This is a genomic window from Saccharopolyspora sp. NPDC049426 (genome assembly GCF_040676935.1).
Lineage (GTDB): Bacteria > Actinomycetota > Actinomycetes > Mycobacteriales > Pseudonocardiaceae > Saccharopolyspora.
Genome location: NZ_JBFAPZ010000012.1, coordinates 113989 through 169788 on the forward strand (window position 1 = coordinate 113989; position 55800 = coordinate 169788).

Here is a 55800-nt window from a genome sequence, read left to right on the forward strand (position 1 = left end):
GCGTTGCTTTCCTATCGAAGCAAGCCGCATTGCGGCGGACAGGGTGTCTACGTCCGCTACCTCAGCCGCGGCCTCGCCGAGCTGGGACATCACGTCGAGGTGTTCTCCGGTCAGCCCTACCCGGATCTGGACCCCGGCGTGGACCTGACGCCCGTGGACAGCCTCGACCTCTACAACGACGACGACCCGTTCCGCACCCCCCACTGGCGCGAGCTGCGCGACCACATCGACCTGCTCGAGGTCGGCACCATGTGGACCGCGGGCTTCCCGGAGCCGATGACCTTCAGCATGCGCGCGGCGCGGCTGCTCAAGGCCCGCTCGCACGAGTTCGACGTGGTGCACGACAACCAGTGCCTGGGTTCGGGTCTGCTCTCCCTGCAGCGCGCCGGGATTCCGCTGGTCGCAACGGTTCACCACCCGATCACCCACGACCGCCGGGTCGACCTCGCCGCCGCCAAGGGCTGGCGCAAGATCACCGTGCACCGCTGGTACGGCTTCACCAGGATGCAGGCCCGCGTCGCCCGCCAGATCCCGCAGCTGCTGACCGTGTCGCAGAACTCCGCGGACGACATCCGCGAGGACTTCGGCGTCGGCCCCGAGCAGCTGCGCGTCGTGCCGCTGGGCGTGGACGCCGAGGTGTTCAAGCCGCCGACCCGGCCGCGCGTCCCCGGTCGCATCGTGGCCATGGCCAGCGCCGACACCCCGATGAAGGGGGTCGGCACGCTGTTGGAGGCCGTCGCGAAGCTGCGCACCGAACGCGAAGTGGAGCTGGTGCTGGTCAGCAAGCTGACCCCCGGAGGCCCGACCGAGCAGCGCATCGAGGAACTCGCCATCGGCGACGTGGTGCGCACCGTCAAGGGCATCAGCGACGAGGAGCTGGCCGAGCTGCTGGGCTCCGCCGAGGTCGCCAGCGTGCCCTCGCTCTACGAGGGGTTCTCGCTGCCGACCGTGGAGGCGATGGCCTGCGGCACGCCACTGGTCGCCAGCCGCGCGGGTGCGATCCCCGAGGTCGCCGGTCCTGACGGGGAGTGCGCCGATCTGGTGCCGCCGGGCGACGCCGAAGCGCTGGCCAAGGCGCTGGCCCGGCAGCTGGACTCGCCGGAGCACCGCACCCGGCTCGGCGCCAACGGGCGCGAGCGGGTGCTGGCCCGCTACAGCTGGAAATCCGTGGCAGCGGCGACCGTCGACTGCTACGCCGAAGCGATCGCGCGCAGCCCGCGCGGTGGGAAGGGAGCAACGCGTTGCTGACGGTGGACTTCGACAGGCTCGGTGTGCGGCCGGGACAGCGGGTGCTGGACCTGGGTTGCGGCGGTGGCCGGCACGCCTTCGAGCTGTACCGGCGCGGCACCGACATCACCGCCTTCGACCAGGACGTCGAAGAGCTGGAGAACGTCGCCGCGATGTTCGCCGCGATGAAGGACGAGGGCGAGGCGCCCGAGGGCGCCAAGGCCCAGACGGTCTCCGGTGACGCGCTGGCCCTGCCGTTCGCCGACGGCGAGTTCGACGTCGTCATCGCCTCGGAGATCATGGAGCACATCCCCGAGGACGAAAAGGCGATGCGCGAGCTCGTCCGCGTGGTCAAGCCGGGCGGGCGCGTCGTGGTCACCGTCCCGCGCGCCTGGCCGGAGCGGATCTGCTGGGCGCTGTCCGACGAGTACCACCAGGTCGAAGGCGGTCACGTGCGGATCTACTCCGCCGACGAGCTGATCGGCAAGCTCACCGACGCCGGGCTGCGCTACGTCTTCCGCGACCACGCGCACGCGCTGCACTCGCCGTACTGGTGGATCAAGTGCGCGGTGGGCACCGACAACAACGATCACCCGCTGGCCAAGGCGTACCACTCGTTCCTGGTGTGGGACATGATGAAGGCGCCGTGGATCTCGCGGACCGCCGAGAGGCTGCTCAACCCGATCGCGGGCAAGAGCATTGCGATCTACCTGGGCAAACCTCGTGCCGGCGCCTGAGCTGCCGGGCGTCGTCTCCGCGGAGGCGCTCGTCCAGACCGGCAAGGCCATCGCGTCCGTTCAGCTCCCCTCCGGGGAGATCCCGTGGTTCCCGGGCGGTCACACCGACCCGTGGGACCACGTGGAGTGCGCGATGGCGCTGTCGGTGATCGGGCAGCTCGCGGAGGCGGAGCGGGCGTACGAGTGGCTGCGCGACTCGCAGCGCTCCGACGGCTCCTGGCCGCTCCAGGTGCGCGACGGCGTGGTCGAGGACGCCGGAGCCGACACCAACTACTGCGCCTACCCGGCGGTGGGCGTCTGGCACCACGTGCTCATCACCGGTGACGACTCGTTCGCCGAGCGGATGTGGCCGATGGTGCGCGACGCCATCGACTTCGTGCTCACCGCGCAGCACCAGCGCGGCGAAATCGACTGGGGCATCGGCGAAGCCGGGCCGACCGGTGAGGCGCTGCTGTCGGGCAGCTCCAGCATCCACCAGAGCCTGCGGTGCGCGCTGGCGCTGGCCGACCGCGTCGGCGTGCCGCAGCCGAGCTGGGAGGTGGCCGTCGGCCGCCTCGGGCACGCGCTGCGCAGGCATCCGGAAGCGTTCACCCCGAAGACCCGGTACTCGATGGACTGGTACTACCCGATCCTCGGCGGTGCCGTGCGGGGCGAGGCCGGGCTGCGGCGCATCGACGAGCGCTGGGACGACTTCGTCGTGCCGGATCTGGGGATTCGCTGCGTCGACGACCACCCGTGGGTTACCGGGGCCGAGACCTGCGAACTCGTGCTGGCGCTCGACGCTCTCGGCGAGCACGACCGCGCGGTGCAGCAGCTGAGCGCGATGCAGCACCTCCGCGATCCCGACGGCTCGTACTGGACGGGTTTCGTCTTCGCCGACGGCAAGCGCTGGCCGGAGGAGCAGTCCTCCTGGACCGCCGCAGCGGTCGTCCTCGCCACCGACGCTCTGACTCGAACCTCGCTGGGCAACGGCATCTTCCGAGGCGAAGGCCTCCCGAGCGGCCTCCCGGTCGAGAACGCCGCCTGCTGCGCCTACGAACGCACCCGTTGACGCAGCACCCCACTCGGCCGACAAAACCACCCGGCCGAGTGGGGTTTTTCGAATTTCGCGCGAAATTGGAATGGCCCGAACCGCGCCACAATTTCGCGCGAAGTTGGAGATGTCTGGGTCAGGGGAGGGTGCCGGGTTCGCCTGCGGTGCGTTCGAGGACTCGGAGGGAGCCCGTGACCCGGGTTTCGGTGAAGGCTCCGGTGGCGAGGGCTCGGCGGTAGATGTTGTAGGGCGCCTGGCCGCCGTCCTCGGGGTTGGGGAAGACGTCGTGGATGACCAGGGCGCCGCCCGGGGTGAGCCAGTGGGCCCAGCCCTCGTAGTCGGTGATGGCGGCTTCCTCGGTGTGCCCGCCGTCGATGAACAGCAAGGTGAGCGGCGTGCGCCAGAACTCGGCGACCTCGCCGGAGCGGCCGACGATGGCCGTGACCTCGTCCTCCAGGCCGGCTCGGGCGATGGTGCGGCGGAACTCGCCGAGGGTGTCGAGCTTGCCGACGGTGGGGTCCACCAGGTCCGGGTCGTGGTACTCCCAGCCGGGCTGGTGCTCCTCGGAACCGCGGTGGTGGTCGACGGTGACGATCCGGCCGCCGGTGTGCCGTGCGGCGGCGCCCAGGAAGATCGTGGACTTCCCGCAGTAGGTGCCGATCTCGACCCCCGCGCCGGTCCCGAGGTAGGTCGTGGCCGTCTCGTGCAGCGCCAGCCCCTCGTCGGTGGGCATGAACCCGGTCGCCTGCTCGGCGAGGTCGAGCAGTTCCGCAGGCATCGACGGGTGGTGCTCGCGGTCGGTGGTCGATCCCTGCGTCACGTGGTGCCTCTTTCGAATCGGTACTGATGCGCGTTGCAGCGTACCCGGTCCACCCGCTAGCTTGTTAGAACATGTTCTAATTCTCGCAGTGCGGGCGCGGACGAGGAGGCGTAGTGCCGATCGCGATCACCGAGGAGCAGCGGGCCCTGCAGGAGTCCATCCGATCGTGGGCCGAGGGGTCGGGCACCGACCCGGTGCGCAAGCTGGAGAACGCCGACGCCCCGGTCTGGCACGAGCAGGAGACCTGGACCGGCCTGACCGAGATCGGCGTGTTCTCCTTGATCACCGAGGGGCTCGGCACGCTGACCGACCTCGCCGCCGGACTGGAGCAGGCCGCCGACGCGCTGGTGCCCGGGCCGGTGTGGTCCACCGCCGTGGCCGTCGCGCTGCTGGGCGACGCCGACTTCGCCGAGGGCCGGGCCACCGCCGCGGTCGCGCTGGAGCCCGGAGAGCTCGTCGGCGCCGAAACAGGTGACGGGCTGGTGGTTTCCGGTCGCGTCGCCGCCGTCGCGGGAGCCGCGGGCGTGACCCACCTGCTGCTGTGCGCCCGGGTGGACGACCGTCCCGCGTGGTTCCTGGTCGAAGCCGAGCGGGCGGAGCTCCGCGCGCGGCCGTCGCTGGACGTGTCCCGGCCGGTCGCGGAGGTCGTGCTGCACGAGGTCACCGTCCCGGCCGCGCGCGTCGTCGGCGACCGGGAGGTGCGCGATCTCGCGGTCACGCTCGCGGCGGCCGAAGCCGTCGGGATCGCCGGCTGGTGCCTGCGCACCGCCGTCGACCACGCGGGCACCCGCGAGCAGTTCGGGCAGGTCATCGGATCGTTCCAAGCGGTCAAGCACCTCTGCGCGCACATGCTGTGCCGGGTGGAGAAGGCCACCGCCCTGGCCTGGGACGCCGCCCGGGCCGCCGAGGACGCGCCGGAGGAGCACCCGCTCGCCGCCGCCGCGGCCGGAGCCGCCGTCTTCGACGCCGCGGTGGAGGTCGCCAAGGACTGCATCCAGGTGCTCGGCGGCATCGGCTTCACCTGGGAGCACGACGCGCACCTCTACCTCCGCCGCGCGCTGGCGCTGCGCCAGATCGTCGGCGGTTCGGCGGGCTGGCGCCGCCGCGTGGCCGAGCTGTCGGCGTCGGGCGTGCGGCGGAGGCTGAGCCTGTCCGCCGAACTCCCCGAGGACCGGCGCGGCGAGATCCGCGGCTCGGTCGAGGAGATCGCGGCGCTTTCCCCGCAGCAGCAGCGGATCCGGCTCGCCGAGACCGGCTATCTCGCCCCGCACTGGCCCCAGCCCTACGGCTGCGGCGCGAGCCCGCACGAGCAGCTGCTCATCGACGAGGAGCTGGATCGCGCTGGGGTGCGACGCCCTGACATGGTGGTGGGCAACTGGGCGGTGCCGACGATCGTCGAGCACGGCACTGATGGCCAGCGCGATCGGTTCGTCTGGCAGACGCTGCGCGGCGAGATCACCTGGTGCCAGCTGTTCTCCGAGCCGGGAGCGGGTTCCGACCTCGCCGGCCTGCGCACCAAGGCCGAACGCGTCGACGGCGGTTGGAAGCTGACCGGCCAGAAGGTGTGGACGTCCCTCGCGCAGGAAGCGGACTGGGGCATCTGCCTCGCCCGCACCGACCCGGACGCGCCGAAGCACCGCGGTATCAGCTACTTCCTGGTCGACATGCGCTCGGAGGGCATCACGGTCCGGCCGCTGCGGGAGATCACCGGCGTGGAGCGGTTCAACGAGGTGTTCCTCGACGACGTCTTCGTCCCCGACGAATGCCTGGTCGCCGAGCCAGGTCAGGGCTGGAAGCTCGCGCGCACCACGCTGGCCAACGAACGCGTCGCGCTCGGTGGCGGGTCGAGCCTCGGTCAGGAGGTCGAACGGCTGCTGGCCGCCTCCGGGGACACCGATCCGTCGCTGCGCGAACGCCTCGGTGGCGCGGTCGTGGACGGCCTGGCCGGTTCGCTGCTGCGCCTGCGGGCGACGCTGCGCAGCCTGCACGGGCGGGGGCCGGGCGCGGAGTCCAGCGTCGAGAAGCTGCTGGGCGTGTGGCACCGGCAGAACGTCGCGGAGCTCGGCGTCGAGATGCTCGGCACCGAGGCGCTGGTGATGGAGGCCGAGCCGGTGCACGAGGTGCTGCTCACCCGCGCGCTGTCGATCGCCGGTGGCACGACTCAGGTGCTGCTCAACGTGGTCGCCGAGCGAATCCTCGGCCTGCCTCGCTGATCGTTCCCGCGGTCGGCTCGCCCTTGCGTGCCGAGTGGCGCGTGCCCGTCGGAGGTCGGTCGGGTGCGGTTGCACGCGGGAAAGCGGATTCGCCGATCGGAGGCGGTTCCCGAGGCTTGCGCCGGGGCTTGCCCAGGCGGTAGAAGTAGAACAAGTTTCACAACGTGGCCAGGGTTGGTCTAGGGGGCGGGATGGAGTTCACGCTCGGAGAGACGCAGCAGGCAGTGCGGGATCTGGCGGCCGAAGTTCTGGCACGGGAGACCGGGCGGGCCGCCGCCTCAACTGGAATCGGTTTCGACGAGTCGGTGTGGAAGGCGCTCGTCGAGTCGGGCTTGCTGTCGCTGCCCGTTCCCGAGCGCCTCGGCGGTGCTGGGCTCGGCCCGCTGGAGGTCGGTCTGGTGCTCGCCGAGGTCGGCAAGGCCGGGGTCGGCGTTCCGGCTCTGGCGACCCTCGCCCTGGGAGTCCTGCCCATCGCCAGGCACGCCGAGCAGGCTCAACAGGAGCGGCTCCTCGCCGAACCGGGACGGGTGTTCAGCGCGGCGCTCAACGAGGTCTCCGATCCGCTGCCCGCGAAACCCCGCGCGGTGGCGGAGGGAACGCGCGTCACCGGGCGCAAGACCGGTGTGCTGCACGCCGACACCGCGCACCGGCTGCTCGTGTCGGCGAGCACCGAGCACGGCCCCGCGATCGTGCTGGTCGATCCGCACGCCGACGGCGTCACGCTGCACTCGGTGAAGTCCTCGGTCGGCACCGAATGGGTCGTCGACCTCGACGGCGTCGACGGTGAAATCCTCGGCGCGCCAGGCGAATCGCTCCTCCACGACGTGCACGCCTGCGCGCTGGCCGGCATGTGCGCGCTCGGCGACGGCGCCGTGGCGGGGGCGCTGGAGCGCACCGCCGAGCACCTGCGCACGCGCCACCAGTTCGGCAAGCCGCTCGCGGCGTTCCAGGCCGTCGCGCAGCAGATCGCCGACGTCTACGTGGTCAACCGGACCCTGCACCTCGCGGCGCTGTCGGCGTCCTGGCGGCTGGGCACCGGGCGCGACGCCGGGGAGGACCTCGACGTCGCCGCGTTCTGGCTCACCGACCAGGCGCCGACGGCGATGCACACCTGCCACCACCTGCACGGCGGGCTCGGCGTGGACATCACCTACCCGATGCACCGCTACTACTCGCAGGTCAAGGACCTGGCGCGGCTCGCGGGCGGCGCCGAGCACCGCGTCGACGTCCTCGCCCGACACGCCTGAGGAGAAGCCGTGTTCATCGAACTCACCGAGGAGCAGCGCGAGCTGCAGGCCGAACTGCGGGAGTACTTCGGCAACCTCGTCACCGACGAGGAGCGGGCAGCCCTCGCCGTGGACCGGCACGACGACGCGCACCGCGCGGTGGTGCGTCGGATGGGCCGCGACGGCTGGCTGGGCGTGGGCTGGCCGGAGGAGTACGGCGGGCGCGGCTTCGGGGACGTCGAGCAGTACATCTTCGCCAACGAGGCCTCCCGCGCCGACGTGCAGCTGCCGTCGGTGACGCTGCAGACGGTCGGGCCGACGTTGCAGACCTACGGGACCGAGGAGCAGAAGTCCTTCTTCCTGCCCAAGATCCTCGCCGGGGACGTGCACTTCGCGATCGGCTACACCGAGCCCGAAGCCGGCACCGACCTCGCCTCGCTGCGCACCACGGCCGTGCGCGATGGCGATTCGTACGTGGTCAACGGGCAGAAGATCTTCACCACCGGCGGGCACGACGCCGACTACATCTGGCTGGCCTGCCGCACGAACTCCGAGGCGCCCAAGCACAAGGGCATCTCGATCCTCATCGTCGACACCAGCGACCCCGGCTACTCGTGGACGCCGATCATCACCGCCGACGGTTCGCACCACGTCAACGCGACCTACTTCAACGACGTGCGGGTTCCGGCGTCGATGCTGGTGGGGGAGCAGGACCGCGGATGGAAGCTGATCACCACGCAGCTCAACCACGAGCGCGTCATGCTCGGCCCGTCCGGTCGCACCGGCGGGCTGCGCGAGCGGGTGCACGCGTGGGCGCGCGAACACGACCTGCTCGAACGACCCGACGTGCGACGGGTTCTCGCCCGGGTGCGAGCGTTCGAGCGGGTCAACGAACTGCTCAACTGGCAGGTCGCGGCCTCGGCGTCGCTCGGTCCGGTGGAGGTCGCCGACGCCTCGGCGACCAAGGTGTTCTCCTCCGAGACCGTGCAGATGCTCGGTCGCGAGCTGGAGGAGATCGTCGGGCGGCACGGTGATCCGTCCGATGAGGACACCGCAGAACTGATGCGATGGCTGGACGTCCAGGCCAAGCGCAACATCGTGCTGACCTTCGGAGGCGGTGTCAGCGAGGTGCAGCGAGAACTGATCGCCACCGCCGGGCTGGGGCTTCCGCGGGTACCGCGCTGAGGAGGGGAGTGTCATGACCAGCACCGAGGCCGACGAGATCCGCTTGGCGGCGAAGCGGATCGCCGAGCGCGGTTCCAGCGCCCCGCGTCCGGCGCGCGATCCGGTCAACCTGCCGATGATCAACAACTGGGTCGAGGCGATGGGCGACGACAACCCCGTCTACACCTCGGCGGAGGCGGCGGCCGAGTCCGTCCACGGTGGACTCGTCGCACCGCCGGCGATGGCGCAGGTGTGGACGATGGGCGGGCTCAACCCGCAGCGCGACCCCGACGACCCGCTCTACGCCATGATGGGCGAGCTCGACGAGGCCGGGTACACCTCGGTCGTCGCGACCAACTGCGACCAGACCTACCACCGCTACCTCAAGCACGACGAGCAGGTCGTGGTCACCACCAAGCTCGACTCGGTGGTCGGGCCGAAGACGACCGGGCTCGGCGAGGGCTGGTTCGTCACCACCCGCAACACCTGGTACGTCGGTGACGAGCCGGTGGCCGAGATGATGTTCCGGGTCCTGAAGTTCAAGCCGGCCGAAGCCAAGAGCGCTGAGGCCGAGCCGGAACCGGAGCCACCGGCCGAGGTCGTCCGGCCCGCGATCAACCGCGACACCGCGTACTTCTGGGAAGGCACGGCCGCGGGCGAGCTGCGCATCCAGCGCTGCGGCGGCTGCGGACTGCTGCGGCACCCGCCTGGGCCGATGTGCCCGGAGTGCGGTGCCACCAAGCGCACGCACCTGGTCTCCGAGGGGCTCGGCGAGGTCTACAGCTACGTCGTGCACCACCGGCCCGCGATCCCGGGCAAGAAGCTGCCGCTGGTGATCGCGCTGGTCGAACTCGACGAGGGCGTGCGGATCCTCGGCGAGCTGCACGACGTCGAGCCCGACGAGGTGACGATCGGGCAGCGCGTCCAGGTCGCCTACCAGCGCATCGACGACGAACTGACCTTGCCGTACTGGAGACCTTCGGAGGACGAATGAGTGACACTTTCGCTTCGCGTGCTCATTCGTCCGACCGGGTGCGGGTGTCCCGCAGAGCACTGGAGGCAGCATGACTTTGGCGCACACCCTCTCGGCGGGCGAGGTCGCGGTCGGCGACGCGTTGCCGGAGGAGCGCATCGAGGCGACTCCGACCTTCATCGTCAGCACGGCCATCGCCACCCGCGACTTCCAGGACGTGCACCACGACCGGGACCTGGCGCAGGCCAAGGGATCCCAGGACATCTTCCTCAACATCCTCACGACGACCGGCCTGGTGCAGCGCTACGTCACCGACTGGGCCGGACCGGAGGCGCTGGTGCGCGGGGTGTCGATCAAGCTCGGCGTGCCCTGCTACGCCTACGACACCCTGACCATGCACGGACAGGTCCTGGAACGCGGTGACGACGTGTTCGTGGTCGAGGTGCTGGGCCGCAACCAGCTCGGCACCCACGTCACCGGCCGGGTTCGGCTGGAACTCCCGGAGGTGGCCCGATGATCTCAGGAAAGACCGCCATCGCAGGCATCGGCGCGACCGAGTTCTCCAAGGATTCCGGGCGCAGCGAGCTGCAGCTGGCCGCCGAGTGCGTGCGCGGTGCGCTGGCCGACGCCGGGATCCAGCCGTCCGATGTGGATGGTCTGGTGACCTTCACGATGGACACCAACACCGAGGTCGCGGTGGCCCGCGAGGTCGGCATCCCGAACCTGAGCTACTTCAGCCGCATCCACTACGGCGGCGGCGCGGCCTGCGCCACCGTGCAGCAGGCGGCGATGGCGGTGGCGACCGGGATGGCCGAGGTCGTGGTCTGCTACCGCGCCTTCAACGAGCGCTCCGGGCAGCGGTTCGGCCAGTTCAACGCCGGGCTGTCCGGGCAGGCGACCTCCACGGGCGTCGACAACAGCTGGTCCTACCCGATGGGCCTGGGCACGCCGGGCGCGCAGGTGGCCATGTTCGCCCGCCGCTACATGCACTCCTACGGCGTGACCAGCGAGGACTTCGGCCGCATCGCGGTCGCCGACCGCAAGCACGCCGCCACCAACCCGCACGCCTGGTTCTACGAGCGGCCGATCACCCTGGAGGACCACCAGAACTCGCGGTGGATCACCGAGCCGCTGCGGTTGCTGGACTGCTGCCAGGAGAGCGACGGCGGGGTCGCGCTGGTGGTGACCAGCCTGGACCGCGCTCGCGACCTGGCCCACCCGCCCGCGGTCGTGGTGGGGGCGGCTCAAGGGAGCGGACCGGACCAGTTCACCATGACCAGCTACTACCGCGACGACCTCACCGGCCTGCCGGAGATGGGTCTGGTGGCGCGGCAGCTGTGGGAGCAGTCCGGGATCGGTCCGCAGGACGTGCAGGTGGGCATCCTCTACGACCACTTCACGCCGTTCGTGCTGGTCCAGCTCGAAGAGCTCGGGTTCTGCGGCCGAGGCGAGGCCAAGGACTTCATCGCCGACGGAGCCATCGAGCACGGCGGGCGGCTGCCGCTGAACACCCACGGCGGTCAGCTGGGGGAGGCCTATATCCACGGGATGAACGGCATCGCCGAGGCGGTCCGCCAGATCCGGGGAACGGCGGTCAACCAGGTCGATGACGTCGACAACGTCCTCGTGACCGCGGGAACCGGCGTCCCCACCAGCGGACTGGTCCTCACTTCGAACTGAAACATGTTGTAGATTTTGCCGCGTTGGGCGGTATGATGTAGCGCGTAGCAGCATGTGAACCGGGTCCAATGTGAGAGGGAACCTGTTCCAGTCGGTGGTTCGGGGAGGTCGAATGCTCAGTGCCGAGACCCGGGAAGGGCTCGCCGAGCGGTTGTGGCGGGCCGAGCGGGATCGGGCCCCGATCCCGCCGCTGGTCGAGTCGCACCCGGACATCGACGTGGTCGACGCCTACGAGATCCAGCTGATCAACATCCGCCGCCGCGACATCGCGGTCGCCGGGCACAAGGTCGGACTGTCCTCGCCGGCGATGCAGCAGATGATGGGCGTCGACGAACCCGACTACGGGCACCTGCTGGCCGACATGCGGTTGGCCGAGGACGTTCCGATCGATGCCCGCGCCTACTGCTACCCGCGGGTGGAGGTCGAGGTCGGATTCCTGCTGGCCGAGGACATCCCGCCGGACTGCGACGAGCAGGGCGTCCTCGACCGCACCGAGACGCTGATCCCCTCGATCGAGCTGATCGACAGCCGGATCCGCGACTGGCGGATCGGCATCGCCGACACCATCGCCGACAACGCCTCCTCCGCCGGCTACGTGCTCGGAGCCCAGCGGGTGGCGCCCGCCGAGCTCGACCCGCGAGGCATCGACGCCGTCCTGCACCGCAACGGCGAGGTCGTCGCCGAGGGCCGTTCCGACGCGGTGCTGGGCAACCCCGCCACCGCCGTGGCCTGGCTGGCCAACAAGGTCGCCAAGTTCGGAGTCCGGTTGCGCGCCGGGAACGTCGTGCTGCCCGGATCCTGCACCCGCGCCATCGACCTGCGGCCCGGAGACGTGTTCCGCGCCGAGTTCACCGGTCTCGGCACCGTCGGTCTCACCGCGAAACCCTAGGAGGTGTTTCGAAGTGGCGGAGCCACTTTCTCTTTCGGTGAGTGGGCAAGCAATTCGCACCGCCGGAGGTTCTGAGGGGCTTCGTGGCGAGCACGCCGCGACGCCGTGTATTTGGCATACATCAGGAGTGGCGCGCGGAGTCCACGGGGCCTCTCAGGTTCTCCTACTTGCACTGATCCGCAAAAGGACTTCGACACACTCGCTAGGAGGGGCGTCATGACCGCGAAGGCGGCCATCGTCGGGTCGGGCAACATCGGCACCGACCTGCTCTACAAGCTCAGCCGGTCCAGGGACGTCGAACCGGCCTGGATGATCGGCATCGACCCGGACAGCGACGGCCTGCGCCGCGCGGCCGACCTGGGCGTGACCGCCAGCGCCGAAGGCGTGGACTGGTTGCTGGACAACGAGAGCCCGGACATCGTCTTCGAGGCGACCTCGGCCTACGTGCACAAGGCCAACGCACCGCGCTACGCCGAGCGCGGCATCCGCGCCATCGACCTCACCCCGGCCGCCGTCGGCCCGTACGTGGTGCCGCCGGTCAACATCGACGAGCACCTCGACGCGCCGAACATCAACCTCATCACCTGCGGCGGGCAGGCGACCATCCCGATCGTGCACGCCGTCTCGCGGGTCGTGCCGGTCGCCTACGCCGAGATCGTCGCCTCCGTGGCCTCGGTGTCGGCAGGGCCTGGAACCCGGTCGAACATCGACGAGTTCACCCGCACCACGGCTAAGGGCATCGAGGTCATCGGGGGAGCCGAGCGCGGCAAGGCGATCATCGTCCTCAACCCCGCCGACCCACCGATGATCATGCGGGACACCATCTTCTGCGCCATCCCGGCCGACGCCGACACCGACGCCATCGGTGAGTCGATCACCCGGATGGCCCGCGACATCGCCGAGTACGTCCCCGGCTATCGGCTGCTGTCCGAGCCGCAGTTCGACCCGCCCTCGGCCGTCACCGGCGGCCAGGCCCGCGTCGCGGTGTTCGTCGAGGTCGAGGGCGCGGGCGACTTCCTGCCGAAGTACTCCGGGAATCTCGACATCATGACCGCCGCCGCCGTGCGGGTCGGCGAAGAGCTCGCCCGCACCGGCGCGCTGCAGAAGGAGGCCGCGCGGTGACCGGACTGCCCAAGACCTACAGCGACGAGCTCGACCTGCGCATCACCGACACCTCGCTGCGCGACGGCTCGCACCACAAGCGCCACCAGTTCACCGCCGACGAGGTGCGCTCCATCGTCACCGCGCTCGACGGCGCCGGTGTGTCGGTGATCGAGGTGACCCACGGCGACGGGCTCGGCGGATCCTCGTTCAACTACGGCTTCTCCCGCACGCCGGAGCAGGAGCTGATCACCCTGGCGGCCGAGACCGCGCGCAACGCCAAGATCGCAGTCCTGATGCTGCCGGGCGTCGGCGTCACCGACGACATCGTGATCTCGCGCGACAACGGCGCTTCGGTGTGCCGGATCGCCACCCACTGCACCGAAGCCGACGTGTCCGTGCAGCACTTCGGGCTTGCGCGCGAGCAGGGCATGGAGACCGTCGGATTCCTGATGATGGCGCACTCCCAGCCGCCGGAGGTGCTGGCCAAGCAGGCGCGGATCATGGTCGACGCCGGCTGCCAGTGCGTCTACGTCGTCGACTCCGCCGGTGCGCTGGTGCTGGAGCAGGTCGCCGAGCGGGTCCAGGCCATCGACGCCGAGATCGGCGGTGACGCGCAGATCGGCTTCCACGGGCACGAGAACCTCGGCGTCGCCGTGGCCAACTCCGTGGCGGCCGCGCGCGCCGGTGCCGTTCAGATCGACGGCAGCGCCAGGCGTTTCGGCGCGGGAGCGGGCAACACGCCGGTGGAGGCGTTCGTCGGCGTGTGCGACAAGCTCGGATTCCGGACCGGGGTGGACTTCTTCGCCATCGCCGATGCCGCCGAGGACGTGGTGCGGCCGGCGATGCCCGAGGAATGCCTGCTGGACCGCTCCGCGCTGATGATGGGCTACGCCGGGGTGTACTCCAGCTTCCTCAAGCACGCCGCCAATCATGCCGAGCGCTACGGCGTCAGCCAGGCGCAGCTGCTGGTCCGGGCCGGTGAGCGCAAGCTCGTCGGCGGCCAGGAGGACCAGCTGATCGACATCGCGTTGGAGCTCACACGCGAAAAGGCCGAGTGACAAGACCCGAACTCTCGAACGGAGCGCTGCATGAGTGAGCGGGACAGCACAGAAGTTCTCGAAGCGGTGCGCAAGCTGCTTCCCTCGCTGCGCGATCGAGCGCAGCAGGCCGAGGACGGCCGCAAGATCCCGGCGGAATCCATCGCCGAACTGCAGGAAGCGGGCTTCTTCTCGCTGCTGCAGCCCCAGCGCTACGGCGGTTACGAGGCCGATCCGGTGGAGTTCTACACCGCGGTGAAGCTCATCGCCAGCGCCTGCGGCTCCACCGGCTGGGTCGCCTCCATCCTCGGCGTGCACCCCTGGCACCTGGCTCTGTTCCCGCAGCAGGCGCAGGACGACGTCTGGGGCGAGGACACCAACACGCGAATCTCGTCCTCCTACGCGCCGATGGGCAAGGCCACGGTCGTCGACGGCGGCTACCGGTTGTCCGGCAAGTGGAGCTTCTCGTCCGGTTGCGACCACGCGAGCTGGGTGTTCGTCGGCGGACCCGCGCTCGACGGCGACGGCAAGATGGTCGACTTCTGCACCTACCTGCTGCCGCTGGGCGACTACGCCATCAACGACGTGTGGGACACCGTCGGCCTGCGCGGCACCGGCAGCAACGACATCGTCGTGGACGACGTGTTCATCCCCTCCCACCGGGCGTTGAGCTTCATGGCGATGTCGAAGACCCAGTGCCCCGGCCACGAGATCAACACCGCGCCGCTGTACAGGCTGCCGTGGGGAACGGTGCACCCCTCGACGATCACCGCTCCGATCATCGGCATGGCGCAGGGCGCCTACGACGCGCACGTGGAGCACCAGGCCAAGCGGGTCCGGGCCGCCTACGCCGGTGAGCAGGCCAAGGACGACCCGTTCGCCAAGGTTCGCATCGCCGAGGCCGCCAGCGAGATCGACGCCGCGTGGCTGCAGCTGTCAACCAACATCGCCGAGGAGCTCGCCCTGCTCCGAGCGGGCGAGGAGGTGCCGATGTCGTTGCGGCTCAAGGCCCGGCGCGACCAGGTGCGCGGCACCGCGCGGGCGATCTCCGCGGTGGATCGGCTCTTTGAGAACTCCGGCGGCCGGGCGCTGCAGTCCGGCACGCCGATCCAGCGGTTCTGGCGGGACGCGCACGCAGGCAGGGTGCACGCGGCCAACGACGCCGAGCGCGCCTACACGATGTTCGGCAGCGGGGAATTCGGTCTACCGGTGAAGGATTCGATGGTCTGATGGTGGAGATCAAGAGCCAGGACGCGACGCTGCCCTCCGGGCTGACGCTGCACTACCACGAGGCCGGGGTCGGCAACGAGTCCACTGTGGTCATGCTGCACGGCGGCGGTCCCGGGGCGTCGGCGTGGAGCAACTTCAGCCGCAACATCGACGCCTTCGCCGAGGAGTTCCACGTCATCGCCGTGGACCAGCCCGGATTCGGCAAGTCGTCGAAACCGACCGAGCACGGCCAGTACTTCACCCACAGCGCGAACGCCCTCAAGGAGCTGTTCGACGCGCTGGGCGTCGACAAGGCGCACCTGCTGGGCAACTCGCTCGGCGGCGGCACCGCGGTGCGCTTCGCGCTGAACTTCCCGGACCGAGCGGGCCGGCTGGTGCTGATGGGGCCGGGCGGGCTGAGCATCAACGTGTTCGCGCCCGACCCCACCGAAGGCGTGCAGAGGCTCGGCCAGTTCGCGGCGCCGCCCGGGCCGACTAAGGAGAAGCTCGAGGCGTTCCTGCGGACGATGGTCTACGACCAGTCGCTGATCACCGAGGAGCTGCTCGACGAGCGCTTCGCCGCTGCGAGCGCGCCGGAATCGCTGGCCGCGATGAAGGCGATGGGCAAGTCCTTCTCCCAGCCGGAATCCTTCGAAGAGGGCCTGCTGTGGCGGGAGGCCTACAAGCTGCGGCAGCGGGTCCTGCTGATCTGGGGCCGCGAGGACAGGGTCAACCCGCTGGACGGGGCGCTGGTGGCGCTCAAGCTCATCCCGCGCGCCCAGCTGCACGTATTCGGACGCTGCGGGCACTGGGCGCAGCTGGAGAAGTTCGACGAGTTCAACCGCATCACCCGAGATTTCCTGACCGACTGACTTGGTGTTTGAAGTGGCGAAGCCACTTTCGCTTCTGGCGAGCGCCCTCGACGCTTGCACCGCCGGGGGTTCTCAGCGGCTTCGTGGTGAGCACGCCTCGACGCCGTGTATTGGCATGCATCAGTCGTGGCGGGCGGAGTCCACGGAGCCGCTGAGGTTCCCCCACCCGCACCGCGAAGCAAGAAGACCAGCGCTTCTGAGAAAGCAAGGGAGGGTCCCCCATGGGCATTCGCTCGCTCGGGTACCTGCGCATCGAGGCCACCGACATCGAGGCGTGGCGGGTGTACGGCCTGAAGGTCCTCGGCATGGTCGAGGGCAGCGGGACCGACCCGGACGCGTTGTACCTGCGCATGGACGACTTCCCGGCGCGGCTGGTGATCGTGCCCGGTTCGCAGGACCGGCTGCTGCACGCCGGCTGGGAGGCCGAGCACGCGGCAGGCCTGCAGGAGGTGCGGGACTCGTTGAACGCCAACGGGGTTCCGTTCAAGGAGGGGACCACCGACGAGCTCGCGGACCGGCGGGTGATGGAGCTGATCCGCTTCAGCGATCCCTCGGGCAACGAGCTGGAGGTCTTCCACGGCGCCGCGTTGCAGCACCGGCGGGTCGTCAGCCCCTACGGGCACACGTTCGTCACCGACGAGCAGGGCTTGGGGCACGTGGTGCTGTCCACCCACGACGACGAGGCGGCGCTGCGGTTCTACCGCGACGTCCTCGGGTTCAAGCTGCGCGACTCGATGCGGATGCCGCCGGAGCTGGTCGGCAGGCCCGCCGACGGCGAGCCCGCGTGGCTGCGGTTCTTCGGCTGCAACCCGCGGCACCACAGCCTGGCGTTCCTGCCGATGCCCACGCCCAGCGGCATCGTGCACCTGATGGTCGAGGTCGCCGACGTCGACGACGTCGGGCTCACCCTCGACCGCGCCTACCGGCGCGAGGTGCCGATGTCGGCGACGCTGGGCAGGCACGTCAACGACCTGATGCTGTCGTTCTACATGAAGACCCCGGGCGGGTTCGACGTCGAATTCGGCTGCGAGGGAAGGCAAGTCGACGACGATGACTGGATCGCCCGCGAGAGCACGGCGGTCAGCCTGTGGGGTCACGACTTCTCGGTCGGCAACCGGCCGCCCGGGCAGTGAGGGGAGGGGCGATGGAAGCCGTGGTCCCGGAGGTCGACGGCGCCGCGTTCCGGCGCACGCTCGGGCACTTCTGCACCGGCGTCACGGTGGTGACCGCCGCCTGCGACGGAGAGCCGGTGGGCTTCGCCTGCCAGTCCTTCTCGGCGTTGTCCCTGGACCCGCCGCTGGTCCTGTTCTGCCCGGGCAAGGCCTCCCGCACGTGGCCGCTCATCGAGCGCGCCGGCCACTTCTGCGTCAACGTGCTGTCTGCCGGGCAGCAGGAGGTGTCCGCGGTGTTCGGGCGCCGAGGCGAGGACAAGTTCGCCGACCTGGGCTGGACCCCGGCGCCCTCGGGTGCCCCCGTCCTCGACGGCGCCCTCACCTGGCTCGATTGCGAGGTCGAGTCGGTCCTCGACGGCGGCGACCACCACATCGTCCTCGGCCGCGTCCGCACTCTGGGCGACACCACGGCCGAAGACCCCCTCCTCTTCTACAAGGGCGCCTACACGGGCATCACCCGCCCCACAACACCAGCCCGCTACTGGCCCGAGGACTTCCTCACCGGAACCCCAGAAGACTGGCTCTGACACCAGAACCCTGAACACCGCCGTAATCCGGTACCGGAATACGGCGGTATTCGGGAACCTGATTACGGCGGTATTCAGGGTTCCCGCCCGGTTGTGCTTGGTGGGGGAGCCGTTTCGGGAGCGGGTGCGCGGGTGCCGCCGCGGGGTGAGGGGCGAGGCGGCACCCGCACCCCGGGATCAGAGGCGTTCGATGATGGTGCCGGTGGAGAGGGCTCCTCCGGCGCACATGGTGACCAGTGCCGTGGTGCCGTCGCTGCGTTCGAGCTCGTGGAGGGCCGAGGTGAGCAGGCGGGCGCCGGTGCTGCCGACCGGGTGGCCCAGCGCGATGGCGCCGCCGTTGACGTTGACGCGGTCCAGGTCCGGGCCGTGGACGCCGGCCCAGGACAGCACGACCGAGGCGAACGCCTCGTTGACCTCGAAGACGTCGATGTCGCCGATCTTCATGCCGGTGCGGCTGAGCACCCGCTCGGTGGCCTGCACCGGGCCGTCCAGGTGGTAGTAGGGCTCGGCGCCCACCAGGCACTGCGAGACGATCCGGGCGCGGGGACGCAGCCCCAGGGCCCGGGCGCGGTCGGAGTCCATCAGCAGCAGGGCCGCCGCGCCGTCGGAGATCTGCGAGGAGCTGCCCGCGGTGTGCAGCCCGTCGTCGAGGACGGGCTTGAGCCCGCCGAGGGCGTCGAGGCTGGTCTCGCGCAGCCCCTGGTCGCGGGTGACCTCGTCGTCGCCGATGCGGACCGGGACGATCTCCCGGTCGAAGCGCCCTTCCCGCCACGCCAGCTGAGCCCGTTCCTGCGATCGGGCGCCGAACCGGTCCAGGTCGTCGCGGGTGAGGCCGCGACGTGCCGCGATGCGGTCGGCGGCCAGGAACTGGTTGGGCAGGTCGATGTCCCACGAGTCGGGCTTCGGACGTCCCACGTCGGTGCCGATGTTGCTGCCCAGCGGCACCCGCGTCATCGCCTCCACACCGCAGGAGATGCCGATCTCGATGGCGCCGGTGGCGATGAGCCCGGCGACGAGGTGGGTGGCCTGCTGCGCCGATCCGCACTGCGCGTCGATCGAGGTGGCGCCGGTTCCCTGCGGGAGTTCGGCGTGCAGCCAGGCGGTCCGGGTGACGTTGCCCGCCTGCTCTCCCGCCTGGGTGACGCAGCCGCCGATGACCTGTTCCACCGACGCCGGGTCGAGGCCCGCGCGGTCGAGCAGGCCGCGCTGGGCGGCGCCGAGGATCTCCGAGGCGTGCAGCCCGGACAGCCAGCCCTTGCGCTTGCCGATCGGCGTGCGCACCGCCTCCACGATCACCGGAGTGCCCACCTGAATCTCCTCTCACCGCGATCACTGCCCACATAAATCTAGAACATGTTATCTCCATGCGCCATGGCGCTGTCGCACGCCAAACGATCTTTCCCTTTGGTTGTAGGATTCATGTGCGGTGAAAGGGGTTTACCGAACCCGCATCTTGTGGTTCGCTTCACATAGAACTCGTTTCAGTTCGTGCAGCGCAGGAGGTAGCCGTGGTAGCACCGAGCCTTCCGGAGGGCTTCGACTTCACCGACCCCGACCTCTACTCCGAGCGGGTGCCGCTGGAGGAATTCGCGGAGCTCCGGCGTACCGCGCCCATCTGGTGGAACAAGCAACCGTTCCGGAAATCGGGATTCGACGACGAGGGGTACTGGGTCGTCACCCGGCACGCTGACGTCAAGGAGATCTCCCGGCGCAGCGACGTGTTCTCGACGTACGAGAACACCGCGATCATCCGGTTCAACGAGGAGATGAGCCGCGAGCAGATCGAGATGCAGCGGTTCGTCATGCTCAACATCGACCCGCCGGAGCACACCAAGGTGCGGCGCCTGGTGGCGCGCGGCTTCACGCCGCGCGCGGTGAACAGCCTCAAGGAGGTGCTGCACCAGCGGGCGGAGGCGATCGCCTCCGGCGCCCTGGAGTCCGGCACGGGTGACTTCGTCACCGACATCGCCTGCGAACTGCCGCTGCAGGCCATCGCGGAGCTGCTGGGCGTGCCGCAGGACCACCGCAAGGACATCTTCGACTGGTCCAACCAGATGGTCGCCTACGACGACCCCGAGTACGACATCGACCCGGAGACCGCCGCGGCGGAGATGCTCGGCTACTTCATGGGCGTGGCCGACCAGAAGCGCAAGTGCCCGATGGATGACATCGTCACCAAGCTGGTGGAAGCCGACGTCGACGGCAGCGCGCTCAGCGACGACGAGTTCGGCTTCTTCACGATCCTGCTGGCGGTGGCGGGCAACGAGACCACGCGCAACGCGATCAGCCACGGCATGCACGCCTTCATGCAGAACCCGGACCAGTGGGAGCTGTACAAGCGCGAGCGCCCGGAGACCACCGCCGACGAGATCGTCCGCTGGGCCACCCCGGTGGTGTCCTTCCAGCGCACCGCGATGGCCGACACCGAGCTGTCGGGCGTGCAGATCAAGAAGGGCGAGCGGATCGGGATGTTCTACAGCTCGGCCAACTTCGACCCCGAGGTCTTCGACCAGCCCGAGAAGTTCGACATCACCCGCGATCCCAACCCGCACGTCGGCTTCGGCGGCACGGGTGCGCACTACTGCCTGGGCGCGAGCCTGGCGCGGCTGGAGATGGACCTGATCTTCAACGCCATCGCCGACCACATGCCCGACATCCGGCAGCTCGAAGAGCCCCGCCGGCTCCGCTCCGGCTGGCTCAACGGCATCAAGGAGTACCGGGTCCAGTACCGGTGATCCGATGGCGCTTCCGGGAGGTCTCGGGGGCGCCACCGGGCGGTTCTGGTCCGAACTGACCGGACGACTCAGACATCGATCACGGACGGTTCGGACCAAGAGACCCCCCGCGCACGATGACGGCGCCGTTCCCCGCGGGGAACGGCGCCGTCATCGCGTGGGTGCTAGTGCAGCGTGGCCACCGCGCGGTCGAACTCCCAGAACGCCCTGAGCGCCTGGATGCGGCCCTCGTCGTCGACGCGGTAGGAGAAGACGCCTTCGGCGTCCATCGCCGAGCCGTCGGGCAGGTGGGTGGTGATCTTGCCGGTGTTGGCGACCTCGTTGCCGCAGGCGAAGGAGTCCTCGATGTGGAACTCGATGCGCTCGGCCTGGGCGATCGCGGTCTCCCAGAACGCCGAGATCCCCTCGCGCCCGTGATGCCCCTTCCCGTCGGGGTCGAACACCGACGGTCCCACCGGGTCCTCCACCACCGCGTCGGAGGCGAACAGCGCCAGCCATTCGTCCTTGGCGCCCCGCGCCACCGCCTCCATCGACGCCAGGGCGGCGTCGCGGGCGGGATGGGCCTCGCGGGTCGCCTTCCAGTGCACTCCGCTCATCTCCGGGCTCCTCAGACGTTCTCGATGACTTCGGCGGCGAACTTGCGGATGGAGTCCTTCTTGGCCTCCAGCGGGGCATCGAAGCCGTGCCCGTCGAAGATCCACGGCACCACGATCGCATCGGTGACGCCCACCTCGGCCTGCTCGCGGTAGCCGTCGACGCCGAACCGGTCGATGCACACCGCCTGGACCTCGAAGGGCGCGTCGGCCCGGTCGTAGGAGGCGCGCAACTCGCCGAGCTTGTCGATGGTCTCGCGCAGCTCGGACAGCTTCATCATCGCCGAGGCCCAGCCGTCGCCCACCCGCGCGGCGCGCTTGAGGGCAGGCTCGGTGTGCCCGCCGACGTAGATCGACATCGGCTCGGACGGGGCGGGGGAGATCTGCAGCTTGTCGAAGTCGAAGAACTTCCCGTGGTACTCGACCATTCCGCCGCCGAGGATCAGCCGGATGATCTCGATCATCTCGTCGACCCGCGCTCCGCGCTTGGCGTACGGCGCCCCGCACCACTCGAACTCCTCCGGCGCCCAGCCCAGGCCGAGCCCGAGGCCGAATCGGTCACCGGTCATCGACGCGACCGAGGCCAGCTGCCGGGCCAGCAGCACGGGATTGCGCGGACCGAGCTTGAGCACCGAGGTGTAGAACCGCAGTCGCGAGGTCACCGCGCCCATCGCCGCGGTGGCGATCAGCGGATCCACCCACGGCGTCTCGGCGTCCCACATCCGGGACCCGTCGGGCGTGTAGGGGTACTCGGCGGAGACCTGCTCGGAGTAGAACAGCGAGTCCGGCAGCGCGATCGAGGTGAACCCGCACTCCTCGGCGGTGCGCGCGAGCTCGGTCAGCTGGTCCAGCGGCGTCATCGCCACCGACATCGTGAACTTCACTTCAGGCTCCCGGCTTGTTCGATCCGACGACCCACATGGAGAAGTACTGCGAGCCGCCGCCGTAGGCGTGGCCCAGCGCGACCCGGGCGCCGTCGACCTGGTTCTCCCCGGAATCACCGGTGACCTGCCGCGCGGCCTCGGCGAAGCGCAGCAGCCCGGAGGCGCCGATCGGGTTCGACGAGAGCACGCCACCGGAGGGGTTGACCGGCAGCCGTCCGCCGATCGCGGTCTCCCCGGCCTCGGTGAGCTTCCACCCCTGGCCCTCGGCGGCGAAACCGAGGTTCTCCAGCCACATCGGCTCGAACCAGGAGAACGGCACGTAGATCTCGGCGGCGTCCACTTCGGACAGCGGGTCGGTGATGCCGGCCTGCTTCCACAGCGCCGCCGCCGCGTCCCTGCCCGCCTGCGGGTTGACCTGGTCGCGGCCGGCGTAGGTGGTCGGCTCGGTGCGCATCGCGGTGGCGTGTATCCACGCCGCTTTGCGGCCGTTCGCGCTGGCCTCGTCGCCGATGACCACCGCGCACGCCCCGTCGGAGGACGGGCAGGTCTCGTCGTAGCGGATCGGGTCCCACAGCATCTGCGAGGACATCACCGAATCCACCGTGATGTCAGGCTGCTTCAAGTGCGCGTACGGGTTCCGGGCACCGTTGCGCCGGTCCTTGGCCGCCACCATCGCCCCGGTGTGGGTCGGCGCCCCGGAGCGGCGGATGTAGGAGCGCACGTGCGGCGCGAAGTACCCGCCCGCGCCCGCGCCCACCGGCATGTTGAACGGCGGGACGATCGACAGCGCCCACATCGCGTTGGACTCGGACTGCTTCTCGAACGCCACCGCCAGCACGCGCTTGTGCACGCCGCCCTGCACCAGGCTCGCCGCCACGTTGCCGGTGGAGCCGCCCACCGATCCCGCGGTGTGCACCCGCAGCATCGGTTTCCCGGTCGCGCCCAGCGCGTCGGCCAGGTGCAGCTCGGGCATCATCACGCCCTCGAACAGGTCGGGTGCCTTGCCGACCACCACCGCGTCGATGTCCGTCCAGTCCACTCCCGCGTCGGCCATCGCGCGGTCCACCGCCTCGCGGCACATCCCGGCCATCGAGACGTCCAGCCGCTTGCTGGTGTGGTGGGTCTGGCCGGTCCCCAGCACGGCCGCCAACTGCTTGCCCATCAGCCTCGTCCCTCCATCACGCACACCAGGTTCTGCTGCAGCGCGGGGCCGCTGGTGGCGTGCGCCAGCACCTTTCCGGCCCTGCCCTCGAAGACCTGCGTGGCCGCTTCACCGATGCGCGACAGCCCGGCCGCGAACATCGGGTTCCCGCACAGCGCCCCGCCCGAGGGGTTGACCGCGACCGACTCGCCCAGCCCGAGCGCCTTGCGCAGCACGATCTCCTGGTGGGTGAAGGGCGCGTGCAGCTCTGCGATCTCGACGCCGTCGGTGCCCAGCGCGGTGCCCGCGGCCTCGGTGGACACCGAACGCCGCAGGTCGCGGGCGCCGAGGCTGCCGGACTCGATGCGGTGCTGGATCCCGCCGATGTAAGCGGGTCGCTCGCGGATCTCCCTGGCGCGCTCGGCGGAGGCCAGCACGATCACCGACGCGCCGTCGGTGATCGGCGCGCAGTCGTGCGCGCGCAGCGGATCGGCGAGGTAGGGCTCGCTCAGCAGCTCCTGCGGGTCGAACGCCCCGGAGATCTGCGCGCTCGGGTTCCCCTTGGCGGAAGCGCGGTTTCGCGCCGCGACCTCGGCCATGTCCTGCTCGGTGTAGTCCCCGGCGTCGAGGCCCATCCGGGCCTGCAGACCGGCGACGCTCACCGAGTCTGGCCACAGCGGCGCGACCGAGTAGGGGTCGAGCTGCAGGGCCAGCGTGCGGCGCAGGTTCCCGGACGAGGACTTGCCGAAGCCGTAGACCAGCGCGGTGTCCACCTCGCCGGTCTGGATCTTCACCCACGCCTCGAACAGCGCCCAGGCGGCGTCCATCTCGACGTGCGACTCGTTGATCGGCGGGACCGCGCCGATCGCGTCGATCGCGGCGATGAACGAGAAGGCTCGTCCGGCGAGGTAGTCCGACGATCCCGAGCACCAGAAACCGATGTCAAACTTCGACAGACCGGTCTGGGCGAAGATCTCCTGGAAGATGGGGACCAGCATCTCGACACCGTTCGTGGTGCCGTTGGTGGCGCGCACGTTCGGTGCCTGTGCGAAGCCGACGACGGCGACGTCAGTCATTCCAGCTCCTTCACAGGTGGTGGGCGTAGGTTTCGAACGCCGCGTCCGGTTCCCCGGTCGGTTCGAAGTGGTCGATGTTCTCCAGCGTGTGGGCCCACTGGTCGCGGGGCTTCCACGACGCCTTGACCCGCATGCCCATCCGCACCTGATCGGCCTCGCAGCCCAGCACCAGGTGCAGGAAGGCGATGTCGGCGCCGTCCAGCAGGATGTAGGCGCCGACGTACGGGGGTTTGATGCGCTGGCCCAGGAAGGGGACGTTGACGATGCAGAACGTCGTCACGATCCCGGTGTCGGGCAGCTCCACCTCCTCGACCGTGGGCACGCCGTCGGTGGGGCAGGCGCCGCGCGGCGGGATGTAGACCTTCGCGCAGGCGGGGCAGCGCTGGCCCAGCAGCCGTCCCTCGACGAGCCCTTCCAGGTAGCGGCTCTCCTCGGGCGAGGCGGAGTGCATGTAGTCGAGGTTCACCGGCGAGGTCATCATCGTCACCGGATCACCGCCGACCGGTTCCGGCTGCTCGGTGGTGCCCGCGGGCTCGAAGCAGGCGATGTCGCGAATCCCGTTGCCGCGCTCGGCCGCCCAGCGGACCTGCACGCGCATCCCGGTCGAGATCGCCTCGGGGCCGGGCACGTCCACGGCGTGCAGCAGCGGGGTGTCCGCGCCGTCGAGGCGCACCAGCGCCCAGGCGAACGCGCGCTCCAGCGGCTGGCCGGGCAGCGGTTCGGGCATCCAGGTCCAGCTCACCACCGTGCCCTGGCTGCCGACTTCGACGAAGTCGTCCAGCGGGGCGGCGGTGTCCGGGTCGTGTTCGATGGGTGGCACGTGCACCCTGCCGTCGCTGCCGCGCACGCCGACAATGCCGCCATCGCGCAGCGACGTGGCGAATCGGCCGTGCACGGTCCCGAGCGAACGGGTGTAGTCGAAGCCGATGTTGAGCGGGGCGCTGAGCGGTTCGGAGATCCCAGTCACAACCCGAAGTGAAACATGTTCTCGCCATCCCGGCAATATCCGGTGCAGTATGGGCAGGGTCCGCGGGCGGCCGGGAAAGGGAGGTTCACAAGTGAAAGTAGGACTGCAGCTCGGGTACTGGGGTGCCGCTCCACCGCAGAACGCCCAAGAACTCGTTCTCGAAGCCGATCGGGTCGGATTCGACGCCGTCTTCGCCGCCGAGTCGTGGGGTTCGGACGCCTTCACGCCGCTGGCCTGGTGGGGCTCGGACACGCGCGAGGTCCGGCTGGGCACGTCGGTCGCCCAGATGTCGGCGCGCTCGCCGGCCTCCTGCGCGATGCACGCGCTGACCCTCGACCACCTCTCCGGCGGTCGCGCGATCCTCGGTCTGGGCGTTTCGGGGCCGCAGGTGGTGGAGGGGTGGTACGGCCAGCCCTTCGCCAAGCCGCTGGCCCGGACCAGGGAGTACGTCTCGATCGTGCGGCAGGTTCTGGCGCGCGAGGCGCCCATTCGCAACGACGGACCGCACCACCGGCTGCCCTACGACGGCCCCGGTTCGCTGGGGCTGGGCAAACCGCTCAAGCCGATCACCCACCCGCTGCGCGCGGACCTCCCGATCTGGCTGGGCGCCGAGGGGCCGAAGAACGTCGCGCAGACCGCCGAGATCGCCGATGGCTGGATCGCGGTCTACTACTCGCCCCGCGTCGGCGCGATGTACGAGGAGTGGCTCGCCGAGGGCTTCGCCCGCGAGGGTGCTCGCCGCACTCGCGAGGAGTTCGAGGTCGCCGCGACCTGCCAGGTCGTGGTCACCGACGACCCGGAGGCCGAGCGCGCCAAGCTCAAGCCGTCGGTGGCGCTCTACCTCGGCGGGATGGGCGCACCGGGGATGAACTTCCACGCCGAGCTTTTCCGCCGGATGGGTTACGACGAGGCGGTTTCCGACATCGAGCGGCTCTTCGCCGCGGGTCGCCGCGAGGAGGCGGTGGCGGCGGTGCCGGACGAGGCGGTCGACGACGTGGCCATCATCGGCGACCGCGAGCACGTCCGGGACCGGATCGCGGTGTGGGAGAAGGCCGGCGTGGACGTGCTGCTGGTCGGCTGCCGCGACGACGAGCACGTGCGGTCGGTCGCCGATGTGGTCCGGAACTGAAGTCTGTTCTCGGTGGAAGTGTGGTGCGGGCCGGATTGTCCTCAGCCGGTTCGGTCCGCGACCTTGCTCGATAACTGCAACACGTTCTAGGTTTGTTCGGCTGGGGAAAGCTCTCGCCGTCGACAGGAGTCCGCCGTGGCCGACATAGGACTGTGGAACATCGCCGACCAGCAGCCGAACCGCACGGCCGTGGTCTCGCCGGACGGTGGCTCGGTGACCTACGCCGAGCTCGCCGCCGCCGCCGACCGGTACGGCCGCGGTCTGCAGAGCATGGGACTGGAACCGGGCGACAGCATCGTGCTGATGCTGCCCAACGGCGCGGACCTGCTGGCCGCGTACTTCGCCGCGATCCAGACCGGCTTGTACGTGGTGACCGTGAACTGGCACCTGGTCGGTGCCGAGGTCGCCTACATCGTCGAGGACAGCGGCGCCAAGGCGTTCATCGCGCACGAGCGATTCGCCGACGCCGCCTCTGACGCCGCCGCGCGCAGCGGTCTGCCCAGCGCGGCGCGCTTCGCCGTCGGAGAGGTGCCGGGGTTCCAGCCGCTGGCGAACCTCGGTGCGGAGGAGCCCGCCAAGCGGCCCGACGTGCGCACCACGGGTTCGCCGATGCTCTACACCTCCGGGACCACCGGCCGGCCCAAGGGCGTGCGCAGGCCGCTGAGCGGCGCCGACCCGGACGACGTCCCGGCCGCCAACGCGTGGTTTTTCGGGGTGTTCGGGCTCAAGCCCTTCGACGACCACGTGCACCTGTGCGGATCGCCGCTGTACCACACGGCGGTGCTCAACTTCGTGAGCATCTCCATCCAGTTCGGGCACACGGCGGTGCTGATGGACCGCTGGGGCGCGGAGGAGATGCTGCGGCTGATCGAGGAGCACCGCGTCACGCACAGCCACATGGTTCCCACCCAGTTCCACCGGCTGCTGGCGCTGCCGGAGGAGACCCGCGAGCGCTACGACGTGTCCTCGCTGCGCACCATGATCCACGGGGCCGCTCCGTGCCCTCAGGAGGTCAAGCGCGCGATGCTGGACTGGTGGGGTCCGGTGGTCGTGGAGTACTACGCGGCCACCGAGGGCGGCGGCACGACGATCATGGCCGACGAGTGGCTGCGCAAGCCCGGTTCGGTGGGCAAGCCGTGGCCGGGTTCGGTGGTCAGCGTGCTCGGCGATGACGGCGAGCAGCTGCCGGCCGGTGAGATCGGCACCGTCTACATGCAGATGGGCGGCTCGACCTTCGAGTACCACAACGACAAGAAGAAGACCCAGGAAGCTCGGGTGGGCGACCTGTTCACCCTGGGCGATGTCGGCTACCTCGACGCCGACGGCTACCTCTACCTGTGCGACCGGCGCAACGACATGATCATCTCGGGTGGCGTGAACATCTACCCGGCGGAGATCGAGAACGCGCTGTCGGTGCACGACAAGGTCGCCGACGTGGCGGTGTTCGGCGTGCCGCACGACGACTGGGGCGAGGAGGTCAAGGCCGTCGTCCAGCCCGCGGAGGGCGTTGCCGCGGGAGATGAGCTGTCCGCGGAGCTGCTGGCCTACGCGAAGGAGCGGCTGGCCAAGTTCAAGGTCCCGCGCAGCATCGACTACATCGATGAGCTGCCGCGCGACCCCAACGGCAAGCTCTACAAGCGCAAGCTGCGCGACCCGTACTGGGAAGGTCGCGAGAAGGCCATCTGACCTGCGGTGATCGGTGTGCGACCGCGTGCGGCGGCAGGGTTGTTCCGCCGCACGCGGTTTCGTGCTGCCCATCGGGGACGTTCATGACGGACCGCCCGTTTCGCGGTAGCACTTCCGCCCCCTTGTCATCAGCGATAACACGTTCTACTTTTTTCGAGTGGCACTCAACATCGCAGATCTCTTCGAGCACGCAGTCGACATGGTCCCTGAGCGCGTCGCAGTGGTCTGCGGCGAGCGCCAGGTGACGTTCGCGGAACTGGAGCAGCGGTCCAACCAGCTGGCGCACCACCTCGCCGCCAAGGGTGTCGGGACGGGCGCGCACATCGGCGTGTACTCCAGGAACTCGATCGAAGCGCTGGAGGCGATGCTCGCGGCGTACAAGCTGCGGGCGGTCGCGATCAACGTGAACTACCGCTACGTGCCCGTCGAGCTGCAGTACATCTTCGACAACGCGGACATGGTCGCGCTGATCCACGAACGGCGCTACAGCGACCACGTCGCCGAGGTGCTTCCGCAGGTTCCGGCGTTGAATCACGTTCTAGTGATCGAGGACGGTTCGGACGCCGACCACACCCGCTACGGCGGCGTGGAGTACGAGGCGGCGCTCGCCGCCCAGCGCGCCGACCGCGACTTCGCCGAGCGCAGCTCCGACGACCTCTACCTGCTCTACACCGGTGGCACCACCGGCATGCCCAAGGGCGTCATGTGGCGCCAGGAGGACGTCTGGCGCGTCCTCGGCGGCGGCATCGACTTCATGACCGGCGAATACGTCAAGGACGAGTGGGAACTCGCCCGAACCGGCGCGGAAACCGGTGGCCTGGTGCGTCTTCCGGCCGCCCCGTTCATCCACGGCGCGGCGCAGTGGGCCACCTTCGGCAACCTCTTCGCCTGCGCCACCACGGTTTTCGTCCCCGAGTTCGATCCGCGCGAGGTGTGGCGGGCCGTGGAGCGGAACAAGGTCAACGTGCTGGCCATCGTCGGAGACGCGATGGCGCGGCCGATGATCGAGGCGCTCAACGAGGGCGACTACGACGCCTCCTCGGTGGTCGCGATCTCCTCCACGGCCGCGCTGTTCTCCACCTCGGTCAAGCACCAGTACCTCGACGCGCTGCCCAACGTCGTGATCACCGACGCGATCGGCTCCTCGGAGACCGGCTTCGGCGGCATCGGCATCGTCACCAAGGACGGCGTGCAGTCCGAAGGCCCCCGCGTCACCGCCGACCGGAAGCTCATCGTCATCGACGACGACAACCGACCGCTGGAACCGGGAACCGGGCAGATCGGCTGGCTCGCCAAGACCGGCCACGTGCCGCTGGGCTACTACAAGGACCCGGAGAAATCCGCCTCGGTGTTCGTCGAGGTCGACGGCACGCGCTACGTCGTCCCGGGGGACCACGCGCGGCTGGAGGCCGACGGCACGGTCACGTTGCTGGGTCGCGGCAACATGTCCATCAACACCGGTGGCGAGAAGGTCTTCCCCGAAGAGGTCGAGAGCGCGCTGAAGTCGCACCCCGACGTCTTCGACGTTCTGGTGGTCGGTGTTCCCGACGAGCGCATGGGCCAGCGGGTCGCCGCGCTCGTGCAGCCGCGCGCCGGTGCCGCGCCCAGCCTGGCGGAACTCGACGCCCACGCGCGCCAGGTCATCGCCGGCTACAAGGTGCCGCGCAGCCTGTGGCTGGTCGAGCAGATCACCCGCTCGCCCAGCGGGAAACCCGACTACCCGTGGGCGCGCAAGCACACCGAGACCCACGAACCCACGGAAGTCAACCAGCCCTCGCGGAAATCCGCCGCGCGCTGAGAGGAACGTAGATGCGCACATCGCTTTGCGACACGCTCGGGATCGAACATCCCATCGTCGCGTTCACCCCGTCCGAGCACGTCGCGGCCGCCGTCAGCAAGGCCGGTGGACTCGGCGTGCTGGGGTGCGTGCGGTTCAACGACCCCGACGAGCTCGACCGCGTCCTGGACTGGATGGACCAGAACACCGGCGGCAAGCCCTACGGCGTCGACGTCGTCATGCCGGCCAAGGTGCCCACCGAGGGCACCCAGGTCGACCTGGACTCGCTGATCCCGCCCGAGCACCGCGAGTTCGTCAACCGGACCCTCGACGAGCTCGGCGTCCCGGAACTGCCCGAGGACGAGAAGGAACGCGGCGGCGTGCTGGGCTGGCTGCACTCGGTGGCCCGCTCGCACGTCGACGTCGCGCTGCGGCACCCGATCTCGCTGATCGCCAACGCGCTGGGTTCGCCGCCGGTGGACATCATCGAGCAGGCCCACTCCCACGACGTCCTGGTGGCGGCGCTGGCGGGCAAGGCCGAGCACGCCCAGCGGCACGTCGACAACGGGGTGGACATCGTCGTCGCGCAAGGCCACGAGGCCGGCGGGCACACCGGTGAGATCGCCACGATGGTGCTGGTGCCGGAGATCGTCGACGCGATCGGCGGCCGCGCCCCGGTACTGGCCGCGGGCGGCATCGGCACCGGACGCCAGATCGCCGCGGCGCTCGCGCTGGGTGCCTCCGGGGCGTGGATGGGGTCCTACTGGCTCACCACGGCCGAGTACGGCATGACCATGGGCGACTCGGTGACCCAGGAGGCGCTGCTGGCGGCGGACTCCAGCGACACCGTCCGCTCCCGCATCTACACCGGCAAGCCCGCCCGGCTGCTCAAGACCAAGTGGACCGAGGCGTGGGCGGCCCCGGACGCCCCGCAGCCGCTGCCGATGCCGCTGCAGAACATCCTCGTCAGCGACGCCCACCAGCGCATGATGCGAGCCAGCGACCCGCAGGCGGTCTCCATGCCGGTCGGCCAGATCGTCGGCCGCATGAACGAGATCCGCCCGGTCGCCGACGTCTTCAACGACCTCCTCCGCGAAGTGGAGGAGACCTTCACCCGCCTCGACAAACTCCGCTGACCCCAACCACGCTGACGCACCAAGACGAGGCCCTCTCCCCAGCGGAGAGGGCCTCGCCGCACGTCCACCCTCACCCGGATGACCCCCGAAACGCCGTTGATCCCAACTTCACCCGAAAACCCGAGCCCAAACCCCCTATTCGAATTTCGCGCGAAATTCGAATAGGGGGTTTGGTCGGGTGGTCAGGAAGTGGGAGCCACGGTGGTGGCTTGTTGTTGGGCCCAGCGGTAGTCGGCTTTGCCGCTGGGGGAGCGTTGGATCTGGGGGACTCGGATGATGGCTTTGGGGAGCTTGTAGCGGGCCACGTGGTGGGCGGCCTCGGTGAGCAGGGCCTCGTCCGAGGCCTCGTGGTCCTCCAGGAGTTCCACGACGGCCACGACCTCGCTGCCCCAGCGTTCCGAGGGGCGTCCGGTGACGACGACATCGGCGATGGCCGGGTGGGCGGCGATGGCGCGTTCGACCTCCTCGACGAAGATCTTCTCCCCGCCGGAGTTGATGGTGATGCTCTGCCGCCCGAGCAGCTGGATCCGGCCGTCCTCCAGGCGGATCGCGCGATCCCCGGGGACGCTGAAGCGCCGGCCGTCGATGACCGGGAACGTGCGGGCGGTCTTGTCGGCGTCGCCTAGGTAGCCCAGCGGCACGAGGCCCTGACGGGCGAGCCAGCCCTGGCCCTCGCCGGGGGAGAGCTCGCGGGTGAGGTCGTCGTCGAGGACCGTGGTGTCGTCGTCCGGGGTGAAAACCCCCGTCTCGGTGCCGTTCCCGTCGGCGACCTGGCTCATCTGGATGCCGGTCTCCGACGATCCGACGGTGTCGACGAACAGCACGTTCGGCAGCTGCGCCTGCAACCGCGCGCGCACCGTCGGCGTCAGCGGAGCCCCGCCGTTCTGCACCGCGAACACGCCGGAGAGGTCGTAGTCGCCGCGTTCCAGCTCGGTGACCATCGGCCGGGCCATCGCATCGCCGACGACCGGGACGCTGACCACCCGCTCCCGCTGCACGGTGCGCAGGACGTCCGGCCAGTCCAGGGTTCTCGCGTCGGTGGGCAGCACGATCGCACCGCCCTGGGTGATCATGTGGAAGGTCGACCACTGCGCGGCACCGTGCATGAACGGCGCGGTCATGATCAGACGCATCCCGCCGCCGCCCTGCCTGGCGGTCTCGGCGATCTGCTCGTAGGAGCGGTAGGGCTCGGAGCTGCCGAACGGCGTGCCGCCCATCGCGCCGACGTAGGCGTCGTGCTGCCGCCACATCACGCCCTTGGGCATCCCGGTGGTGCCACCGGTGTAGAGCAGGTACAGGTCGTCACCGCAGGGCTGCGGCAGCACATCGGGAGCCGGCGTGCCCACGATGGACTCGTACGGCACGGCGCCCGGCAGCAGCGGGTTGCCGCTGTCGTCGTCGACCTGGATCAGCAGCCGCACGCCAGGTAACCGGTCCCGGATCTCGGCGACCTGCGGCGCGAACGCCGAGTGGAACACCAGCGCCTCGGCGCCGGCGTCCTGGAACAGGTACAGCAGTTCCTCGGCCACGTACCGGTAGTTGACGTTGAACGGCACCGCGCGGGCGCGCAGCGCGCCGATGAGCGCCTCCAGGTACTCGTTGCCGTTGTGCAGGTAGAGGCCGACGTGGTGCTGCCCGGACTCGTGCCCGGGCAGCCGTTCGCGCGGGGTGTGGCAGCCGAAGCCCTGCCGGGTCAGGTAGTGCGCGACCCCGTTGATGCGCGCGTTGAGATCGGCGTAGCTGAACCGCTGCTCGCCCCAGACCAGGACCTCCTGGTCCGGGACCGCCTCGGCGACGGTCTGGAAGACCGCGGACAGGGTGAAGCTCGTTCCCGTCATCTGGAGCTCCTCACCGAACAGGCATGATCGGAATGGACTTTCGGGGCTGGAAGGTGAAGTTCGACCCGGTGCTGATCCGGGTCACGGCCACCTCGTCGAACTCCCCGGCGGGTTCTTCGCCGGAGATGACGCGCGCCGTCCAGGAGTCCTCGGTGCCCTCGACCACCACGTCCAGCCGGGGGTCGACCGCGCGCACCACGGCCTGCAGCGGGGCGGTGGAACCGGGACCGCACAACGAGATCCACGCGCCGTCGGCGTGCGCCGGGCCGGGCCGCACGGTGATCGACTCGGAGTCCGGGGACGCCACGACGTAGTTCGCCGGGTTGAGCAGCGGGTGCAGCTCCAGCACCCGCAACGCGCCCTCGACACCACCGGGCAGGTCCAGGGCTCGGTGGATCCGTTCGGCGGCGAGCCCGGCGATGCCCACCAGCTGCTTGGTGCAGATCTCCCGCGGATCGGCGGTCCGCCTCGCCACGGCGCGGACGAAACCGAGGTTGAGCAGGTGCATCTGCAGGCACACCTCGTCGGCCATGCGCACCAGCGCCGAGGTGCTGAAATCGGCGAAGTCCAGGTCGCTGAGCAGCGGCCCGGTGTAGTCACCGCGCCCGTCCTCGGCCGGGTCGATGGCGGACAGCTCCAGGTTCGCCGCTCGGGATTTCCGCAGTGCCAGGCAGTCCTGGCTGGGGGAGACCGGCGGGTGCGCGTCGTCGATGATCACCGTCCACGCGCAGTGCGGTTGCCGGTCGGCGGGTGTCCGGGGCGGCCGGTGCAGCGGCCGGACCTGTGCTTTCGGGTTGGTGGCCACGGCCGTGGCGTCGAAGGTGGGGTCTTCGATGTCGTGGCACATCGCGCGCACGTAGCGCTCGCCCATCGGCTCGACGTCCATCAGCGCACCGCAGTGGTCGAGCTGGAACTCGCCGTGCCACGGGTCGTGCACGGTGTAGCGGAAGTCCATGAACTGGGGCGGAGCACCGATGTCGAGCTGCAGCCCCTTGAAGATGGTGACCACGTCGTCGCCGGAGTAGTCCAGGGCCCGCTGCATCCGGCGGGTGTAGATCGGGCTGGCCGCCATCCACTCCTCGATGGCGATCCGGGTCATCTCCTCGCGGCCGAACGACGAGATGCACCAGGCCATGGCCGAGCGGTCGATCAACTGCCCGGCCAGCAGCAGTTCCGGCAGCAGCGCGGCCAGCCGGGGTCGGGTCAGCGTTGCGTAGCGACTCTGCATACGTGCACCTCGCGCCAGTGCGGGGACGTTTGACTCTGCAACGACGGATGTCGTCATCCCGGTGCTGCTGAACCGATCACGAGCGGCGCCTCGGACGAGACGCCCCTCGTGATCGGTTCACTTGCCCTGGAAGTCGGGCTTGCGCTTCTCCGCGAAGGCCTTCGGGCCCTCCTTGGCGTCCTCGCTCATGAAGACGCCGATGCCGTGCTGGGCCTCGATGGCGAAGGCTTCCTCTTCGGGGATCGCCTCGGTCTCCCGGATGGTGCGCAGGATCGCCTGCACGGCCAGCGGACCGTTGGCGGCGATCATCTCGCCCAGTTCGAGCGCCTTGTCCAACGCCGTTCCGTCCGGCACGACGTGGCCGATCAGGCCGAGTTCCTTGGCCTCGGGCGCCTTGATGTGGCGTCCGGTCAGCAGCAGGTCGGCGGCCACCGTGTAGGGGATCTGGCGCGTCAGCCGCACGGCCGAGCCGCCCAGCGGGAACAGCCCCCAGCGCGGTTCGGAGACGCCGAAGCGCGCGCTCTCGCCGGCCACGCGGATGTCGGTGGCCTGCAGGATCTCGGTGCCGCCCGCGATGGCGGGGCCCTCCACCGCGGCGATCAGCGGTTTCGTCAGCCGTCGGCCCTTGAGCAGGCCTTCGATCTTGGCCGGGTTGAACGAGCCCTGCGCGTGCTGATCACCGGGGTGGTTGTTGCTCATGCTCTTGAGGTCCGCACCGGCGCAGAAGGCGCCGCCCGCGCCGGTGAGCACGCAGGCCCGGATCGAGGGGTCGTGGTCGACCCGGTCCCACGCCTCGATCATGATCTTGATCATCTCGCCGGACAGCGCGTTCTTGGCGCTCGGGCGGTTCATGGTCACCACCAGCACGCCCCCGCGCTGTTCCACGAGGCAATGCGGCTGCTCGGTCTCCGTCGCGGTCATCCCGCCTCCTTACGGGGCGGTCCTCGCCGGAACCGCCCGTGATCAACAACCCTTGTGTCCGGTCAGTTCTCGGCCTCGGCCACGAGGTCCAAGGCGGCCACGTAGCCGAAGGTCATGGCCGGGCCGATCGTCGCTCCGGCTCCCGCGTAGGTGGAGCCCATCACCGCCGCGCTCGCGTTCCCCGCGGCGTAGAGGCCGGGAACGGTCGAGCCGTCCTCCCGCAGCACCCGGGCGCGGGCATCGGTGCGCAACCCGCCCTTCGTGCCCAGGTCGCCGGGCACGATCTTGACCGCGTGGAACGGCGCGACCTCCAGCGGAGCCAGGCTCGGGTTGGGCAAGCGCGGGTCGCCGTAGTACCGGTCGTAGGCGCTCTCGCCGCGGCGGAAGTCCTCGTCGGTGCCCTTCTCGGCGAAGCCGTTGAACCGCCGCACGGTCGCGCGCAGCTGGTCGGCAGGCACCTCGATCTTGGCCGCCAGCTCGTCGAGGGTGGGGGCGGTGTGCACGATCCCGGCCTTGTACCAGCGCCCGGGGAAGCGCTGGCGCGGCGGCAGTCCGGCGAAGGTGTAGTTGTTGCGGTAGCGCTGGTCGGCGACCAGCCACGACGGGATGTGCGACACCCCGGTCTCGTGCCCGCGGTACATCGCGTGCACCGCGTCGACGTACGGCGTCGCCTCGTTGACGTACCGCTGACCTGCGGCATTGACCAGGATGCAGCCGGGCAGGTTGCGCTCGGACAGGCAGAAGTACGGGCCGCGGGGGAGCGGGATCGACGGGCCCCACCACGCGTCGTCCATCAGGTCCACGTCCGCGCCGAGTCGTTGACCGGCCTCGATGCCGTCGCCGGTGTTGGACTCGGCGCCGACGGTCCAGTCGGTGCCGATCGGCTCGCGCTGGAACTGCTTGCGCATCCGCTCGTTCTTCTCGAAACCGCCCGCCGCCATGATCACGCCGTACCGGGCGCGGACGAGCACCTCCTCGTCACCGCGCTGCACGCGCACACCGGTGACCGCGCCCTCTTCGACGTGCAGTTCGGTCAGCGGGCTGTTGAGCCACACCGGCACGCCCGCGCGCAGCAGTCCGGCGCGCAGGCCGGCGGCCAGGGCCTGGCCCAGCGCGAGCAGCGGGCGCTTGGTGGCCAGCGAGACCACCCGGCGCAGACCGACCTTGGCGGAGGTGAACATGCCGCGCGGGTGGCGGGCGATGAGGTTCATCCACTTGTACTCGGCCGCGGTGACCGTGATCCCGGCCGGTGCGGGCAGGTACGGGGGTTGCAGGTTGGCCAGCTCGTCGCCGAGCAGCTTGCCGTTGAACGGCTTGGGTTCCAGCGTGCGGCCCTGGGGGACGCCGCCGGGGGTCTCCGGGTAGTAGTCGGAGTAGCCGGGAATCCACTTCAGCTTCAACGGGGTTCGGCGCAGCACCAGCGAGACCATGTCGGGTCCGTGCGACAGCAGCGCTTCGCGCCGGTCAGCGGCGATCTCGTCGCCGATCAGGTGCCGCAGGTAGGTCGCGGCCTTCTCCGGGCCGTCCTCGGGGTTCGCGCGCCGCAGCACCTCGTTGTGCGGGGCCCAGACGGCGCCGCCGGAACGCGCGGTGGAGCCGCCGAAGTAGCGGTCCTTCTCCACGACCAGCACCGACAGCCCCCGGTCGGCCGCCGTGAGCGCGGCGGTCATCCCGGCGGCGCCGGAGCCGACCACGACGACATCGAAGGTCGCTTCTGTCATGGCACCTCCATGTGGGCCTCGCGATACTGAAACAGGTTATAGTTTTGCTGGCTCCGATGCTACGGTTCGCCCAAAACGTGGCTACTTCGCCACCGAGAAACACGAAAGAACGCGTTCTGGCGGCTTCCAATTTCGCTCGAAATTCGACGCCGAGACTTCGGACTCGAATTTCGCGCGAAATTGGAAACCACCTGGGGCGGGTCAGTCGTAGTCGATCTTGACCTTGGGGGTCCTGGGCAGCGACTGGCAGGCCAGGCGGTAGCCGTCGTCCAGGTCCTCCTGCTCCAGGACCTGGTTGTTGACCATCGTGACCTCGCCCTCGGTCACCCGGCACTCGCAGGCCGCGCAGATGCCTTCTGAGCAGGAGGACGGGGCCTGGATGCCGTTCTCCTTGAGGAGGTCCAGGAGCCGTTTGTCGGCGGGCCAGGTGAAGGTGTGGGCCTCGCCGTCGATCGTCACCTCGACCACCGAGTCCTCCGGCCGGGACTCCTCGGCCGCCGTCTCGGCGGGTGTCGCGTTGTCGAACGGGTTGCCCGCCAGCGAGGCGAAGCGCTCCAGGTGGATCGCCTTCTTCGGGAATCCCGCTTCGCGCAGCGCCTTCCGGGTGGCGTCCATGAACGGCTTCGGCCCGCAGATGAACGCGTCGTGCTCCGGGAACGCTCCGGCCAGCGACTGCAACGCGTCCTGGTGCGGCAGTCCCTGCACGGATTCCAGCCAGTGCAGCACGAGCAGGCGTCCGGGGTGCGCGGCGGTGAGCTCGGTGAGCTCGCGGGCGAAGATGATCGACTTCTCGTCGCGGTTGGCGTAGACGAGCACGACCCGACCGGTTCCGGTGGCCAGAGCCGACTTGAGGATCGACATGATCGGCGTGACGCCGCTGCCCGCCGCGAACAGCAGCAGGTCGTCCTCCAGCGACTTCGGGGTGAACACCCCGGCCGGTTCCAGCACGTCGAGTTCGGTTCCCGCGGCGACGTTGTCGCAGATCCAGTTCGACGCGTACCCGTCTTCGGTGCGCTTGACCGTGACGGCCAGCCGTCCGTCGGTGACCGGTGAGCTCGACAAGGAGTAGGCGCGGGCCACCGAACCGCAGCGGTCGCTGGGGATCCGCAACGTCAGGAACTGGCCCGGCCGGTAGGGCATCCGGGCGGTGTCGACGTCGAAGACCACTGAGCGGGCGTCGGCCGTCTCCTCGACGACCTCGGCCACCCGAAGCCGGTGGAACTCAGGCATCGCAAGTCTCCTCGCTGGTCAGTAGGTCACCAGGATCGCGCTGGCCTCGGCGGTGGTCTCGCCGTCGGCGACGATCTCGCCGGTGGCGAAGACCTTGCGGCCTTCCTTGCCGGTGAACCGCGCGTTGATGGTCAGCGGGACGCCGTGCGGGGTGCCGCGCCGGTAGTCCACGGTCAGCGACACCGTCATCGCCGGATGGCCGGCCACCGCCACGGCCCGGCCCACGGCGTGGTCGAGCAGCGAGGCCACCCAGCCGCCGTGCACGCGCCCGGGAGGTCCCTCGTAGGCCGCGCCGAGCAGCGCGGACGAGGAGGTCGCTCCGGAATCGTCGATCTCCAGGCCCACCACGGGCGGCGCGAGCGGGTTGCCGGGGCCTTCGACCGGGTTGTGCACGCTGACCTGGTGGCCGTCCAGGTAGGACAGCAGCAGCGGTTTCTCGCGGGTGCGCTCGCGCAGCAGCTCGGTGGCGGCGGCGACGTGCTCGGTGGCGGCGCGCAGGTCCTCGGCTGCGACATCGGTGAACACGCCGGCCTCGACGAGCTCGCGGATCCGCGCGGCCAGCAGGGTCGTCTCGCCGGGATCTCCGGGAGGACCGGGGCGGGTAACGCCGCCGGTGGGGAGGTCGCGCCTGGTCTCTCGTCGGTCATCCGGTGGTCCCCTCGTGCGCCGAATATCTAGAACATGTTCTATGCCTCGATTATGCTGTGTCAACGGGAGCTTCGCAGGGAGGAGGAAACCGGTTCTATTGGGTGCGGACCTTGTGGGCCGGAAACGTGGACCTTAGTCTTGACACGTGTCTAGAAACCGGATGTGTTGCCGATGAGCGTCTGGACCGACAAGGAGTCGACCCTGCTGGTCGACGGTGAACTCGCCCCCGGATCAGGGCGGCGGTTCGACACCACCAACCCCGCCACCGAAGAGGTGCTCGGCACCGCGGCCAACGCCACCGCCGCCGACATGGACCGCGCGATCGGCGCGGCGCGCCGGGCCTTCGACGAAACCGACTGGTCGCGCGACCTCGACCTGCGCGTGCACTGCCTCGAACAGCTCAGCCGATCCCTGCGGGAACACGCCGACGAGCTGCGCGAACTCACCATCGCCGAGGCCGGAGCACCGCGCTTCCTCACGCACGGCGCGCAGCTGGACGCGCCGATCGCCGACGTCGCCCACTTCGCCGGCATCGCGGCCGGGTACGAGTGGACCCGCGACCTCGGTGTCGCCGAACCGATGGGAATGCCCAGCAGGCGCTGGACCCGTCGCGAAGCCGTCGGCGTCGTCGGGGCGATCACGCCGTGGAACTTCCCGCACCAGATCAACCTCGCCAAGCTCGGGCCGGCGCTGGCCGCCGGCAACACAGCGGTCCTCAAACCCGCGCCCGACACCCCGTGGTGCGCGGCCGCGGTCGGCGAGATCCTGCTGAACGAGACCGACATCCCGCCCGGCGTGGTCAACATCGTCACCTCCGACGACCACGCCCTGGGCGCGCAACTGTCCTCCGACGACCGGGTGGACCTGGTGTCGTTCACCGGATCGACCGCCACCGGACGTGCCGTGATGGCCGCCGGTGCTCCCGGGATCAAGCGGACCTTCCTCGAACTGGGCGGGAAATCGGCGTTCGTCGTGCTCGACGACGCCGACCTGGGCGCGGCCTGCGGACTCGCCGCCTTCACCGTCTGCACCCACGCCGGGCAGGGCTGCGCGCTGACCACGCGGTTGCTGGTGCCCCGCGCCCACTACGACGAGGCGGTGCAGCTGACCGCCAAGGCGCTGCGCGGCATCGGGGTCGGGGACCCCGACGATCCCGGGACCGTGTGCGGACCGCTGATCTCCGCGCGCCAGCGCGACCGGGTGGAGAGCTACCTGGCCCTGGCCGCGGACGAAGGCGGCGAGTTCGCCTGCGGCGGTGGCCGTGCCGAGCGCGACCATGGCTTCTTCGTCGAACCCACGCTGATCACCGGGCTGAGCAACGAATCCCGGGTGGCGCGCGAGGAGATCTTCGGTCCGGTGCTGGTGATCCTGCCGCACGACGGCGACGACGACGCCGTGCGCATCGCCAACGACTCGCCCTACGGGCTCTCCGGCGCGGTGCACGGCCAGGACCTGGAACGGGCGCGCGGAGTGGCCGCGCGCATCCGCACCGGAACGGTCAGCGTCAACGGCGGCGTCTGGTACGGCGCGGACGCCCCGTTCGGCGGCTACAAGCAGTCGGGCATCGGCCGCGAGATGGGCGTTGCCGGGTTCGAGGAGTACCTGGAGACGAAGCTGGTCGCCGAACCGGCCTAGGCGAGGAGTTGTTCGGCGTCGAAAGGTCCCGCTACCCGCACCGCCGAGCAACGCGATTCCTGAACAACGACCAGGAGGACGCAATGGGGCGTTTCGAAGGCAAGGTCGCGGTGGTCACCGGGGCCGCGCAGGGCATCGGTGAGGTGTACGCGCGAGCGCTGGCGGCCGAAGGCGCGAGCGTCGTGGTCGCCGACCTCAACACGGCTTCCGGTGAGAAGGTCGCCGCGGAGATCAACGCCGACGGGGGCACCGCCGCGTTCGTGGAGGTCGACGTCTCCTCGCCGGAGTCCACCGCCGCGATGGCGGCCTTCGCCGTCGAGCGGTTCGGCGGCATCGACCACCTGGTGAACAACGCCGCCATCTACGGCGGCATGAAGCTGGACCTGCTGTGCACGGTGGACTGGGACTACTACAAGAAGTTCCTCAGCGTGAACATGGACGGCGCGCTGCTGTGCACCAGGGCCTGCGTGCCGCACATGCAGGAACGCGGCGGCGGTTCCATCGTCAACCAGTCCTCCACGGCCGCCTGGGTCTACTCCGGCTTCTACGGGGTGGCCAAGGTCGCGGTCAACGGGCTCACCCAGCAGCTCGCGCACGAGATCGGCGGCATGGGAGTGCGGATCAACGCCATCGCGCCCGGCCCGATCGACACCGAGGCCACCCGGGGAACCACCCCGCCGGAGATGGTCAAGGCGATCGTCAAGGGCATGGCGCTCAAGCGCATGGGGCAGCCCGAGGACCTGGTGGGGATGTGCCTGTTCCTGCTGTCGGAGGAAGCGGGTTGGGTCACCGGGCAGATCTTCAACGTCGACGGCGGGCAGGTGATCCGCTCGTGAGCGCGGTCGGATTCATCGGACTCGGGCAGATCGGTGCTCCGATGGCCCGCAAGCTGCTGACCTGGCCGGACGGGCTCGTCGTCCACGACGTCCGCCCGGAGGTCGTCGCGAAGTTCGTCGAAGGCGGTGCGCGAGCTGCCACCTCCCCGAAGGAGGTGGCCCGTCAGGCCGACGTCATCTCGGTGATGGTGCGCGACGACGCGCAGGTCGAGGAGGTGGTGTGCGGCCCGGACGGGCTGCTCGCCGGGGCCGCCGAGGGGACGGTCCTGGCCATCCACTCCACGATCGGCGAGGACACCGCGCCCCGGCTCGCGGAACTGGCCGCGCTGCACCGGGTCTCGGTGGTGGACGCGCCGGTGAGCGGCGGTGCGGTCGGTGCCGAACGGGCGGACCTCGCCGTCATGGTCGGCGGCTCCGAGGACGCGTTCAACCGCTGCGCAGAAGTTTTCGAGCGCTGGGCCGGACTCGTCGTGCACGCCGGCGAGGTCGGTGCGGGAACCCGCTGCAAGCTGGCCCGCAACCTGCTGCACTTCGTGGCGTTCACCGCCGCCGCGGAGGCCCAGCGGCTCGCCGAGGCATCCGGCATCGACCTGCGCGAGCTCGGCGAGATCGTGCGGCACACCGACGCCATCACCGGCGGGCCCGGGGCGATCATGCTGCGCGGTGACACCGCGCAGCTGGACCCGTCGGACAACTGGTACCCGATCTTGCGCAACGTCAGCGAACTCGGCGAGAAGGACCTCGCGCTGGCCCTGCGACTCGGTGAGCGGCTCGGCGTCGAGCTGCCGCTGGGGCAGCGGGCGCTGCGCGACCTGGCGGCCGGGCTCGGCGTGGCGAAGGAGGACGCATGAGCGACGAGCAGCGACAACGCGGCCTGGCCAAGATGGGCGAGGTCTACGGCTGGGAGGTCTCCGACGGGCCCGGCGATTTCTTCGCCGTCACCGTCGACCACCTCTTCGCCGAGATCTGGTCCCGGCCCGGGCTGAGCCTGCGCGATCGGCGGTTGCTGCTGCTGGGGGCGCTGGCCGCTCAGGGGCTCGACGACGTCGCCGACATCCAGGTGCGGGCGGCGCTGGGCAACGAGGAGTTGGACGCCGAGCAGCTGCGCGAGATCGGGTTGTTCATGACGCACTACGTCGGCTGGCCGCTGGGCACGAAGTTCACCATGCGCATCGAGAAGATCCTCGGCGAAAAGGACCACTGATGAAGTACGGCATCGTGCAGTTCACCAGCGACCGCGGTCTCGCACCCGCCGTGGCCGCGAAAGCCGCTGAAGAGGCGGGTTTCGACTCATTCTGGGTGCCCGAGCACACCCACATCCCGGTCAAGCGCGAAGCCGCTCACCCCGGCACCGGCACCGGGGAGCTCCCCGACGACCGCTACCTGCGGACCCTGGACCCGTGGGTGGCGCTGTCGATGGTCGCGGCGGTGACCTCGCGGATCCGGCTCGCCACCGCCGTGGCGCTGCCGGTGGAGCACGACCCGATCACCCTCGCCAAGACCATCGCGACGCTGGACCACCTCTCCGGCGGACGGGTGAGCCTGGGGGCCGGGTTCGGCTGGAACATCGATGAGTTGACCCACCACGGCGTGCCGAAGGCCAAGCGCCGCACCGTGCTGCGCGAGTACCTGGAGGCGATGGAGCAGCTGTGGTCCCGGCAGGAAGCCGAATACCACGGTGAGCACGTCGATTTCGGTCCCAGCTGGGCCTGGCCCAAGCCGGTCCAGCAGCCGCGGCCGCCGGTCCTCATCGGTGCCGGCGGCACGGAGAAGACCTTCGGCTGGATCGCCCGCTCCGCCGACGGCTGGATCACCACCCCGACCGAGGGCGAGATCGACGACAAGGTCGCCCTCCTCCGGCGCACCTGGAGGGAAGCCGGCCGCGAGGGCGAGCCCCAGGTCGTGGCGCTGTCGGGCAAGCCCGACTTCGACGCGCTGGCCCGCTGGGAGCAGCTCGGCGTCACGGAGGTCCTCTTCGGGTTCCCGGAGAAGGGCGAGCAGTGGGTCGCGGAGTACTTCCAGCGCCTCGCAGGCAAGCTCGGAATCACCCGATAGGACCAGGTTTTTCGAATTTCGCGCGAAATTCGAGTTCGCAACTTTCGACTCGAATTTCGCGCGAAATTCGAAGGTAGCCGGTCAGGCGGGTTCGCAGATGACCACCGGGATCTCGCGTTCGGCCCAGGACTGGTAGTCGTCGAAGTCCGCGTAGACCTCCAGCAGGCGGGGCCAGAGCTCTGCCCGCTCCTCCGGGCTCGCGGTGCGGGCGCGCATGCGGCGGACGTCGCGCTTGACCTGGACCGTGACCTCCGGGTTCGCCCTGATGTTGTGGTACCAGGCCGGGTGCTTGGGCAGTCCGCCCTGCGAGGCGACCAGGATGACCCGGTCGCCGTCGGGCATGTGCAGCAGCGGCGCGGTGCGGGGCTCGCCGCTACGACGGCCGGTGGTGGTCAGCAGGCAGATCGGAACGCTCTTGCGGAAGCCGGCGCCGATGCGCCAGTTGCCGCCCAGCCGCCCGCCGGTGGCGCGGTACAACCTGGTGTTGGCCCGCGAGGCGACCTTGATGACCTTGCCGACGATCGGCGAATCCAGCTGCGGGGGACGTGCTTTCGGCATTATCTCAGTCTTCCAGCGACAGGGCGGCCTTCGGGCAGGAGTGCACGGCCTGCTCGATCGAATCCCGCAGCTCGGGTGTGGGGTCGGCGATGATGTTGAGGTTGTCGTCATCGTCGATCTCGAAGACGTCCGGTGCGACGGCCTCGCACATGCCGTTGGCCTCGCACAGGTCGAAGTCGACCACGATCTTCATGGGTCCTCCCGTTGCTCGCAGGTCACCACAGCTCGACCGGCGCCGTGCCCTTGCGGTAGTGGCCGGGCTGCGGCATGCCGGACGCGGCGACCTCCATGCGCTGCTTCATCCCGGGCGAGAGCGCGTCCGCCTTGATCATCTCCAGGAAGAGGTGCGCGGCGTTGCCGAAGTCGAAGAAGTCCCGCTGCCACGACCACCGCATGTTCCCGCCGTAGCGGAACCAGCTGCCGCCGATGCCGGCGACCTGGTACGGACTGCCGTCGGGCCGCTTGGCGTCGGCGATCTGCTTCCACAACCCGATCACCTCGCCCTTGACGTCGTCGATGAGCACCCGCTGGTACGGGTAGCTCCAGCCGTGCAGGCCCTCCATCTCCACGCCGAGGGCGATGTCGCGGATCTCGTCGCGGCCCACCGTCATGAAGTCCTCGTTGGGCCCGGTGTTCCAGCCGTAGGTGGCGTCTTCGGTGTAGAGCTGCGCGAGCGGCTTCCAGTCGCCGAGCCCTTCGCAGCGCTCGTTCTCGTCCAGCCAGTGCTGGACCATGCGTTCCAGTTCTTCCCGAGGGTAAGCGGGCATGTCAAGCCTCCTCGATGCTCAAAGCCTGCGTGGGGCACTCCCGCACGGCACGTTCCACCTCGGCGCGCAGATCCGCCGGCGGCTCGCTGATCAGCACGTCGACCTTGCCGCGCTTGGGGACCGAGAACACCTCCGGTGCCTCCACCTCGCACATCGCGTGCCCCTGGCACAGGTCGAGATCGCACACGACTCGCATCAGGACTCCTTCCGACGGCGGTAGGTCACCCGGCACGGCTGGGCGAGTTGGACGACCATCTTCGAGTGGTCGTTGCGGTAGGACTCCGGAGGCTGCGCGAGTTCGAAGCTGAAGTCCCGCAGCAGGACCGAGAAGATCGCCTTGAGCTGCATCATCGCGAACGCCGCCCCCACGCACCGGTGACGCCCGGCTCCGAAGGGGATCCACGTCCAGCGGTTGACCAGGTCCTCCTGGCGCGGCTCGGCGTAGCGCTCCGGGTCGAAGGACTCCGGATCGGGGAAGTCCTCCGGGATCCGGTTGGAGATCGCGGGGGTGGCGGCCACGAAGTCACCGCGCTCGATCCGCTGCCCCCGCACCTCGAAGTCGTCCTGAGCGACCCGCAGCAGCAGGATCAGCGGCGGGTGCAGCCGCAACGCCTCCTTGATCGCGCCCTCCAAGCGCGGAATCGCCCGCAACGAGCGGAAGCTCACCTCGGAACCGTCGGAGTAGAGCTCGTCGAGCTCGGAGACGACCCCGCCCATCACGCCCGGGTTGCGGAGCAGCTCGATCAGCGTCCACGCGGCCGTGCCCGAGCTGGTGTGGTGCCCGGCGAACATCATCGAGATGAACATCCCGGTGATCTCATCGGCGCTGAACCGCAGCTCACCGGCCTCGTCCCTGACCGACATCAGCACGTCGAGCATGTCCCGCTCGTCGCGCGGCGGCTTCCCCGCCGCGGCCCGGCCGTCCATGATCTCCTGCACCAGCCGCACCAGACCGGCCCGCGCTTCGTCACGACGCCGGAAGCTCTCGATCGGGGCGTAGGGGTCGACGTAGGCCAGCGCGTCGGTGCCGCGCTCCAGCTCGTGGTAGAGCTCGGCGAAGCGGTGGTCGAGCTGGTCGCGGAACCGCTTGCCGATCAGGCACGCCGAGGACGTGTAGATCGTCAGCTCGGCGAAGAAGTCCAGCAGGTCGATCTCGCCCTCATCGCCCCACCCGGCCACCATGCGGGCGATCTCGGCGTCGATGGTCTGGGCGTGGCCGCGCATCTGCTCGCCGCGCAGCGCCTGGTTGTGCAGCATCTCCTTGCGCCGCTCCGGCGGGGCGTCGAACACCACGCCCTGCCCGAAGATCGGCGTCATGAACGGGTACGCGGCGGCCTGGTCCAGGTCGTCGTCGGAGGAGCGGAAGAAGAACTCGTTGGCCTCGGTTCCCGACAGCAGCACCACCCGGCGCCCGGCCAGGTCGAAGGTGCCCACGTCGCCGCACTCCTCGCGGACGCGGCGCATCAGTGCGATCGGGTCGGTGCGCAGCTCTTCGAGGTGGCCGTGCTCGTCCTGGCCACCGGAGACCTGTTTCGGCGCGAGCAGCGTCATCTTTCCTCCAGCGGTGCTTCGGGTTCGACCTCGATCAGGCTCAGGTGCACGCCGCGCGGCGCGGAGATCACGTGGTGCACGGCGTCGGCGATGTCGGACGCGCGCAGGAAGTAGGGGTGCCGCGCCAAGCCCCACTTCACCCAGTCGTTGAGCACGGCCTCGGTGGTCTTGTCGTCCCACTGCATGCCCATCGAGGTGAAGGTGGGGCCGGGCCGCACTATGCTGGCGCGCACCCCGGTGCCCTCCAGCTCCATGCGCATCGTCCGGGCCATGGCCTCGAGTCCCGCCTTCGCGGGCACGTAGGCGCCCATCCGGGGCCGGGGTTTGGGAACCACGTCGGAACCGATGAACACCACGTCACCGCGCTGCCGGCCGACCATGCCGGGCACGATCCGCGAGGTGAGGCGGTGAGCTCCGCCGAGGTGCACGTCGAGCTGGCCCTGGAAGCGCGAGCCCTCCATCTCGTGCACCAGGTCGGCGTCGAGGTCGCCCGCGCCGTAGACCAGGACCTCGATGTCGCCGAGCTCCTCGGTCGTCCTGGCCACGAACGCCGTCACGGACTCCTCGTCGGTGACGTCCAGCGGCACGGCGATGGCCTGACCGCCGTCGGCGCGGATCTTCTCCGCCAGCTCCTCGCACTTGTCGACGCGGCGCGCGCCGAGCGCCACCGGGTGTCCGGAGGCGGCCACGGCCTGCGCGGTGGCCGCGCCGATCCCGGCCGACGCCCCGGCGATCGCGGTGGGGCGGCGTTCCGGGTTCGGTTCGAATCTGGGCATGGCTACCTGCTTTCCACCCGAACGGGCAGGGTCGCGAAGCCGCGCACGTTGCTGGAGTGCACCCGCTGCGCGCGGTCGGTGTCGACGTCGTAGGACTTCACCAGCTCGACGAACTCGGTCAGCGCGATCCGCGCCTCCAGCCGCGCGAGGTGCGCGCCGAGGCAGAAGTGGGTTCCGCCGCCGAAGCTGACGATCTGGGTGTCGGTTCGGCGGTCGAGGTCGTAGCGGTCGGCGTCGTCGAAGGCGCGCGGATCGCGGTTGGCCGAGCCGACCAGCAGCAGAACCCGCGCTCCCGTGGGAATCGTGGTGCCGTGCAGGCGGATGTCCTCGGTGGCGGTGCGCGCGACCATCTGGCTGGAGGTGTCGTAGCGCAGCGTCTCCTCGATCCAGTCGTTCACCCGGCCAGGGTCGTGGAAGGGCTTCGCCTGCTCGACGGGGTTGAGGTGCGCCCAGTGCACGGCGTTGGCCAGCAGCTTCGTGGTCGTCTCGTTGCCGGCGACGACCATCAGGAACAGGAACGCGATGATCTCCTCGTCGCTGAGCCGATCGCCGTCGATCTCGGCGTCCAGCAGCGCGGAGGTGAGGTCGTCGGTGCGTTCGCGGCGGCGTTCGGCGAGCATGTCGGCGTAGTAGGCGACCAGGTTCAGAGACGCCTCCATCGCGGCCTGCGGGACGTCGAAAACGCCTTCGTCGCGGTGCATCACGGTGTCGGCGAGTTCCCGCAGGCGGTCGCGGTCGGCTTCGGGGACGCCCATCAGCTCGGAGATCACGTCCATCGGGAACTTGCCCGCGAAGTCCGCCACGAAGTCGAACTCGCCTGATTCCAGCGCGGGTCGCAGGTGGTGGCGGGCGAGTTCGAGGATGCGGGGTTGCAGGTCGCGGACTCGGCGCGGGGTGAAGCCGCGGGAGACCAGCGAGCGCAACCGGTTGTGCCGGGGGTCGTCCAGCGCGAGGAACGACATCGTCTTGTGCGCGTAGGGGCCCCAGGCGGCCGGGTCCAGCGAGACGCCGTTGGCGTTGGACAGCCGGGTGTTGTCGCGGAACAGCGCGGCGACGTCGGAATGCCGTGAAAGCGCCCAGAAATCGAGCTCGGCGTTGTGGTAGACCGGCGCTTCGTCGCGCAGTCGCGCGTAGGTCGGGTAGGGGTCGGCGTGCACGGCGTAGTCGTACGGGCTGAACACGACACCACTGGACATGTGTCCAGACGCTAGTACGACTCGACTCGCTCCGGCAAGCCCGCCGGGGGCTGAATCGAGAACAAGTTCATCCGCTTTCCAGGCCATGCTGCGAGGTGGGTTCCCTTTTGTCGAGAACGTGTTCTAGTCTCGGGTGCGGACGGCTTCGGCTCGGCAGGGAGGGCGGCGCATGGGACGGCTCGCGGGAAAGGTCGCACTGGTCACGGGCGCGGCGCGAGGACAGGGCGCGGCCATCGCGCGCGGCTTCGTCGCCCAAGGCGCCTCCGTGGTCATCGGCGACATCCTCGACGCTCCGGGCAAGGAACTCGCCGACGAGCTCGGCGAATCCGCCAGCTACGCGCACCTCGACGTCTCCGACGAGGACGACTGGAGCGCCGCCGTCGCCCACGCCACCGACGGGTTCGGACGGCTCGACATCCTGGTCAACAACGCCGGCGTGCTCATGTTCTCCGCGCTGGAGGACACCTCGCTGGCCGACTACGAGCGCATCGTGCGGGTCAACCAGTTCGGCACCTTCCTCGGAATGCGCGCCGCGACACCCGCGCTCACCGAAGCCGGTGGCGGTTCGATCGTGAACTTCTCCTCCGTCGAAGGCCTCGGCGGCATGCCGCACCTGGTCGCCTACACCGCGAGCAAGTTCGCCATCCGGGGCATGACCAAGGCCGCCGCCATGGAACTCGGACCGCGCAACATCCGCGTCAACTCCGTGCACCCCGGCATGTTCGACACTGGCATGACCCGGGAGTTCACCGGCGAGAGCACCGACCTCAGCCCGATCGGCGAGATGGTCCCGCTCGGCCGCATCGGCCAGCCCGAGGACATCGTCGGTCTCGTGGTCTTCCTCGCCAGCGAGGAGAGCACCTACTGCACGGGAGCCGAGTTCGTGGCGGACGGCGGGGCCACCGCCACCCACGCCTACTACCGGCGCTGAGACGCGGTGCCGCGAGAGCGGTTCCGCTGCTCGCCTGACGAAACCTGCGACGTCGACGTGAGGAGTGGGTGTGGGCGCTGAAGTCGTGATCGAGGGGTTGAGCAAGTCCTTCGGACCGCAGACGATCTGGCGGGACGTGGGGTTCACGCTGCCGCAGGGCGAGGTCTCGGCGCTGCTGGGCCCGTCCGGCACCGGCAAGTCGGTGTTCCTCAAGTCCATGATCGGTCTGCTCAAGCCGGAGAACGGGCGCTGCCTGGTCAACGGCGTGGACATCTGCTCGTGCAGCGAGCACGAGCTCTACGAGATCCGCAAGCTCTTCGGCGTGCTGTTCCAGGACGGGGCGCTGTTCGGGTCCATGGACCTGTTCGACAACGTCGCGTTCCCGCTGCGCGAGCACACCCGCAAGACCGAGGCCGAGATCCGCCGCATCGTGCTCGAACGCATGGAGATGGTCGGCCTGTCCGGGGCCGAGGACAAGCTGCCGGGGGAGATCTCCGGCGGGATGCGCAAGCGAGCGGGGCTGGCCCGCGCGCTGGTGCTCGACCCGCAGATCATCCTCTGCGACGAACCGGACTCCGGGCTGGACCCGGTGCGCACCGCCTACCTCTCGCAGCTGCTCATCGACATCAACGCGCACCTCGACGCCACGATCCTCATCGTCACCCACAACATCAACCTGGCCCGCACCGTGCCGGACAACCTGGGCATGCTCTTCCGCCGCGAACTCGTCCTGTTCGGGCCGCGCGAAGTCCTGCTCACCAGCGAGGACCCGGTCGTCGCGCAGTTCCTGAGCGGTGACAAGACCGGTCCGATCGGGATGAGCGAGGAGAAGGACCAGGCGAGCATCGACCTCGAGCGCCAGCGGCTGGCCAGCGGTCAGATCGCCGCGGCGCAGCGCGTGGTCGGCGTGCCGCCGCAGCTGCCCGCCAGCGCCGGGCTGCCGGAACGTCAGGCCGTGCAGCGGCGCAAGAACCGAGTGATGGGAATGCTCGACCAGCTCCCGCCCGCCGCCCGAGACAGCGTGCTGCGCAGCATCAACGGTCAGCCGGCGGCAACAACCGGTCGGTGATGTCCGCCAGGTGCGAGGCCATCTTCTCCATCGGCAGGTACCCGCTGCCCGCCAAGACCAGCGACCCCACGAACGCCGTCATCACGGCCTCCAGCGCCGACGGATCGGCCTCGCCGACGGCGTCGGTCAGCCGCCGGTAGACCTCCTGGCCGATCTCGTCGCGCAGCCGCTTGACCTCCTGCTGATCGGCCAGCAACGCCGTGGTGCAGGCCCGCACCAGCGCCGGTTCGGAGGCCAGCATCCGCGCGATCGTGTCCACCACCTGCGCGACGTCCGCGCCGGGCTTGCCGGTGCGGTCCTCGCCGCTGGGCGGCAACGACTGGACGCGCTTCCAGAAAACGGCCGTGACCAGGTGTTCCTTGGAGGAGAAGTAGGAGTAGGCGGTGGCGCGGGAGACCTCGGCGCGCTCGGCCACCGACCGCACGGTCAACGAACCGAAGCCGCGCTCCTCCAGCTCTTCGACCGTCGCGTCCAGCAACCGGCGAACGGTCTCGGCGCGTTTGCCTTCCAAGAACTGACGGACGGGCTCGGTCATGCAATGAGCCTAACGCTCGGGGGTGCACCGTGATTCCGTGGTCTTCTTGCTCAGCGGTGCGGGTGGCGGAACCTGACACGCCTTCTGGCTCCGGGATCCGCGACTTGAGTCTGTCGAATACGCGGCGCTGCGGCTGTCCTCCCCAGAAGACGTGTCAGAACCCGCGGCGGTGCGAGTTGCTCAGGTGGTGAAGGAGAAAGCGGCTGCGCCGCTTGCTGCGTGTTTCGCGCATTCGCATCGATAACGTGTTCTACCTGTTTGGAATTCATTGGAGGAGCAGTCGGACTGTGAGTTCGAGGCGGTTGGAGACGTCTGTGGCGGAGGCTCGCCGGGTTACCCAGGCGACCAGGTTGGACAGCCAGACGTCGCCGATCACCCGGGCCACGGCCACCTGCTCCTCGCTGGGCTCGCCGTCGCTCATCACCGCGATGAACATGGCCTCCATCATGCGGTTGGCCGTGTCGACCTCGGTGGCGGCCGAGGCGTCCGCCGACATCAGCGCGCGGGTGACCGCCTCGGAGAGGTTCGGGTTGCGCTGGAAGGCCCTGGTGAGCCGGCCGAGCACGAAGAGCAGCCGCTCGTAGGGCGAATCACCGCGAATCGGCGCCCGGTCCAGGCGTTCCTGGATGCGCTCCAGCTCGCGGACGAGGCTCGCGACCAGCAGGTGGATCTTGGACGGGAAGTAGCGGTACAGCGTGCCCAGCGCGACGTCGGCGCGCTCGGCGACGGCGCGCATCTGCACCGCGTCGAAACCGCCCTTGTCGGCCAGGGCGACGGTCGCGTCGAGGATCCGCTTGCGGCGGTCGCGCTGGGCGGTGGCGGTGAGCTCGTCGTCGGCCATCGCGTTGAGCGCGTGCCCGCCCTGGCCGTTCCGGTTGGCGGCAGAACTCATCGGCGCAACGCCCCCTAGCGCATTGGCGGAAAGGCGTTCGCGCGCCACCCGCAAGATCACGTTAACACGGTGTCATCGGTAACCCGTTCCACCGGTGTTCTCGAGAATCACTTTTTGGTATCGGGAACTTCCAGAATGCCTTCGCGGAGTGCGTGCTCGATGGTCGCGCGCAGCCGGGGACAGGTGTCCACCAGTGCGGGGTGATCGCCCTCGGCGATGCGGGCGGCGATCTCCGGGCAGTCGCCGGTCGACGTGGTCCACTGGATGCTGGTCTGCTCCGGGCTGAGCTTCTTGACCAGCACCCGCACCCCGCACGTGGTGCAGGGCAGCGGGCGCAGCCCTCCCTCCAGGTAGAGCCGCTGGTCGGCCGCCGTACTGGCCGGGACGTCGGTGCGGGCGGCCGTCATGACTTGCCGGCTCCCTCCGCCTCACGGCGGGCCAGGTTCTCGGCGACCTCGGCCTCCCACGCCTGCACGGCGCGAGTGGTGTCCACCTCGAACTCGAAGCGGGAGGTCATCTCCTCGCTGACGTCCTCGACGTCCACGTAGAACTGGTCGTACCAGCGGCGCAGCTGGTAGACCGGCCCGTCCTCCTCGACCAGGAGCGGGTTGTCGATCCGCGACTTGTTCCGCCAGATCTCCACGTCCTGGAGGAATCCGACGCCGAAGGACTTGGCGAACTTGCCCGCCACCATGTCGGCCTGCTCGTCGTCGAGACCGGGCAGCTTCTTGACCGAAACGCCCCACTGGAGGACGAAGCTCGTCGGCGAGACCGGGTAGTGGCAGTTGATGAGGAAGGCGTCGATCGGCGTGCCCTTGAACTCGGTCCACAGCCGGTTGATCATGTACGAAGGCCCGTAGTAGCTGGCCTCCGAGCGCAGCGTGGTGTCGTCGCCGGCGTAGTTGCCCTGCGAGGCGCCCACGTCGGGACGTCCGCGCGAGTGCAGGTGCTGGGTGGCGACGTGGCCTTCGAAGATGTTCTTGAAGTACGTCGGGAAGGCGAAGTGCACGTAGAAGAAGTGCGCCATGTCCACGACGTTGTCGATGATCTCGCGGCAGTTGGAGTTGTCGATCTGCACGCGGTCCCAGGTCCAGTTCGACCACTCGTCGGTGAAGACCTCCTCGATCCGCGGGATCGTGACCTCCGCCGGAGGCGGGTTGCCCTGCGGGTCGTGGTAGACGAACAGCTGCTTGTTCTCCTCCAGCGTCAGCCACGAGCGGGTCCGGGCGCGGCCGGGAACCCGCTTGGCGTAGGGGATGGAGGTGCAGCGGCCGTTACCGCCCCAGCGCCAGTCGTGGAAGGGGCAGGCGACCGAGTCGCCCTTGATCTCGCCCTGTGTGAGGTCGCCGCCCATGTGCCTGCAGTAGCCGTCGAGCACGTGCAGCGCGCCCTGGCTGTCGGCGAAGACCACGAGCTTGGTGCCGAACGCGTGCACCGCGTGCGGCTTGCCGTCCTGGAACTCCTCGACGGGGCCCAGGCAGTGCCACCCCCGGGCGAACCGTTGTGGCGGGGCACCGGCATCGATCGTGCGCACCCCGTGCTCACGCTCCGTCCCGCTCATCGCGTCCCTCCATCAGTCACGTGTTGTATGTGAAACAGGTTATAGGAATGTGGGTCGAACGCGCCATCTGTAGGCGTTACTCGATCGTGAAAAATTAGAACAAGTTATAGATTGTGAGGTTGGTAGGTGCCCTTGAGGCGGTACCACACCGGGTCTCGGGTCCGGATGCCCTCGGCGGCGAGCTCGCGCTTGAGCACCTTGTGCGTGGAGGTCCGGGGAAGTTCGGCCACCTGCCGGACGTAGCTCGGCCACTGTTTGGGACCCAGATCGGCCTGCGCCGTCAGGAAGTCGTCCAGCGACGCCGGGTCCAACTCACCGGTGGTGGTGATCGCCGCCATCACCGAATCGCCCACCTCCGCCGGCCCCGCGTAGACCGCGGCCTCCTGGATCTGCGGGTGGCGCACCAGGATCCGCTCGATCGGCGCGGCGCCCAGGTTCTCGCCGTCCACCCGGAGCCAGTCGCTCGAACGCCCCGCGAAGTAGCAGAACCCCTGCGCGTCGAGGTAGCCGAGGTCGCCGCTCCAGTACATGCCATCGCGCATCCGCTCGGCGTCGGCCTCCGGAGCCCCGTAGTAGCCGGCGAACCAGCCGGGTCCGGTGGTGTTCACCAGCTCGCCGATCGCCGCCTCGCCGTTGAGTAGCAGCCCGGATTCGTCGAACTCCGCCGGCGGGCAGGGTTTTCCGGTGTCCGGGTCGAAGACCGCGACCCCGTCGGTGGCCTTGCCGAGCGCGCCCGCAGGGGTGTCCGGGGTCCGGGTGACCGCGATGCCGCCCTCCGAGGAGCCGAAGCCGTCGACGACGTGGCAGCCGAAGCGCTCCGCGAAGCGAGCGATGTCGCGCTGGTTCCCCTCGTTGCCGTAGACGACGCGCAGCGGGTTGTCGGCGTCGTCCGATCGCGCGGGAGTGGCCAGCACGTAGGACAGCGGAGTGCCGACGTAGTTGGCGTAGGTCGCGCCGTAGCGGCGCACGTCGGGCAGGAATCCGGAGGCCGAGAACTTCGGCCGCAGGGCCAGGGCCGCGCCTGCCGCCAGCCCGACCGACCAGCCCGCCATCAGGGCGTTGGAGTGGAACAGCGGCATCGAGACGTAGGCGACGTCCTCACCTCCGAGCCCGAAGCGCTCGGCCAGCATCCGGCCCGGGAAGGCGATCTTGGCGTGGGTGCAGCGCACCGCCTTCGGGTCGCCGCCGGTGCCCGAGGTGAACACCAGGACCAGCAGGTCATCGCCGCGGGCGGGCACCGGGTCCAGGGGCGCGCCGACGTGCCGGTCGAGCTCGCGGTGCCAGGAATCCAGCGTGAGGACCTCGATCCCGTCGAGGTCCAACTCCTCCAGCAGCGGCGCGTAGGCGGCGTCGGCGAGCACGATCCGGCAGTCGGCCAGGCGGATGTCGCGCTCCAGCGCCGCGCCCCTGCGGGTCGGGTTGAGGCCGACCACCACCGAACCCGACAGCGCAGCGCCGCCGAGCAGGAACGAGAACTCGGGCACGTTGTCCAGCAGCACGCCGATGTGCGGCGGTTCGCCGGGGAGAAGCAGCTCGCTGAGCAGCGCGGCGCGTTCCGCGCTGTGCCGCACGTGCTCGGCCCAGCTCCACTCGCCGTCCTCGGTGCGCAGTCCCGGCCGGTCGTCGTCGGCCCTGGCCAGCAGCAGTTCGGTGACCGTCGGCATCACCTCCGGCCGCGACAGCGCGGAGCTCATCGCGCCGCCAGGACCGCGCCGATCCGGCGCAGCTGCGCGGTCGCCCCGCCGAGCGCGAACTCGCCGCGCTTGGCGGCCACGAAGTAGCGGTGCAGCTCGTGGTCGACGTCGATGCCGACGCCGCCGTGCACGTGAACCGCGGTGTGCGCCAACCGGTGCCCGGCTTCGGCGGCCCAGAACTTCGCAGTGGCCGCCTCTTCCGCGCACGGCATCCCCTCGGAGGCCATCCAGGCGGCCTGCCAGAGGGTCAGCCGCGCGGCCTCGACGTCGATGAAACCGTCGGCCAGCCGCTGCGCCACGGCTTGGAAGGTGCCGATCGGGCGGCCGAACTGCACGCGCTCCCCGGCGTAGGCGCTGGTGCGCTCCAGCGCGCCGGAGAGCACGCCGACCTGCACCGCGCACACGCCGATCGTCGCGCGGACGACGAGCTGGTGCAGCGCTTCGGAACCGAGCACGTCAGCGTCGCTGATGCGGACGCCGGAGAGCTCCAGCCAGCCCTCGCTGTCGCCGTCGACGATCTCCTGGCGCTGCATCCGCGCTCCGGGATCGCCGGGCCGGACCAGGAAGATCCGCGGTCCGTCGGCGGTGGTGGCGGGGACGAGGACGAGGTCGGCGATGGGGCCTGCGGGCACGGTGACCTTGGTGCCGGTGAGCACCCACTGATCGCCGTCGCGCTCGGCGCGGGTGGCGGGGGAGTCCGGGGCGGCGCCGCCGTCCTCGGTCAGCGCGGCGGTGAGCACGACCTCGCCGCGAGCGGCGGGTTCGACCCAGCGCTGCCGGTGCTCGTCGGTGCCGAACTCGGCCAGCGTCGTGGCACCCATGGTGATCGACGGCAGGTAGGGCACGGGGGCCACCGCGCGGCCGATCTCGATCAGCACGCTGCACTGCTCCAGCAGCCCGAAACCGCCGTGGGGCAGAGCCGCGGCGAGCACGTCGGCCTTGGCCAGCTCGGTCCACAGCGCGCGGTCGAAGCGGTCGTCCTGCGCGTCGATCTCACGCAGCCTCTCGTTGGTGACCTTGTCGCCGAGGATGCGCCCGACCAGCCCGGCCAGGTCCTCCTGGGCCTCGGTCAAGGTGAAATCCATGTCGCCTCCTGGGAGGTGGTGTGCGGAGTGGTCGGTTTCGGTCCGAACCGTCCGGGCAAGAAGGAC

At 69.8% G+C, this 55800-nt stretch carries 54 protein-coding genes (1 of these 54 only partly in view); 28 read left to right on the forward strand and 26 right to left on the reverse strand.

Annotation, left to right across the window (positions count from 1 at the left end):
* The 3 genes in view from AB0J78_RS25120 to AB0J78_RS25130 are tightly spaced (at most 2 nt apart) and all read left to right on the forward strand, a layout consistent with a single transcriptional unit that may run on beyond the window.
* Positions 1 to 1248: the 3' portion of a glycosyltransferase family 4 protein gene (locus tag AB0J78_RS25120; RefSeq protein ID WP_363793013.1), read on the forward strand. It extends 9 nt beyond the left edge of the window; the window shows 1248 of its 1257 coding nt (coding positions 10-1257); its start codon lies off the left edge, out of view; its stop codon occupies positions 1246 to 1248.
* Between the two features lie 2 nt (positions 1249 to 1250).
* A complete protein-coding gene (locus AB0J78_RS25125) occupies positions 1251 to 1964 on the forward strand; it encodes a methyltransferase domain-containing protein (protein WP_363793232.1) in 714 nt (237 codons plus the stop codon).
* Positions 1951 to 3015 carry a prenyltransferase gene (locus AB0J78_RS25130; RefSeq protein WP_363793015.1) on the forward strand — a complete coding sequence of 355 codons (1065 nt, stop codon included), beginning with the start codon at positions 1951 to 1953 and terminating at the stop codon, positions 3013 to 3015. The genes AB0J78_RS25125 and AB0J78_RS25130 overlap by 14 nt, the downstream gene beginning before the upstream one ends.
* 118 nt (positions 3016 to 3133) lie before the next feature.
* Here AB0J78_RS25130 and AB0J78_RS25135 read toward each other — a convergent pair whose 3' ends face one another.
* Positions 3134 to 3817, reverse strand: coding sequence for a class I SAM-dependent methyltransferase (locus AB0J78_RS25135; RefSeq protein ID WP_363793017.1), 684 nt, complete (start codon positions 3815 to 3817; stop codon positions 3134 to 3136).
* A 113-nt stretch (positions 3818 to 3930) separates the two neighbouring features.
* Between AB0J78_RS25135 and AB0J78_RS25140 the strand changes: the two genes are divergently transcribed.
* The 13 genes from AB0J78_RS25140 to hsaB all read left to right on the forward strand — a co-directional run bounded on the left by AB0J78_RS25140 (position 3931) and on the right by hsaB (position 17883).
* On the forward strand, positions 3931 to 6030 hold the full coding sequence (locus AB0J78_RS25140; RefSeq protein WP_363793019.1) for an acyl-CoA dehydrogenase: 2100 nt from the start codon (positions 3931 to 3933) through the stop codon (positions 6028 to 6030).
* A 191-nt stretch (positions 6031 to 6221) separates the two neighbouring features.
* A complete protein-coding gene (locus AB0J78_RS25145) occupies positions 6222 to 7277 on the forward strand; it encodes an acyl-CoA dehydrogenase family protein (protein ID WP_363793021.1) in 1056 nt (351 codons plus the stop codon).
* 9 nt (positions 7278 to 7286) lie between these two features.
* Entirely contained in the window at positions 7287 to 8441 is a 1155-nt protein-coding gene (locus AB0J78_RS25150; RefSeq protein ID WP_363793023.1) for an acyl-CoA dehydrogenase family protein, read from the forward strand.
* A 13-nt stretch (positions 8442 to 8454) separates the two neighbouring features.
* Entirely contained in the window at positions 8455 to 9414 is a 960-nt protein-coding gene (locus AB0J78_RS25155; protein ID WP_363793025.1) for an OB-fold domain-containing protein, read from the forward strand.
* A 70-nt stretch (positions 9415 to 9484) separates the two neighbouring features.
* Positions 9485 to 9910, forward strand: coding sequence for a MaoC family dehydratase (locus AB0J78_RS25160; RefSeq protein WP_363793027.1), 426 nt, complete (start codon positions 9485 to 9487; stop codon positions 9908 to 9910).
* On the forward strand, positions 9907 to 11073 hold the full coding sequence (locus AB0J78_RS25165; RefSeq protein WP_363793029.1) for a lipid-transfer protein: 1167 nt from the start codon (positions 9907 to 9909) through the stop codon (positions 11071 to 11073). The genes AB0J78_RS25160 and AB0J78_RS25165 overlap by 4 nt, the downstream gene beginning before the upstream one ends.
* 112 nt (positions 11074 to 11185) lie before the next feature.
* A complete protein-coding gene (locus AB0J78_RS25170) occupies positions 11186 to 11962 on the forward strand; it encodes a 2-keto-4-pentenoate hydratase (protein WP_363793031.1) in 777 nt (258 codons plus the stop codon).
* 216 nt (positions 11963 to 12178) lie between these two features.
* Complete coding sequence (locus tag AB0J78_RS25175) at positions 12179 to 13084, forward strand: acetaldehyde dehydrogenase (acetylating) (protein ID WP_363793033.1); 906 nt, start codon at positions 12179 to 12181, stop codon at positions 13082 to 13084.
* A complete protein-coding gene (dmpG, locus tag AB0J78_RS25180) occupies positions 13081 to 14124 on the forward strand; it encodes a 4-hydroxy-2-oxovalerate aldolase (RefSeq protein WP_363793036.1) in 1044 nt (347 codons plus the stop codon). The genes AB0J78_RS25175 and dmpG overlap by 4 nt, the downstream gene beginning before the upstream one ends.
* 30 nt (positions 14125 to 14154) lie before the next feature.
* Positions 14155 to 15333, forward strand: a complete 1179-nt coding sequence (gene hsaA / locus AB0J78_RS25185) for a 3-hydroxy-9,10-secoandrosta-1,3,5(10)-triene-9,17-dione monooxygenase oxygenase subunit (RefSeq protein WP_363793037.1) — start codon at positions 14155 to 14157, stop codon at positions 15331 to 15333.
* Positions 15333 to 16184: a 4,5:9,10-diseco-3-hydroxy-5,9,17-trioxoandrosta-1(10),2-diene-4-oate hydrolase gene (hsaD, locus tag AB0J78_RS25190; RefSeq protein WP_363793039.1), complete on the forward strand. Its 852-nt coding sequence runs from the start codon at positions 15333 to 15335 to the stop codon at positions 16182 to 16184. Before hsaA ends, hsaD begins: the two co-directional genes overlap by 1 nt.
* 221 nt (positions 16185 to 16405) lie before the next feature.
* A complete protein-coding gene (gene hsaC / locus AB0J78_RS25195) occupies positions 16406 to 17317 on the forward strand; it encodes an iron-dependent extradiol dioxygenase HsaC (protein WP_363793041.1) in 912 nt (303 codons plus the stop codon).
* Positions 17318 to 17328: 11 nt separating this feature from the next.
* Positions 17329 to 17883 (forward strand): 3-hydroxy-9,10-secoandrosta-1,3,5(10)-triene-9,17-dione monooxygenase reductase subunit, encoded by a 555-nt coding sequence (gene hsaB / locus AB0J78_RS25200; protein WP_363793043.1) that lies wholly within the window; start codon positions 17329 to 17331, stop codon positions 17881 to 17883.
* Between the two features lie 177 nt (positions 17884 to 18060).
* Here the strand turns inward: hsaB and AB0J78_RS25205 are convergent, their stop codons facing one another.
* Entirely contained in the window at positions 18061 to 19191 is a 1131-nt protein-coding gene (locus AB0J78_RS25205; protein ID WP_363793046.1) for a steroid 3-ketoacyl-CoA thiolase, read from the reverse strand.
* Positions 19192 to 19391: 200 nt separating this feature from the next.
* Between AB0J78_RS25205 and AB0J78_RS25210 the strand changes: the two genes are divergently transcribed.
* Positions 19392 to 20618: a cytochrome P450 gene (locus AB0J78_RS25210; RefSeq protein ID WP_363793049.1), complete on the forward strand. Its 1227-nt coding sequence runs from the start codon at positions 19392 to 19394 to the stop codon at positions 20616 to 20618.
* A gap of 164 nt (positions 20619 to 20782) precedes the next feature.
* Here the strand turns inward: AB0J78_RS25210 and AB0J78_RS25215 are convergent, their stop codons facing one another.
* From AB0J78_RS25215 to AB0J78_RS25235, 5 genes are read right to left on the reverse strand one after another with little or no spacing between them, the layout of a single operon-like run.
* Positions 20783 to 21214: a nuclear transport factor 2 family protein gene (locus AB0J78_RS25215; protein ID WP_363793052.1), complete on the reverse strand. Its 432-nt coding sequence runs from the start codon at positions 21212 to 21214 to the stop codon at positions 20783 to 20785.
* 11 nt (positions 21215 to 21225) lie between these two features.
* Complete coding sequence (locus AB0J78_RS25220; protein ID WP_363793054.1) at positions 21226 to 22095, reverse strand: TIGR03619 family F420-dependent LLM class oxidoreductase; 870 nt, start codon at positions 22093 to 22095, stop codon at positions 21226 to 21228.
* Position 22096: 1 nt separating this feature from the next.
* Positions 22097 to 23257, reverse strand: a complete 1161-nt coding sequence (locus AB0J78_RS25225) for a thiolase domain-containing protein (protein ID WP_363793056.1) — start codon at positions 23255 to 23257, stop codon at positions 22097 to 22099.
* Complete coding sequence (locus AB0J78_RS25230; protein WP_363793058.1) at positions 23257 to 24312, reverse strand: thiolase domain-containing protein; 1056 nt, start codon at positions 24310 to 24312, stop codon at positions 23257 to 23259. The genes AB0J78_RS25225 and AB0J78_RS25230 overlap by 1 nt, the downstream gene beginning before the upstream one ends.
* Positions 24313 to 24322: 10 nt before the next feature.
* Entirely contained in the window at positions 24323 to 25270 is a 948-nt protein-coding gene (locus AB0J78_RS25235; protein ID WP_363793234.1) for an OB-fold domain-containing protein, read from the reverse strand.
* A 100-nt stretch (positions 25271 to 25370) separates the two neighbouring features.
* Here AB0J78_RS25235 and AB0J78_RS25240 point away from each other — a divergent pair, with 100 nt between their 5' ends.
* From AB0J78_RS25240 to AB0J78_RS25255, 4 genes are all read left to right on the forward strand, one after another.
* A complete protein-coding gene (locus tag AB0J78_RS25240) occupies positions 25371 to 26408 on the forward strand; it encodes an LLM class F420-dependent oxidoreductase (RefSeq protein WP_363793060.1) in 1038 nt (345 codons plus the stop codon).
* A gap of 135 nt (positions 26409 to 26543) precedes the next feature.
* Positions 26544 to 28094, forward strand: a complete 1551-nt coding sequence (locus AB0J78_RS25245; RefSeq protein ID WP_363793062.1) for an acyl-CoA synthetase — start codon at positions 26544 to 26546, stop codon at positions 28092 to 28094.
* Between the two features lie 157 nt (positions 28095 to 28251).
* Complete coding sequence (locus AB0J78_RS25250) at positions 28252 to 29892, forward strand: acyl-CoA synthetase (RefSeq protein WP_363793064.1); 1641 nt, start codon at positions 28252 to 28254, stop codon at positions 29890 to 29892.
* An 11-nt stretch (positions 29893 to 29903) separates the two neighbouring features.
* Positions 29904 to 31007: a nitronate monooxygenase family protein gene (locus tag AB0J78_RS25255; RefSeq protein ID WP_363793066.1), complete on the forward strand. Its 1104-nt coding sequence runs from the start codon at positions 29904 to 29906 to the stop codon at positions 31005 to 31007.
* A gap of 182 nt (positions 31008 to 31189) precedes the next feature.
* Here the strand turns inward: AB0J78_RS25255 and AB0J78_RS25260 are convergent, their stop codons facing one another.
* The 6 genes from AB0J78_RS25260 to AB0J78_RS25285 all read right to left on the reverse strand — a co-directional run bounded on the left by AB0J78_RS25260 (position 31190) and on the right by AB0J78_RS25285 (position 38470).
* The gene (locus tag AB0J78_RS25260) at positions 31190 to 32845 is read right to left on the reverse strand and encodes an acyl-CoA synthetase (protein ID WP_363793068.1); all 1656 of its coding nucleotides are present in this window, start codon (positions 32843 to 32845) and stop codon (positions 31190 to 31192) included.
* 10 nt (positions 32846 to 32855) lie between these two features.
* Positions 32856 to 34073, reverse strand: coding sequence for a hypothetical protein (locus AB0J78_RS25265; protein ID WP_363793070.1), 1218 nt, complete (start codon positions 34071 to 34073; stop codon positions 32856 to 32858).
* A gap of 117 nt (positions 34074 to 34190) precedes the next feature.
* Positions 34191 to 34994, reverse strand: a complete 804-nt coding sequence (locus AB0J78_RS25270; RefSeq protein WP_363793072.1) for a crotonase/enoyl-CoA hydratase family protein — start codon at positions 34992 to 34994, stop codon at positions 34191 to 34193.
* 62 nt (positions 34995 to 35056) lie between these two features.
* Entirely contained in the window at positions 35057 to 36715 is a 1659-nt protein-coding gene (gene kstD, locus AB0J78_RS25275; protein ID WP_363793074.1) for a 3-oxosteroid 1-dehydrogenase, read from the reverse strand.
* A 201-nt stretch (positions 36716 to 36916) separates the two neighbouring features.
* Positions 36917 to 37945 carry a ferredoxin--NADP reductase gene (locus tag AB0J78_RS25280; protein ID WP_363793076.1) on the reverse strand — a complete coding sequence of 343 codons (1029 nt, stop codon included), beginning with the start codon at positions 37943 to 37945 and terminating at the stop codon, positions 36917 to 36919.
* An 18-nt stretch (positions 37946 to 37963) separates the two neighbouring features.
* Complete coding sequence (locus tag AB0J78_RS25285; RefSeq protein WP_363793078.1) at positions 37964 to 38470, reverse strand: PaaI family thioesterase; 507 nt, start codon at positions 38468 to 38470, stop codon at positions 37964 to 37966.
* Between the two features lie 294 nt (positions 38471 to 38764).
* On the opposite strand from AB0J78_RS25285, the gene AB0J78_RS25290 reads away from it, so the two are divergent.
* The 5 genes from AB0J78_RS25290 (at position 38765) to AB0J78_RS25310 (ending at position 43119) form a co-directional block, all read left to right on the forward strand.
* On the forward strand, positions 38765 to 40228 hold the full coding sequence (locus AB0J78_RS25290) for an aldehyde dehydrogenase (protein WP_363793080.1): 1464 nt from the start codon (positions 38765 to 38767) through the stop codon (positions 40226 to 40228).
* A gap of 83 nt (positions 40229 to 40311) precedes the next feature.
* Positions 40312 to 41064 (forward strand): SDR family oxidoreductase, encoded by a 753-nt coding sequence (locus AB0J78_RS25295; RefSeq protein WP_363793082.1) that lies wholly within the window; start codon positions 40312 to 40314, stop codon positions 41062 to 41064.
* Entirely contained in the window at positions 41061 to 41915 is an 855-nt protein-coding gene (locus AB0J78_RS25300) for an NAD(P)-dependent oxidoreductase (protein WP_363793084.1), read from the forward strand. The genes AB0J78_RS25295 and AB0J78_RS25300 overlap by 4 nt, the downstream gene beginning before the upstream one ends.
* Positions 41912 to 42268, forward strand: coding sequence for a carboxymuconolactone decarboxylase family protein (locus AB0J78_RS25305; protein WP_363793086.1), 357 nt, complete (start codon positions 41912 to 41914; stop codon positions 42266 to 42268). Before AB0J78_RS25300 ends, AB0J78_RS25305 begins: the two co-directional genes overlap by 4 nt.
* Complete coding sequence (locus tag AB0J78_RS25310; protein WP_363793088.1) at positions 42268 to 43119, forward strand: LLM class F420-dependent oxidoreductase; 852 nt, start codon at positions 42268 to 42270, stop codon at positions 43117 to 43119. The genes AB0J78_RS25305 and AB0J78_RS25310 overlap by 1 nt, the downstream gene beginning before the upstream one ends.
* Positions 43120 to 43200: 81 nt before the next feature.
* Here AB0J78_RS25310 and AB0J78_RS25315 read toward each other — a convergent pair whose 3' ends face one another.
* The 7 genes from AB0J78_RS25315 to AB0J78_RS25345 are packed head-to-tail and all read right to left on the reverse strand — an operon-like array spanning position 43201 to position 47967.
* Positions 43201 to 43677 (reverse strand): nitroreductase family deazaflavin-dependent oxidoreductase, encoded by a 477-nt coding sequence (locus tag AB0J78_RS25315; protein WP_363793090.1) that lies wholly within the window; start codon positions 43675 to 43677, stop codon positions 43201 to 43203.
* A 4-nt stretch (positions 43678 to 43681) separates the two neighbouring features.
* Positions 43682 to 43870 (reverse strand): ferredoxin, encoded by a 189-nt coding sequence (locus tag AB0J78_RS25320; protein WP_363793092.1) that lies wholly within the window; start codon positions 43868 to 43870, stop codon positions 43682 to 43684.
* A 22-nt stretch (positions 43871 to 43892) separates the two neighbouring features.
* Positions 43893 to 44444 carry a nuclear transport factor 2 family protein gene (locus AB0J78_RS25325; protein WP_210969148.1) on the reverse strand — a complete coding sequence of 184 codons (552 nt, stop codon included), beginning with the start codon at positions 44442 to 44444 and terminating at the stop codon, positions 43893 to 43895.
* Position 44445: 1 nt separating this feature from the next.
* Positions 44446 to 44640 carry a ferredoxin gene (locus AB0J78_RS25330; protein ID WP_363793094.1) on the reverse strand — a complete coding sequence of 65 codons (195 nt, stop codon included), beginning with the start codon at positions 44638 to 44640 and terminating at the stop codon, positions 44446 to 44448.
* Positions 44640 to 45995: a cytochrome P450 gene (locus tag AB0J78_RS25335; RefSeq protein WP_363793095.1), complete on the reverse strand. Its 1356-nt coding sequence runs from the start codon at positions 45993 to 45995 to the stop codon at positions 44640 to 44642. Before AB0J78_RS25335 ends, AB0J78_RS25330 begins: the two co-directional genes overlap by 1 nt.
* Positions 45992 to 46771, reverse strand: coding sequence for an SDR family oxidoreductase (locus tag AB0J78_RS25340; protein ID WP_363793097.1), 780 nt, complete (start codon positions 46769 to 46771; stop codon positions 45992 to 45994). The genes AB0J78_RS25335 and AB0J78_RS25340 overlap by 4 nt, the downstream gene beginning before the upstream one ends.
* A 2-nt stretch (positions 46772 to 46773) precedes the next feature.
* Positions 46774 to 47967 (reverse strand): cytochrome P450, encoded by a 1194-nt coding sequence (locus tag AB0J78_RS25345; protein WP_363793099.1) that lies wholly within the window; start codon positions 47965 to 47967, stop codon positions 46774 to 46776.
* 169 nt (positions 47968 to 48136) lie between these two features.
* Here AB0J78_RS25345 and AB0J78_RS25350 point away from each other — a divergent pair, with 169 nt between their 5' ends.
* Both AB0J78_RS25350 and AB0J78_RS25355 read left to right on the forward strand, forming a co-directional pair.
* Complete coding sequence (locus tag AB0J78_RS25350) at positions 48137 to 48898, forward strand: glucose 1-dehydrogenase (RefSeq protein ID WP_363793101.1); 762 nt, start codon at positions 48137 to 48139, stop codon at positions 48896 to 48898.
* 70 nt (positions 48899 to 48968) lie between these two features.
* Positions 48969 to 49967, forward strand: coding sequence for an ABC transporter ATP-binding protein (locus tag AB0J78_RS25355; RefSeq protein ID WP_363793103.1), 999 nt, complete (start codon positions 48969 to 48971; stop codon positions 49965 to 49967).
* On the opposite strand, the gene AB0J78_RS25360 is transcribed toward AB0J78_RS25355, so the two are convergent.
* The 6 genes from AB0J78_RS25360 to AB0J78_RS25385 all read right to left on the reverse strand — a co-directional run bounded on the left by AB0J78_RS25360 (position 49933) and on the right by AB0J78_RS25385 (position 55734).
* The gene (locus AB0J78_RS25360; RefSeq protein ID WP_363793105.1) at positions 49933 to 50502 is read right to left on the reverse strand and encodes a helix-turn-helix domain-containing protein; all 570 of its coding nucleotides are present in this window, start codon (positions 50500 to 50502) and stop codon (positions 49933 to 49935) included. The two genes, AB0J78_RS25355 and AB0J78_RS25360, sit on opposite strands and share 35 nt — an antisense overlap.
* A gap of 265 nt (positions 50503 to 50767) precedes the next feature.
* Positions 50768 to 51394: a cholesterol catabolism transcriptional regulator KstR gene (gene kstR / locus AB0J78_RS25365; protein ID WP_363793107.1), complete on the reverse strand. Its 627-nt coding sequence runs from the start codon at positions 51392 to 51394 to the stop codon at positions 50768 to 50770.
* 107 nt (positions 51395 to 51501) lie between these two features.
* Positions 51502 to 51801, reverse strand: coding sequence for a hypothetical protein (locus AB0J78_RS25370; RefSeq protein ID WP_363793109.1), 300 nt, complete (start codon positions 51799 to 51801; stop codon positions 51502 to 51504).
* Positions 51798 to 52955, reverse strand: coding sequence for a Rieske 2Fe-2S domain-containing protein (locus AB0J78_RS25375; protein ID WP_363793111.1), 1158 nt, complete (start codon positions 52953 to 52955; stop codon positions 51798 to 51800). The genes AB0J78_RS25370 and AB0J78_RS25375 overlap by 4 nt, the downstream gene beginning before the upstream one ends.
* A 104-nt stretch (positions 52956 to 53059) precedes the next feature.
* Positions 53060 to 54649 carry a long-chain-fatty-acid--CoA ligase gene (locus AB0J78_RS25380; RefSeq protein WP_363793113.1) on the reverse strand — a complete coding sequence of 530 codons (1590 nt, stop codon included), beginning with the start codon at positions 54647 to 54649 and terminating at the stop codon, positions 53060 to 53062.
* Positions 54646 to 55734, reverse strand: coding sequence for an acyl-CoA dehydrogenase family protein (locus AB0J78_RS25385; RefSeq protein ID WP_363793115.1), 1089 nt, complete (start codon positions 55732 to 55734; stop codon positions 54646 to 54648). The genes AB0J78_RS25380 and AB0J78_RS25385 overlap by 4 nt, the downstream gene beginning before the upstream one ends.
* Positions 55735 to 55800 lie beyond the last annotated feature (66 nt).

Excerpts from the sequence above, each read along its gene's own strand:
- AB0J78_RS25225 (WP_363793056.1), bottom strand. The coding sequence starts at position 23,257 with ATGGGCAAGCAGTTGGCGGCCGTGCTGGGGACCGGCCAGACCCACCAC.
- AB0J78_RS25165 (WP_363793029.1), top strand. The coding sequence starts at position 9,907 with ATGATCTCAGGAAAGACCGCCATCGCAGGCATCGGCGCGACCGAGTTC.
- AB0J78_RS25295 (WP_363793082.1), top strand. The coding sequence starts at position 40,312 with ATGGGGCGTTTCGAAGGCAAGGTCGCGGTGGTCACCGGGGCCGCGCAG.
- AB0J78_RS25290 (WP_363793080.1), top strand. The coding sequence starts at position 38,765 with ATGAGCGTCTGGACCGACAAGGAGTCGACCCTGCTGGTCGACGGTGAA.
- hsaD (WP_363793039.1), top strand. The coding sequence starts at position 15,333 with ATGGTGGAGATCAAGAGCCAGGACGCGACGCTGCCCTCCGGGCTGACG.
- AB0J78_RS25345 (WP_363793099.1), bottom strand. The coding sequence starts at position 47,967 with ATGTCCAGTGGTGTCGTGTTCAGCCCGTACGACTACGCCGTGCACGCC.
- AB0J78_RS25340 (WP_363793097.1), bottom strand. The coding sequence starts at position 46,771 with ATGCCCAGATTCGAACCGAACCCGGAACGCCGCCCCACCGCGATCGCC.
- AB0J78_RS25145 (WP_363793021.1), top strand. The coding sequence starts at position 6,222 with ATGGAGTTCACGCTCGGAGAGACGCAGCAGGCAGTGCGGGATCTGGCG.
- AB0J78_RS25265 (WP_363793070.1), bottom strand. The coding sequence starts at position 34,073 with ATGCAGAGTCGCTACGCAACGCTGACCCGACCCCGGCTGGCCGCGCTG.
- AB0J78_RS25325 (WP_210969148.1), bottom strand. The coding sequence starts at position 44,444 with ATGCCCGCTTACCCTCGGGAAGAACTGGAACGCATGGTCCAGCACTGG.
- AB0J78_RS25320 (WP_363793092.1), bottom strand. The coding sequence starts at position 43,870 with ATGAAGATCGTGGTCGACTTCGACCTGTGCGAGGCCAACGGCATGTGC.
- hsaC (WP_363793041.1), top strand. The coding sequence starts at position 16,406 with ATGGGCATTCGCTCGCTCGGGTACCTGCGCATCGAGGCCACCGACATC.
- AB0J78_RS25280 (WP_363793076.1), bottom strand. The coding sequence starts at position 37,945 with ATGCCTGAGTTCCACCGGCTTCGGGTGGCCGAGGTCGTCGAGGAGACG.
- AB0J78_RS25175 (WP_363793033.1), top strand. The coding sequence starts at position 12,179 with ATGACCGCGAAGGCGGCCATCGTCGGGTCGGGCAACATCGGCACCGAC.
- hsaB (WP_363793043.1), top strand. The coding sequence starts at position 17,329 with ATGGAAGCCGTGGTCCCGGAGGTCGACGGCGCCGCGTTCCGGCGCACG.
- AB0J78_RS25370 (WP_363793109.1), bottom strand. The coding sequence starts at position 51,801 with ATGACGGCCGCCCGCACCGACGTCCCGGCCAGTACGGCGGCCGACCAG.
- AB0J78_RS25380 (WP_363793113.1), bottom strand. The coding sequence starts at position 54,649 with ATGAGCTCCGCGCTGTCGCGGCCGGAGGTGATGCCGACGGTCACCGAA.
- AB0J78_RS25360 (WP_363793105.1), bottom strand. The coding sequence starts at position 50,502 with ATGACCGAGCCCGTCCGTCAGTTCTTGGAAGGCAAACGCGCCGAGACC.
- AB0J78_RS25330 (WP_363793094.1), bottom strand. The coding sequence starts at position 44,640 with ATGCGAGTCGTGTGCGATCTCGACCTGTGCCAGGGGCACGCGATGTGC.
- AB0J78_RS25305 (WP_363793086.1), top strand. The coding sequence starts at position 41,912 with ATGAGCGACGAGCAGCGACAACGCGGCCTGGCCAAGATGGGCGAGGTC.
- AB0J78_RS25310 (WP_363793088.1), top strand. The coding sequence starts at position 42,268 with ATGAAGTACGGCATCGTGCAGTTCACCAGCGACCGCGGTCTCGCACCC.
- AB0J78_RS25260 (WP_363793068.1), bottom strand. The coding sequence starts at position 32,845 with ATGACGGGAACGAGCTTCACCCTGTCCGCGGTCTTCCAGACCGTCGCC.
- hsaA (WP_363793037.1), top strand. The coding sequence starts at position 14,155 with ATGAGTGAGCGGGACAGCACAGAAGTTCTCGAAGCGGTGCGCAAGCTG.
- kstR (WP_363793107.1), bottom strand. The coding sequence starts at position 51,394 with ATGAGTTCTGCCGCCAACCGGAACGGCCAGGGCGGGCACGCGCTCAAC.
- AB0J78_RS25350 (WP_363793101.1), top strand. The coding sequence starts at position 48,137 with ATGGGACGGCTCGCGGGAAAGGTCGCACTGGTCACGGGCGCGGCGCGA.
- AB0J78_RS25155 (WP_363793025.1), top strand. The coding sequence starts at position 8,455 with ATGACCAGCACCGAGGCCGACGAGATCCGCTTGGCGGCGAAGCGGATC.
- AB0J78_RS25335 (WP_363793095.1), bottom strand. The coding sequence starts at position 45,995 with ATGACGCTGCTCGCGCCGAAACAGGTCTCCGGTGGCCAGGACGAGCAC.
- AB0J78_RS25375 (WP_363793111.1), bottom strand. The coding sequence starts at position 52,955 with ATGAGCGGGACGGAGCGTGAGCACGGGGTGCGCACGATCGATGCCGGT.
- AB0J78_RS25230 (WP_363793058.1), bottom strand. The coding sequence starts at position 24,312 with ATGACTGACGTCGCCGTCGTCGGCTTCGCACAGGCACCGAACGTGCGC.
- AB0J78_RS25160 (WP_363793027.1), top strand. The coding sequence starts at position 9,485 with ATGACTTTGGCGCACACCCTCTCGGCGGGCGAGGTCGCGGTCGGCGAC.
- AB0J78_RS25215 (WP_363793052.1), bottom strand. The coding sequence starts at position 21,214 with ATGAGCGGAGTGCACTGGAAGGCGACCCGCGAGGCCCATCCCGCCCGC.
- kstD (WP_363793074.1), bottom strand. The coding sequence starts at position 36,715 with ATGACAGAAGCGACCTTCGATGTCGTCGTGGTCGGCTCCGGCGCCGCC.
- AB0J78_RS25255 (WP_363793066.1), top strand. The coding sequence starts at position 29,904 with ATGCGCACATCGCTTTGCGACACGCTCGGGATCGAACATCCCATCGTC.
- AB0J78_RS25315 (WP_363793090.1), bottom strand. The coding sequence starts at position 43,677 with ATGCCGAAAGCACGTCCCCCGCAGCTGGATTCGCCGATCGTCGGCAAG.
- AB0J78_RS25385 (WP_363793115.1), bottom strand. The coding sequence starts at position 55,734 with ATGGATTTCACCTTGACCGAGGCCCAGGAGGACCTGGCCGGGCTGGTC.
- AB0J78_RS25170 (WP_363793031.1), top strand. The coding sequence starts at position 11,186 with ATGCTCAGTGCCGAGACCCGGGAAGGGCTCGCCGAGCGGTTGTGGCGG.
- AB0J78_RS25270 (WP_363793072.1), bottom strand. The coding sequence starts at position 34,994 with ATGACCGCGACGGAGACCGAGCAGCCGCATTGCCTCGTGGAACAGCGC.